Source organism: Tropicimonas isoalkanivorans (assembly GCF_900112335.1).
In the GTDB taxonomy this organism is placed as follows: Bacteria; Pseudomonadota; Alphaproteobacteria; order Rhodobacterales; family Rhodobacteraceae; genus Tropicimonas; species Tropicimonas isoalkanivorans.
In genome coordinates, this window is record NZ_FOLG01000013.1 from 56,925 (window position 1) to 112,520 (window position 55,596).

Consider the following 55,596-nt stretch of genomic DNA (forward strand, 5'->3'; position numbering starts at 1 on the left):
AACACGGCGCCGGCGGCCGTGCGCCACAGTTCCGCCGTCGTCCGTGCGGGCGCGATGAAACTGAGATGTGGCTGGTATCGCATCGCGGTCCCTTTCCCCCGAAGAGGTAAGGCCTCCCGTGCGGGGGCGCAATTGCGCCTTGCACGGCGGGGCGAAGCCGCTTGCTCCGCGCCCTGCCCGGGGATATGCCAGCGGTCAAGCAAGACAGGGGAGATCCATGCTCAAGCGTCCGTTCGACAAGTCCAAACTGCCCAGCCGCCACGTGACCGAGGGGCCGGCCCGCGCACCACATCGCTCCTACTATTACGCGATGGGACTGACCGAGGAAGAGATCGCGCAGCCGTTCGTCGGCGTGGCGACCTGCTGGAACGAGGCGGCGCCCTGCAACATCTCGCTCAACCGGCAGGCGCAGGCGGTGAAACTGGGGGTGAAAGCAGGCGACGGCACACCGCGGGAATTCACAACCATCACCGTGACCGACGGCATTGCAATGGGCCACGAGGGGATGCGCTCCTCCCTCGCCAGTCGCGAAGCGATCGCGGACACGGTCGAGCTGACCATGCGCGGGCACGGCTATGACGCACTGGTCGGGCTCGCCGGATGCGACAAGTCCCTGCCGGGCATGATGATGGCGATGGTGCGCCTGAACGTGCCGTCCGTCTTCATCTACGGCGGATCGATCATGCCGGGCCGGTTCGAGGGCAAGGACGTGACGGTGCAGGACGTCTTCGAGGCGGTCGGCCGCCACCAGGCCGGGGCCAACACCGACGAGGAACTGCGCGCGCTTGAAAAGGTCGCCTGCCCCTCCGCCGGCGCCTGCGGCGGACAGTTCACCGCGAACACCATGGCCTGCGTGTCCGAGGCCATCGGCCTTGCGCTGCTAAACTCCTCCGGTGCCCCCGCGCCTTATGAGAGCCGCGACCAGTACGCGACCGCGTCCGGCGAGGCAGTGATGCTTCTGCTGGAGCGGAACATCCGAGCTCGGGACATCGTGACCCGCAAGTCGCTCGAGAACGCCGCCCGCATCGTTGCCTGCACCGGCGGGTCGACCAACGCCGGCCTCCACCTGCCGGCCATCGCGCACGAGGCGGGGATCGATTTCGACCTGTTCGACGTCTGCGACATCTTCAAGGACACCCCATATTTCGTGGACCTGAAGCCGGGCGGCCAGTTCGTCGCCAAGGACCTTTACGAGGCCGGCGGCGTGCCCGTCGTGATGAAGGAACTGCGCAAGGCGGGACTTATCCACGAGGACTGCATGACGGCCTCGGGCGAGACAATTGGCGAAGCGCTGGACCGGATCGAGGGCGAGGCTGACGGCACCGTGATCCACCCGGTTGCGACGCCACTGTCGCCAACCGGCGGCGTGGTGGGGTTGAAGGGCAACCTTGCCCCCGAAGGCGCCATCGTGAAGGTCGCCGGTATGGAAGACAAACAGCGCGTCTTCACCGGCCCCGCCCGTGTTTTCGAGTGCGAAGAAGACGCGTTCGAAGCGGTCAAGGCGCGCTCCTACAAGGAAGGCGAAGTGATCGTGATTCGGAACGAGGGCCCCGCCGGCGGCCCCGGGATGCGCGAAATGCTGGCCACCACCGCCGCGCTCTCCGGACAGGGAATGGGCAAGAAAGTGGCACTCATCACCGATGGGCGCTTTTCAGGTGCAACCCGCGGGTTCTGCGTCGGCCACGTTGGGCCGGAAGCCGCGCATGGCGGTCCGATCGCGTTGCTGCAGAACGGCGACATGATTACCATCGACGCCATCAAGGGCGAGATCTCCGTCGCGCTGAGCGATGAGGACCTGGCAGAGCGCAAGAAGAACTGGGCAGGACCGCGAGAGACCATCTACGCCACGGGCGCGCTGTGGAAATACGCGCAACTCGTGGGTGGGGCGAAGCTCGGGGCCGTGACCCATCCGGGTGGCAAGTACGAGCGGCATGTCTATATGGACCTTTAGTCCTGCATTCTATCCCGCGGCGCTCTTCGGCGCCGCGCTTTTGGTCCTTGGCGCCTGCACCCTGCAGGCGCCCGTCAGCCGAGCCACCAGTCTGCCGGATGCGCTTCGGCGCTTTCCCGTCATCGACAACGCAGTCGTGATTGCCGCCCCTGACGGCTATTGCATCGACGCCCCCGGGAGCCGCACCGAACGCCGGGATTCCTTCGTTCTGCTCGCCTCGTGCCGCGCGGTGACGGGGGACCCGTCGGCGCCGTCTCCCCGAGCACCGGGCCTGTTATCGGCGAGTGTCGACGGGGCGGGCACCGGCGCCGTGCCGACGGAGGAAGGGCTCGACAAGTTCTTTGCGTCCGCCATCGGGCGTACCGTTCTGTCTCGCCGTAACGACCCGGATTCCGTTGTGGTGGGCGAGCGGCGTTACAGCGACGAGACCTACTTGCTGCACGTAAGGGAGCGCGCGCGCGGCGACGAGGTCATGGGTTTGCAGAGCTGGCGTGCCATTTTTACCGTGAACGGCCGCATGGTGACGGCGACCTTGCGGGAACTTGCCGCCTACCCGATGTCCGAGAGCGAAGGCTTTCGGGTGGTAAAGGGATTCGCAGACGGTATCCGCCGCGCGAGTCCCTGACGGCTGGCGCCGTAGTCGGTTTACATTTGCGCCTGGAGCTTTAGACAATGGGCACACGCGGCGGCGCATGCTGGCTCCTATCTCTCCGTCGCGCAGGACTTTCAGCCGTTGGGTATGAATGGGACGGGCCGTCGTCATCTGTTTGTCGCCGTGCTGAATCTGCTCCTGCGCGGCCCGGTGATCCAGGCCGACCACGAGCGGAACCCCGATGCGCGCTCCATCCCATGGAACGCAGCGCTCTCCGCCGCAGGCTGAACACGGGTAAAAGTGCGTTTCCAATCCGTGGCCAAACTGCCCGCCGGACCGCCCGAATTTCGTTTCTGTCACAGGCCAGCACCCGGATTAGCTCCCATTTCTGGGGAGTTGACGGAAATGAGCAATGTGCAAGTGTTTCCGTGGTCACAACGATGCCGGAGAAAATCCCGACATTGTCGGCTGATCGCCGTAGTCTTGCCGGAATTCGAGACGATACCTCCTGCGGCAAGTCGAAGAGTGAGGACCGTCATGGATCGTCTGACAGAAATGGAAGCCTTTGCCACGGTCGTGGACCAGGGCGGTTTCACGGACGCCGCCAAGAAGATGGGCATTTCCAAGTCGGCCGTTTCCAAGCACGTCTCATCGTTGGAAGCGCGGCTTGGCGCGCGCCTTCTAAACCGGACAACGCGGCGGGTCTCGCCGACGGAGATCGGACTGGCTTATTACGACCGCGCTCGCAGGGTGCTGAACGACGCCGGAGAGGCGGATGCCCTGGTCACCTCCATGCAGTCTGCGCCATCCGGCCTTCTGCGCATTTCGGTAGCGACCGATTTCGGTGTGAATCATCTGTCGCCGATCCTCGGCGAATTCCTGCAGGAATTTCCCGACATCACGGTCAACATGGTGCTGAACAACCGCTACGTGGAACTCATCAGCGAAGGGTTCGACATGGCGATTCGGATCGGCGAGCTGGAGGACAGCACGCTCCGCGCCCGCAAGCTGACGGAAACGTCCAAGCGGATGATCGCGAGCCCGTCCTATTTCCAGAAGTTCGGCCGCCCGCAAAAGATCGACGATCTGAATGAGCACAAGCTGCTGCATTATTCCAACCAATCCTCCGGTAATGTCTGGAAGCTGACCGCGCCATCGGGCGAGAAGCGCCAGGTGCGCACCGCCGGTTGGCTGACGGTGAACGATGGCCAGTCGCTTCTGAATGCGGCCATCTCCGGGCTCGGCATCGCGTATCTGCCGAGCTTTCTTTATGCCGACGCGCTGAAGCAGGGGCTGGTCGAGGAAGCGATCCCCGATCTGCCGATCGACCCTCTCGGCATCTATGCCGTCTATCCCCCGGGCCGCTTCACCCAGCCGAAGGTCCGCGCCTTCATTGATTTCCTCGTGCGCAGCTTTGCCGAGAAGGGCCAGAACATCTGGTAAGACATTCCCCCTGTGTACCTTGAGGGCCGGAGTGACACGCTCCGGCCTTTTTTCTTTGGGGGTCAGCCGCCTTCGAGCAGCACCGCTTCGACCCGGCGGTTCGACCTCCGCCCCGCGTCGGTGGCGTTGTTGGCCAGCGGCGCGAGATAGCCGACGCCTTCCGCGCTAATCTTGCCACCATCCAGTCCGTAGGCCGTGACGAGCCGCTCCCGGACGGCTTGGGCCCGTTTTTTGGAGAGCGCGATGTTGCCCGCCAGCGCGCCGGTTGCATCGGTGTGACCAACGAGGGCGATCCGGGTGTCGGGGTTCTCACGCAACCACGCCGCAAGCGCCTCCAGCGATGCGAACGGACCTTCGCCCAGGGTCGACGCACCGCTGCCGAATGTGAGGTCGCTCAAGACGGTGTGCCCCCGGGACCGCAATGCGGCGACCACGCCCCCGGTGGTGGGTGCCGCGGGGGGCACGCGGAGGGGCGTATCCGCTTTGGACGTCTCCCCCGGCGTGGCGGTCGCAGTCTCAGCACTGCCCGTCGGAGCAACCTGTGTGATCTGCACGAACCCCCGGTTTGCGGAGCGGCTGACCAGCAGGCTCACGTAGTCCTCCACATCCCCCGGATGCCGAAAGGCCGCGTAGCGATAGTCGCCCAGGTCCACGTGCATCGCGGGCTCCGGTAGCACGTGCATGGCATAGCGAAAATCGAACCCGCCACAGGCGCGGGCCTCGCATTCGAACAGTACGTCGAACCCCGCATCCAGAAGCTGCGCGCTCAGCGGCGCCAGAAGCTGCATCGTGGTGAGATCGGCCGATTGGATCTGCCAGGCCGTGCGATCAACCGCCCCCTCCGCCGCCACCGTCTCGAGGTCGCCGTCGCGCCAGGCGGAAACCGGTAACATCACCCGACCAACCGGCTCGGACTCCGAAGCGGTCTGGCGGGCGCCAGATGGCAATTCGAGCGCAACCGCGCCCGCTACTGTCGGCCAGAGGCTCACGGCGAGCGGTAGCAGCGCACAAAGGCCACCCGGCCTTGCGGCGCGTGGCCGGGGTGCTCGGGGGTGTTTTTTCATGTCCTGTATACGCTTGGTGGCCGTCTATAGTTCGCGGTAGTGGTACTCTTCCACAGCTCCGAGGCCCAACGAAGCGTAAAGCGCCTTCGCCGGGGCGTTCTCACGCGTCACGAGAACGGCCAGCCACGTCGCGCCCTGCGTTTGCGCCCAGAGTGCGGCCGCCTGCATGATGTGTCGCGCGGCACCCTTCCGGCGCATGTCCCGCCTGACCTCCAGCGCGTGAACCATCGCGATATTGCCATGGATTGCGGCGAAGGCGGTGCCGGCCGGGCGGTCTCCACTACGGCCCAACAGCGCGATACGCGGCCCAACGACCCGGTCCATCACCGCAAGCCGGGCAGGCCCGATCCCTCCCTGCTCCCATATCTCCACCTGGATCTGCACGGGAGGCCAGGCGACATGGTAGGCGGTGACCGGCGGCGGTGCCTCGGCCAGCACCGCAACGGGGCACGCCAGAGCGATGACGGGATCTTTCACGCGGTAGCCCGCGGCCGCCAGCCGAGCATCGAGCGCGTCCTCTCCATAGCGGACCATAACCAACGGACGCTGGCCGAATGCAGTGTGCGCCCGCTCCATCTCCGCAATATCCGCCGATCCCACCTTGGCCGTGGCCGCAGACACCCGGCTCCCGCCGCCTTTCCCCTCTCGCACACACCAGCCCGGCACTTCGGCGATGCTCGCCGCGGGCCAGGTCGCGTCCAGCGCGGAAAAAAGGGCAGACGAAGCGGGAGGCGTCACGCAGTCGCCTCGGGGAACATCGCGGCGAGGCGGGTCATCGCGGCATCGACCCGAGATGCATCCGTACCGCGAATGACGATGTTGGTGCCGTAGGCCCCATCCCGCACGAAAGGGTAGGAGCCGACTGACAGATCGGCGAACTCTTCGGCCAGCGTCCGCAACGGCGCCGCCACCTCCCCCTCCGGGCGGCGAATCGTGAGCGACTGGGACAGCAAAGGCGTCCCCCCAGCAAGGGTCGGCAGCACGCCGGCCACCATCGCCTCGAAGATCGTCGGCACACCCGCCATGACGTGAACGTTGTTCAGGGTGAAACCGGGGGCGGCGCTGATCGGGTTGTCGATGAGCGTCGCGCCTTCGGGGATGCGGGCCATGCGCAGGCGTGCCTCGTTCAGCTCGTTGCCGCGGGCGCTCGCGTGGGCGGCTAGCAAGGCGCGGGCATCCTCCCGGACATCGAGCGGCACGCCGAACGCCTCGGCAATGCAGTCGGCGGTGATGTCGTCATGCGTCGGCCCGATCCCGCCCGACGTGAAAACCCAATCGCAGGCCTCCGACAGCGCCCGGACGGCGTCGATGATCGCCTTCCGATCGTCGGGGACCACACGCACCTCCGTCAGGCGGATTCCGCGCTTGGTCAACTCGCCCGCCAGGTGGTGCATGTTGGAATCGCGGGTGCGCCCGGAAAGGATCTCGTCACCGATCACCAGCATGGCCGCCGTTGGATTGCTCATCGTCTCACTCCTGTTGTCCGGGCCCAAGGAGCGGTATAGGCCCGGTTCATGCGCTTTCAAACCCCACTCGTTCCCGCCCGGCTGATCCGCCGGTACAAACGGTTTCTCGCCGATGCCGTCCTCGAGGAGAGCGGCGAAGAAGTCGTCGTCCACTGTCCCAATCCGGGAGCCATGCTTGGGCTGAAGGAGCCGGACATCCGGATCTGGCTGGAGCCGAACACCGACCCACGGAAGAAACTGAACTACGGCTGGAGACTCACCGAACTGCCGGACGGGCACTGGGCGGGCATCGACACCTCCGTGCCGAATCGCGTCGTGAAGGAGGCTCTGCTGGCGCGCGCGGTGCCAACGCTGGCGGAGTACACGACCGTTCGGCCTGAGGTGCGGTACGGAAGAGCGAGCCGGGTGGATTTCTTGCTGAGCGGTGCGGGCCTGCCGGACGCTTGGGTGGAGGTGAAGAACGTGCACCTGCGGCGCGCGGACGACTGGGCGGAATTTCCCGACTGCGTGACCACACGCGGCGCGCGCCACCTGGAGGACCTGTCGGAGATGGCAGCACAGGGGGCGCGTGCGGTGATGCTCTATCTGGTGCAGCGGACGGACTGCGCGCGGCTGCGCATGGCGAGCGACCTGGACCCCGGCTATGCTGCCGCCTTCGACGCTGCGCGGGCAGCGGGTGTGGAGATGATCTGCCACGGCACCTCCATCGGCCCGGGCGGGGTTTCGATCGGCCCGCCCCTGCCTGTGGATCCCTCGCCACAAGCCTGAGGGGCGTTCTGGCAATTCCTGCACGAGGGGCTTATGTTCCCGTCCAGATCGCGAACCAAGTCGAAGAGAACCTCGTGGACGACACCCGAACACGCTTAACGAAGGACGGCATCCGCCTGTACGAAGCGGCGGATTTCGCCGGCATGCACGCAGCCGGCCGCCTCGCTGCGGATATTCTCGACCGGGCAGCGCCGCTCGTCTATCCAGGCCAGACCACCGCCGAGATCGACCAGGCCGTTCAGTCCATGGTGGAGGAGGCCGGAGCGACGTCGGCAACCATCGGCTACAAGGGGTATCAGCACGCAACCTGCATCAGCGTAAACCACGTCGTCTGCCACGGCATTCCGGGCAGCAAGAAACTTCATGACGGTGACATCCTGAACATCGACGTCACGGTCATCGTCGATGGCTGGTACGGGGACACCAGTCGCATGTACGTGGCCGGCAAACCTTCCCGCAAGGCCGAGCGGTTGATGGAGGTGACCCACGACTCTCTCATGAAGGGCATCGAAATGGTGCGCCCGGGAAACACGTTCGGCGACATCGGCCACGCCATCCAGACCTTCGTCGAGGCGCACCGGATGAGCGTGGTGCGCGATTTCTGTGGCCATGGCCTCGGCCGGGTGTTCCACGCCCCGCCCAACGTGCTGCACTATGGCCGCCCTGGCACGGGTCCGATCCTGGAGGAAGGCATGTTCTTCACCATCGAGCCGATGGTGAACCTCGGCCGGCCTGAGACGAAAGTGCTCGCGGACGACTGGACGGCCGTAACCCGCGACAAGTCGCTCTCCGCGCAGTTCGAGCATTCCATCGGGGTGACGGCGAACGGGTGCGAGATCTTTACCCTTTCCCCCGCGGGCAAGTTCCACCCGACCTACTGAGCCGTACCGACGACCGGTTCCGCCAGCAGATCCTCCACGAATTGGGAGACGAACTGCGCCCGGTTCTGGCTACCGGACTTCGCATAGATGCGCGCCAGTTGAGCCCGCACCGTGCCTTCAGCCGAGCCTCGAAGCGCGGCGATCTCCGAGGTCTGGAGGCCCTTCAGGACAAAGAGCGCCACCTCGGATTCCGCGGCCGTCAGTCCCCAATCCGTAAACCGGCCCTCCACGACCTCCGAAAATGCGCCGGAGGCGATGGACAGCGCACGCTCCGCCTCGCGATTTCGTCGCAGCGTGCGGCGAATTTCATGGACGCCAAACCCGGTGCCCAGAAGCAGAGCGAGAGCAACCACGGCCTCGTAGTTGGTATGCGCATTCACCCCGATCCGGCGAAAATCCGTCAGAACGTCCGCAACGAAGAACACGCAGGCCAGAACCTGCACGGTTACGACGCAGGTGAGGACCACGACCCGCCGGCGTTCGGCCGGCGTCCGCTCCCCGTGGCGCGCCAAGGGGTGAGGCACCTTCATCTCGCCCGGCTCCCGCTCTTTCGGATCGTTCCGAAAATGAGCCTGCGGCGCGCGTGTGGCAACCCCCGCTCGGTCGCGGGAAGCCGGGCGCTGTGCGTCAGTCTTCCACGTCGGCGTTCAGAATTCGGCCGGAAGCGGCGTCGATATGGAGTTCCCACACCCGGCCATCTCGCCGGGCGTAGGCTTCTATCGTGCCGCCCTCCCGTTCGGACCGCAGCAGGTCGTAGCCTTCCCGCGCGAGCATGTCCTTAAGGCTGACCTCCTGTGAGTCTGGCGCAACCGCCGGCGGATGCGTCCTCACCGGTCGAGGTGCGACCGAGGAAGCGGTTGTCCGCAATGGCAGGACCTTGTGCGAGAGGACCTTTCCGCTGTTCATCGCGATCCGGAACTCGTGGCGCTCACCGTCGCGGAGGGCAGTCACGCGAAGCACGGACTGCCGCTTGAGAATGTCCGACAGGCTGTATCCCTCAGCTTCCAGGGCGGCGCTGACATCGGCGAGGGAATGACCAACCAACGTGCCGGGCTCCGGCGCCTGGGCCAGAGCGGAGGTCCCGCCGAGGGCGAGGGCGAACGCGAGGGTGCGAAACATCAGGGCTTCCTTCCATGCCAAAACTGGCCCGGGCGACCTGCCCGCGCTCTCTGGCAGATGGACCTTCAGCGCCGCCGGGGCCATCCGACAGGAGTTTAAAGCGCCCCGCATAAGCGCGTGCTTACGCCGGCCCGGTGGCGCCATCCGGCTCTGGCGCCCGCAGGATGGTGACGTGGGTGTCCCCATACGCGCGCCGGTCCAGCATCGAGAAACCGGGCGGCGCATCCTGTGGCGCGTTTTCCTCCCAGACGACGAGCGCCCCCGGCGTCAGCCAGCCACCCGACGCCGCAGCGGCGAGCGCCCGCGCGCCCAGCCCCTTGCCGTAGGGGGGATCTAGGAAAACCAGGTCGAAGGCTGCGCCGCGCACCGCTCCCAGACGGGTCGCGTCGCGGCGGAACACCTTCGTGACCCCCTGGGCGTGCATTCGTTCGATATTGTCCCTCAGCAACGCCCGCGCCTTGCCACCATCGTCGACAAACGTCACCTGCGTCGCGCCGCGAGACAGGGCTTCCAGCCCGAGTGCACCGGTGCCCGCAAACAAGTCCAGCACGCGTGCACCTAAAACCGGATCGTCGTGTGCGTGGGCCAGCAAGTTGAACAGGCTCTCGCGCACGCGGTCCGACGTAGGGCGCAAATGGGCGGCGGGGTCTCCCTTGCCAATTGCCGCCAGAGCCAGCCCGCGATTTTTCCCGCCGACGATCCGCATCAGGCCAGAAGCGCTTTCAGATCGGTATTCGGATCGGCCACGGCGGCCGGGTCCGCCGTCTGCCCGGCGTCGATCAGGCGCTTGCCGACCATGTACGCCCGCGGGTCGTTCATGGAATCGACTGCCAGCAGGGCGCCCTCGGCATAGTACCAGTGCGAGACGGAACTCTCCCGTCCCCCCGGCCGAACGACCACAGTGTCGTAGCCGGTATTCAGCCCCGCGATCTGCAGCTTTACGTCGTACTGGTCGGACCAGAACCACACCTTCGGGTCATAGAGCACGTCCGCGCCGAGCATGTTGCCCGCGACCAGTTCCGCCTGGTCGATAGCGTTCTGCACACTTTCGAGCCGGATGCGTCTCCCGCGCCAGGGAAAGGAGGCGCAGTCGCCCGCCGCCCAGATCTGCGGGTCGGAGGTGCGCCCCTGTGCATCGACCGCGATCCCATTGTCGAGCCTCAGCCCGGCGGCCTCCGCAAGATCCGTCGCAGGCGCGATTCCGATGCCGACGATCACCACGTCCACCGGCAGGTCCGTCCCGTCGGTCAAGCGCGCGCCGCTGACCCGGCCGGTTCCGGTGAGCCGCTCCAGCCCGACGCCCTCGCGCAGGTCCACCCCATGGGCGCGATGGAGATTTCGGAAGTAATCGGACGTCTCCGGCGCGGCCACCCGGTTCAGGATGCGGCCCGCCATTTCAACCAGCGTCACCTGCACTCCCAGCTTGCACGCCACCGCCGCAGCCTCCAGGCCGATGTACCCGCCGCCCACCACGAGCGCCCGGGCCCCGGGCTTAAGGTCCGGCTCCATCCGGTCGACGTCCCGCAGGGTTCGCACCACGTGCACGCCCGCGAGGTCGCCGCCCACAGCCGCCGGCAGGGGACGCGGCACCGAGCCGGTGGTCAGCGCGAGTTGGTCGTAGTGCAGCGCTTGTCCGCCAGTCCAAACCACGCGCTCGGTCGGGTCAATGGCGTCCACCCGGCAGTCCGTTTTCAGGGTGATCCCGTTCTCGGCGTAGAAGCTCTCAGGCCGAAGGAAAAGCCGTTCGAGGTCCATCTCCTTCAACAGATATTTCTTGGACAGGGGAGGCCGCTGGTAGGGGGGAACAGGCTCCTCGCCGATTAGCGTCAACGGTCCGGCGAAGCCCTCGGCACGCAGCTTTGCCACAAGTGCCGCCCCGGCCTGACCCGCGCCAACCACGACAATGCCTGACATGACTTCCTCCACCGGCCGGTTCCGCTCCGGCCGATACCTACGCTTGTCGGGTGGCAAATGGCAATCGGTGGGGGCGTCAGCCGTCCCGATCGCGCGGCCCGGCCAGCGCATTCATCCGACGCGCCAGCTTGATATCCCGGTTGGTCAGGCCGCCCGCATCATGCGTCGTCAAGCGCACTGACACGGTCTTGTAGACGTTGGACCATTCGGGATGGTGGTTCATCTTCTCGGCGTGCATGGCAACGCGGGTCATCCAGCCGAAAGCCGCGATGAAGTTCTTGAATTCGAAGGTCTTGCGGATGGCCTTGCCGCCTTCCTCCAACGCCCAGCCAGATGCCTGAAGTGCCGCAAGGGCCTCGCGGTCAATGGTGTCTTCGGTCAATCGTGATCCTCCCCGGATTTCCGGAACGGGCCGTACGTGGTGAGGAATTCCATCTCCTCGTCCACAACCCGCGCCTCTGCCTCAAGAAACTCGCGCACCGCACGGGCAAAGCCCGGATCGGCGATCCAGTGCAGCGAATGGGTCGTCACAGGGAGGTAGCCGCGCGCCAGCTTGTGCTCGCCCTGCGCCCCCGCCTCCACCGTTTCCAGGCCGTGCGCAATCGCGTAGTCAATGGCCTGATAGTAGCATAATTCGAAATGCAGACAGGGGTGGCGGTCCAGCGCGCCCCAGTAGCGGCCATAAAGCGCCCGCCGCCCGATGAAGTTCATGGCGCCGGCCACGTTGCCCCCCTCCCGCTCGGCCAGCACCAGCAGGATGTCGTCGCGCAGCGTCTCGTGGGCAATGTCGAAGAAGGCCCGCGTCAGGTACGGCCGGCCCCACTTTCGGCTGCCGGTGTCCTGGTAGAACGCCCAGACGTCATCCCAATGGTGCGGCTCGATTTCGTCCCCGGTTAGCGACCTGATGTCTCCTCCGAACGCCTGTGCGGTCGCACGCTCTTTGCGGATGTTCTTGCGTTTGCGGGAGGAGAGCGCCGCGAGAAAGCCGTCGAAAGTCTCGTACCCGGCGTTTTCCCAGTGAAACTGCTGACCGATGCGGTGCATCAGTCCCATCTTCTCGCCGTCTGCGGCCTCGCTCGGCGTGCAGAAGGTGGCATGCAGCGAGGAGACTTCGTTGTTCGCGGCCAGTTGCACCGCCCCCCGCACCAGCGCACCCATACCGATCTGCTCGAACCCCGGCCGGATCAGGAACCGGCGGCCGGTGGCAGGCGTGAAGGGGACGGCGATCTGGAACTTGGGGTAATAAGCGCCGCCGGCATTCTCGTAGGCATGGGCCCAGGAGTGGTCGAAGACGTACTCGCCCTGGCTGTGGTGCTTGGCGTAGAGCGGGGCGCAGGCGATGATCTGGCCGCTGAAGCGGGCGACGAGGTAGGACGGCAACCACCCCGTGCCCCGGCCGACCGACCCACTGTCTTCTAGCGCCTTCAAGAAACGATACGTCGTGAACGGATCGTTCGGGCGAAAGCCGTCGGCGGCTTCGGGGCAGGCACAGGCGTCCCACTCGGCGGCCGATATCTCGCCGAGGCTCGGAAGAACCTGGATCTCGATGGCGGTTTGCGCCTCTGTCATGAAAGCCTTCTGGTTGCTCGCACCCTAACAGTTGGCGCAGGTCGGCCGGGGTTCAAGCCGCCAGATACCCCTCGAAGGTCACATTATCGGCGTTCAGCCGCGCCGCCGCCTCTTCCTCCGGCGACCGTATCGTCCAGCACAGGACCGGCACGCCGCGCGACCGCAGGTTGCGCACGGCCGGCCTGTCCAGGTCTGTGGCGTGATGGCTGATGAAGCAGCCACCGGCAGCGTCCAGATCGGCGATATCCGCCAGCCGCTCCCGGCGAGCGCCGGGGACGTCCGGCCAATCCTCGTCAAAGAAACCGCAGGTCGTCAGGCCGCGCACCGTCTCGGGCGCAATGCGTCCAAGCCCGATCATCGAATGGGGATTGAACGACATGAAGGCCAGGGGCCCAGCATATCCCTTCGACACCTCAGCCGCCGCAGCCTCCAACGGTCCGACGTCGGGGCCGAGCGCGCCGTCCTGATCCTTGATTTCCACCAGCAGGGGGACCCGGCCGCCGACCAGGTCGAGAATCTCGCGAAAGGTTGGGATACCCTCGTCCCCGCCGAGCAGCGGAATTCGCGACAGCTCCGCAGCCGTCCGCCCTCTCACCATCCCCGCCTGCCCGGTCAGACGCGCCAGATCCTCGTCGTGGAACACCACGGCCTGACCGTCAGACGTCAGTTGCAGGTCGACCTCGATGCCGTAGTTGCCTTCGATGGCGGCCCGAACGGCAGCCCGGGAATTCTCTGGGCGACCGTCGGTTAAGTCGTGAAGGGCCCTGTGGGCAATCGGGCGATCAAGGAAGGACGCGGGGAGGGACATGGCTGCGACCGTCAGGCGACGAGGAAAATCGCTTCGATCTCCACCGCCACGCCGAACGGCAGGGACGCCGCCGAGACCGCGGAGCGGGCGTGGCGCCCGGCATCGCCAAGGACTTCCACCAGGAAGTCGGATGCCCCGTTGATCACCTTCGGCTGGTCGGTGAAATCGCCGGTGGAGTTGACGAAGCCCGTGAGCTTCACCACGCGTTGCAGCCGGTCGATATCCCCGCCGCAGGCCGCCTTGCACTGCGCCAGTAGCGCGATGGCGCAGGACCGTGCCGCCGCCGCACCAGCCTCGACATCCATGTCGGCGCCCAGCTTGCCGGTGATGATGCCATCGGGCGCGCTGCTGATCTGGCCGGACACGTGGACCATTCCGCCAACGCGGATGTAAGGCACGTAGTTCGCAGCCGGCGTCGGCGCGTCGGGAAGGGTCACGCCAAGCTGCGCGAGACGAGATTCGATGGCACCGGGCATAGGTCGGCTCCTCTGGGCGGCGTCAGGTTTCGCGGAACGCCTTGTTGAAGTAATCGGTGAAGGGCTTGAGCAGATAGGCCATGGGAGAGCGGTCCACCGTGCGGATATAGGCTTCCACCGGCATCCCCGGGATGATCTCGCGGCCTTCCAGCTTCTCGATCTCCCCCTCGTTCAACTCGATTTCCGCGCGGTAGTAGGAGCGCATGGTCCGCTCGTCCCGGAACGCGTCGGCCGAGACCTTGGCCACACGCCCGTTCATCTCCGGTGTCGTGCGGGAGGCGAAGGCCGAAAAGCGCAGGATCACGTCCTGCCCCACATGGACCTCGTCCACGTGAATCGGCTCGATCTGCGTCGCGATGACCAGCGGCCTGTCCTGAGGCACGATATAAGCCACCGGGTCGGCCGGACGGACCACCGAGCGCGGCGTGTTCACCGTCATGCCATAGACGATGCCCGCAACGGGGGCGGTGATGTCCATCCGGGCGAGTTGCGCACGCAGGCTGTGCTGACGTTCCTTCAGCTCCAGCAGATTGTACTGCAGGTCGCGCAGGCGGCTGATCGCCTCCTCGCGGCGGCTGGTCTCCAGCTTGAGGATCTCGATATCGATCTCGGTCGAACGGCCGAGGGCTTCGGCCCGGCTGGCTGTCAGCTCGCCGATCGTGCCTGACAGGCTGGCCCGCTCCCGTTGCAAGGCGAGGACGCGAGCGGCCTGCGCCAGGCCCCGGTCGAGCAGCGACTGCTGGTCCGTGAGTTCCTTGTCGATCAAGGCAAGTTGCTCGTTCAATGCCTCGCTCTGAGCGTCGATACCGACGATCTGCGACTCATTTTGCTCGCGGCGGCGCGCAAGCTGCTCCGCCTCCTTCTCCATGGACGCAGCGCGCGCCTCGAACAGCCGCTGCTGTCCGTCCAGCAATTCCGCCACCTCGCTGTCATCGGCGGCGGCTTGCAACAGTTCTTCGGGGAAGGTGAGCTTGTCCTGGCCATCGCGCTCGGCCGCCATCCGGCTCGCCCGCGCCATGAGTTCGTGGAGCTGGCCCTCCACGATGGAAAGCTCGGACTGAACGTCGGTCGGGTCCAGACGGATCAGAACCTCGCCGGCTTCCACTAGGTCGCCTTCCTCGACCAGCACCTCATCGACGATCCCGCCGTCGAGATGCTGCACGACCTGCCGGCTCTGCTCCACTTCGAGCTGGCCGTGGGCCACGATCGCCCCGGCGATATTCGTCACCACGGACCAAGTGCCGAAGCCCCCAACCAACAGCAGCAGGGATATCACGCCGATAAATAGCGGCGTCCGCGCCGAGGGCATGTTCCTGTCGCTCACGATACACCTCCGTGTCCCTTGGAGCTCTGGATCTGGGCCGCGTTCTGCACGACCTCCTGCAGCACTTCATCCCGCGGCCCAAAGGCGCGCCGCACACCACCGTCGAGCACCAGAAGGAGGTCGCATTCCTGAATTGCGGCAGGACGGTGCGCCATGATGATCACCGATTTCTGCTCGGCCTTCATCTGCCGGATCGCGCTGTTGAGCGCCTCCGAGCCCTCGTTGTCGAGGTTCGAGTTCGGCTCGTCGAGCACCAGGATCACGGGATCGCCGTACAGCGCCCGCGCCAGACCGATGCGCTGGATCTGACCGCCAGACAGGCGGCTGGAGGCCGCGATAAGAGGCGTATCGTAACCCTTTGGCAGGCGGAGGATCATCTCGTGGGCGTCGGCCTTCCGCGCGGCATCCACCACCAGTTTGGGGTCCGGCTGGGTGGACAGGCGCGCGATGTTCTCGGCGATGGTGCCGTCGAACAGTGTCACCCGCTGCGGCAGGTAGCCGATGTGCTCGCCCAGGACGTCCGGGTCGTACTGGTCTAGCGCCGCGCCATCGAGGCGGATTTTGCCGCCCGCGCAGCGCCATACGCCGATGATCGCGCGCGCCAGCGTCGTCTTGCCGGAGCCGGACGGACCGATCACGCCGAGCGCCTTGCCCGGCGGCAGGTTGAAGCTGACCATCCGGAGCGACGCCTGATGCTCTCCCGGCGGGACCACGGTCACCTGCTGACCCTCCAGCCGCGCGGCGGGCTTGGGCAGGGGCGTGCGCTGGATCTCAGGCGGCACGTCGGACAGCAATTGAGACAGGTTCTGCCAGCCGCGCGAGGCGCGCTGGATCAGTTCCCACTGGCCGATGGCCAGCTCCACAGGCGCCAGGGCCCGGCCGAGCAGGATCGAGCCCGCGATCATCGCACCGGAGGACAGTTCGCCCTGCAGCACGAGATAGGCACCGAGGCCGAGCATGGCCGACTGCAGGAAAAGCCGCAGCGATTTGGTGGCGGAGGTGAAGGCGCCGGCCCTGTCAGAGGCGGCCAGTTGCATCTCCACCGCGCCGCCGCGGGTCTGCTTCCAGCGGTCGAACGTCGACCCGCGCATCCCGAGGGCCTCGATGGCTTCGGCCTCGTCGCGCATCTGGTCGGACATGCGCTCCGCCCGCTGGTTCATATGCGCCGCTTCCAGCGCCGGTTGGCGCGTGAGCCACTGGTTGAGCAGTGTCACGGACACCAGCGTCACGCCGCCGGCGATGGCAAGCACGCCGAGCCACGTATGGAAGACGAAGATGGCAAGCAGGAACAGCGGCGTCCACGGCATGTCGAAGAACGCCAAAAGCGCGGGGGACGACAGAAACCGCTGCACGACCTCCAGGTCCCGCAGGCCGGTCTGCGCCGCCTGCGCGCCGGGACGGCCGGTTTCACTGCGCAGGATGGCGGAGAAAACGCGGCTGTCGAGCATGGTCTGGAACCGGGCGCCGACCCGCGCCATCACCCGGCCGCGGGCGTAGTCCAGCAGACCCATCATCAGATACAGGAACCCGACGAGAATCGAGAGCGCCAGCAGCGTCTCCTCGGACCGCGAACCCAGAACCCTGTCATAGACCTGCAGCATGTAGAGCGGCCCGGTCAGCATCAGAATGTTCACGAAGATGGAAAAGACGAAGGCGGCCCCGAAAAGCGAACGGCTCTTCGCCCGGGCTGCCTGCAATTCCATCCGCCCCGCTCTGTTCTCGGCTGCGCGCATCGTTTGACGCTCTCCTTGGTTTCGGCCGGTTGTCAGCCCCGGTCCCCGCCGCTAGGTTGCATCGGCATTGGCCCGGCATGTCGGGCGAGGATCGGACGGCAAATTGAGATGAAGCATTTATTGACCTCACCGCTATTCGCGAGGGGATATTGCCGCCGACCGGTCAACGCAATCGCTTTGTTGGCGGGGCTCGCGTTGCTGTCGGCCTGTGGCCCTGCGCCCATCCCGGACGGGATCGACGACCCCAACGAGGCCAACAATAGAAAGATCCACGAATTCAACAAGCGGCTTGACGAAGGGGTCTTTGGCAGCGGCGACAAAAGCGATGTCGGCGAGAGTTCGCCATCCGCCTCCGCCGACGACGAGATGGCGCTCTCCGCGCCATCCGATTCGGACGCTCCGCCACCGGAGGTGAGCCCCGCATTGATTGCGCTGGCAAATTTCGGGGCAAACCTCGACAACCCGCGCCGGATCGCAAACAGCCTGCTCCAAGCCCGGCCCGGTGACGCCGCGCACAACACATTGCGGCTGGGTATCAACTCGACGGTCGGGATATTCGGACTGATGGACGTGGCGCGCGCTGCCGGACTGCCCGAGATCGACACCGATTTCGGCGAGACGCTCCACGTCTGGGGCGTGCCGCAGGGTGCCTACCAGGAACTGCCTGTCATCGGGCCCTCAACACAACGTGATACCGTGGGCATGGCGGTGGACTTCGTGGGCAATCCCCTGTGGTATATCTTCCCATGGCCGCAGAACCTGGCCGCAAACGGATTTACCTGGGCCGGCGAGGCCACGGACCGGTTCCGCTACTCCGACACGGTGGATTCCCTGCTGTACGAGTCGGCAGACAGCTACGCCCAGTCGCGGCTGATCTACCTGCAGAACCGGCGCTTCGAACTGACACGTGGAGAGGTCGCCGAACAGGACTACATCGATCCCTACGAGGATATCTATGGTGACTAATGTGACGACATCGAATGACATCTCCCGCCGCACGGTGCTTGGCCTGCTGCTGGGCGGTGTGGCTCTGGCTGTTCTTCCTGCGAGCAAGGCCCACGCGATGAGCACGGCGGACGCGCAGGGACTGGTGAATGCCCTAGTCAACGACATCAACAAGGTGATCGCTTCAGGCAAGTCCGAAAGCGCGATGTACCGCGAGTTCGAGAAGATCTTCCTGCGCTACGCCGACGTACCGACGATCGCCCAGTATTCGCTCGGCTCGGCCGCCCGTTCCGCAAGCCGGGCACAGTTGAACGCTTATACGAAGGCGTTCACCGGCTACATCTCGCGGAAGTACGGCAAGCGGTTCCGCGAGTTCATTGGCGGGCGCCTGGAAGTGACCGGCGCGAAACCCGTGAAGAGCTTCGTCGAGGTGAGCACAACCGCCCACCTGCGCGGCGAGGACCCGTTTGCGGTGACGTTCCTCGTCTCCGACCGCTCCGGCAAGAGCAAGTTTTTCAACCTCTTCATCGAGGGGGTGAACATGCTTCTTACCGAGCGGACGGAAATCGGATCGATGCTCGATCGTCGCGGTGGAAATATCGACGCCCTGACCCGGGATTTGCAGTCGATGAGCTGACCCGAAAGGGCGCCGGTACGGAGTTGGATGGACGCTGCCGCTCAGGTGTCTCGTTCTCCCCGCCGGCGGTTTTGCGGTTCCGTCGGAATTTGGGTATTTTGCCAACAAGAAGCGGCAGGGCTGTTTCTCCGCGACTGAACGCTTGCCTCCGGAATAACGTCGGACGGCTTTCGGCCACTCTAAGGCCGCGGTCAATTCCCGCGACCGAACAGATTCAGGACATCCTGAAGAACACGCTCGGCGAGGTTGTCCGACCCGCGCCGACGTTGTTCCGTGCCATTGCTTCTGGCGCTGTTGGTGTTGCCCTCGTAGCGGGGGGCCTCGGCGGTTTGGAGGTCAGCGGCAGACGGCAGCGCCATGGGGAGCTGGGTCACCGGCAGTCCGTCGTGGATTCGAAGCATCGCCTCTTGCCAGATCTCCGCAGGCAGCCCGCCCCCCGTCACGCCGGTAAGTGGCGTATTGTCGTCGTAGCCCATCCAGACGCCGGTCACGTAATCTGCGGTGAAGCCGATGAACCATGCGTCCCGCGCGGCCTGGGTCGTACCGGTTTTGCCCGCCGCAGGCCGGTCACCCAATTTCGCCCGCTGGCCAGTGCCGGCATCGATCACCTGGCTCATCATGTAGACGAGATAACGCGCCGCCTGGTCGGAAATGACCCGCTCGCCGAAACCGCCCTCCTGACCCATGAGCGGCGAGTCATCCCCCTGAATGCGCAGCTCGCGCAGGCCATAGGGGTGGACGGACCGTCCGCCGTTCAGGATGCCGGCGTAGGCGCCCGACATTTCCACCAGGGTCGATTCCGATGCGCCGAGCGCCAGCGCCGGTCCGACGGCCAATTCGTTGTCGATGCCGAAATCGCTCGCGATCTTGCGGACGTTCTCCAGCCCGACCGCTTCGGCGACCTTGACCGCTGGCACGTTCAGGCTGTCTTTCAACGCATCGACAAGGGTAACGCGGCCGTGGAAGTTGCGGCTGTAGTTCTTGGGGCAATACTCACCTGAGCCCGGCACGTCGATGCAATAGGGCTCGTCCACAACGGTCGCGAGCGGGGTATAGCCGAGATCCAGCGCGGCGGCATAGACAAAGGGCTTGAACGACGAGCCAGTCTGGCGCCGGGCCATGGTGGCGCGGTTGAAAGCGCCAGAGACCTGCGTTTCCCGCCCACCGACCATCGCGCGCACCGCGCCGTCCGCCGACATCACGACGATCGCCGCCTGCGCCTCGGAGCCCTCTTTCAGCTTGGCCTCGAACACGTCTCTCATCGCCCCCTCGGCCGCGGCCTGAATGCGCTGATCGAGCGTGGTGTAGAGGATCACATCCTCCGTTGTGTCTCGGGTCAGGAAATTAGGGCCGGTGTCCATGACCCAGTCGGCGAAGTAGCCGCCGGTGTTGGACTTCGCAGCTTCGCTCAGGGTTGCGGGGTGCGCCCATGCGTCGTCGCGCTCCGCCGCGGTTATGTAGCCCTGGTCGTACATCAGCTTGATGACGGTATCGGCCCGGTCCTGCGCGCGCGCGAGGTTGCTCGTGGGGGCGTATCGGGTGGGCGCCTTAAGCAGGCCGGCCAGCATCGCTCCCTGCGCGGGATTGAGCTGCGCGGCGGGGATGCCGAAATACCGCTGCGAGGCGGCTTCGAACCCGCGCGCGGACGCGCCGAGATAGGCCCGGTTGAGGTAGATCACCAGGATCTCGTCCTTGGTGTACTTCAATTCCATCGCCATCGCGAAGATGGCTTCCTTGACCTTCCGCCAGATCGTTGTGCGGCGGCAGTCATCCTCGTAGGCGGCCTCCGTCTCCCACGTGTCGGAGTCGTAGGGCACCCCGAGACACAGCAGCTTTGCCGTCTGTTGTGTCAGGGTGGAGCCACCGTGGCCCGACAAGGCGCTGCGGCCCTCGCTCAAGTTGATCTTCACCGCCGAGGCAACGCCGCGAGGGCTAATGCCGAAATGGCGGTAGAATCGCCGGTCCTCCGTCGCAACCACGGCGTTCTTCACGTTGTCCGAGACCTGGTGGATCTCGGTGATCGAATCGAATTGTTCGCCCCGCCAGGCAAACACCTGGTTATCGCGGTCCAGCAGGGTGACGGAGCCGCGGGTGCGACCGTCGATAAGCTCGGTGGCGGGCGGGAGCTGGGAGTAGAAATAGAGGACAGCCACGGCCAGAACGAGCCCGACGCCCACCGACACGCGCCAGGTCAGGCTCCAGAGCAAGCCCACGATGAAGCCGAAAAGCCTGCGAATCCAGGCGATTGGGCCACGTCCACGGCCGCCGCCACTACCACCTCGGCGCGAAGTTCTCGGCGATGCCTTGCGCTTGTTCGCGGGCGCGCTTTTGGCGGGCGCCTTCGCTGCCTTTTCACGACGCTTTGCCGTTGTCTGACGCTTGTCGGCCCTCAAGACCGGGCGTTTTCCGCCTTTGGAGCCCATGGGAGCCTCCGGACCATTTACTGCTCGGATTTTTTGTCTTGATACCCTGATTGCCTCGGGATTGGGAGAGCAGAAGCCGCCGAGGACAATCTTACTGGCGCCCAACATTTAGGCACGCAACGGTATTTGTGCAAAGATTGTGCAAATAAGGCCGATTCCGCCTACCCAAACAGCCTCCGATTCCTTGAGTCTCCAACAATCCGGCGGCTGTTTCCTTTCGTACACCTGCCGGGGCCCTCCTCCCCGGCCAAGAGGAAGGGGAGCACTTTGAAACTCATCATTGCAGCAATCAAGCCGTTCAAGCTGGAGGAGGTGCGCGAAGCGCTCACCGCCATCGGTGTTCGCGGCATGATGGTGACCGAAATCAAGGGCTTCGGGTCGCAGTCCGGTCACACCGAAATCTATCGCGGCGCGGAATACGCCGTGAACTTCGTGCCCAAGGTCAAATTGGAGATCGTGGTCAACGCTGCCATGGCCGACCAGGTCGTCGACACGATCCAGAAGACGGCGAAAACCGACAAGATCGGCGATGGCAAGATCTTCGTCCTCGACGTGAACCAGGCGGTGCGTGTCCGAACCGGCGAGATCAACGACGACGCGCTTTGAACGCGACGGACGAGTTAAAGGGATAGACGCAATATGAAATTCACCAAGTTCCTCCCGCTGGTAGCGCTTATCGCCCTGCCGTCGCTGGGAATGGCTCAGGAAGCCGCCGAGGCGGCCGAAGCTGTTGCCGACACCACGCCGCCGATGGAAGAAATCGGCTACATCATGACGACGTTCATGTTCCTCGTCACCGGCTTTCTGGTGATGTGGATGGGCGCGGGCTTCTCGATGCTCGAAGCGGGTCTCGTTCGTCAGAAGAATGTGACCATGCAGCTCACGAAGAACGTCGCGCTCTTCGCCATCGCCGCGATCATGTATTACCTGATCGGCTACAACCTGATGTATCCGGGCGACGGCTGGACCATCCCCAACATGCTCGGCGCCTTCTCCATCACGTCGCTTGAGCCCGTAGGCCTCGCCGACACCGAGACGGACCTGACCTATGCCTCCGTTGGGTCGGACTTCTTTTTCCAGCTGATGTTCTGCGCCACGACGGCCTCTATCGTCTCCGGCACGCTGGCCGAGCGGATCAAGCTCTGGCCGTTCCTCATCTTCACCGTCATCCTGACCGGCCTCATCTACCCGATCCAGGCGTCCTGGAAATGGGGCGGTGGTTTCCTTGACGCCGATTACGGCTTCCTCGACTTCGCTGGCTCGACCGTCGTGCACTCGGTCGGCGGCTGGGCGGCACTCGCCGGTGCCCTGGTTCTCGGTCCGCGGCTTGGCAAGTACAAGGACGGCCGCGTGAACCCCTATCCGGGCTCCAACCTGGCCCTCGCCACGCTCGGCACGTTCATCCTGTGGCTCGGCTGGTTCGGCTTCAACGGCGGTTCTCAGCTCTACATGGACACCGCCGGCAACGTGGCCGACATCTCGCGGATCATGGCCAACACCAACACGGCCGCGGCCGGGGGCGCCATCGCAGCGCTCATCATGACCCAGGTGATGTACGGCAAGGTCGATCTCACGATGGTGCTCAACGGTGCGCTGGCCGGGCTGGTCTCGATCACCGCAGAGCCGCTGTTTCCGTCGCTGGGCGCAGCCACGCTGATCGGTGCCGTGGGCGGTGTGCTGATCGTCTTCGCCGTGCCGGCGCTGGACAAGATGAAGATCGACGACGTCGTCGGCGCAATCCCGGTGCACCTCGTCTGCGGTATCTGGGGCACCCTTGCCGTGACCCTGACGAACCCGGATGCGACCTTCTTCGGTCAGCTGATGTCGATCATCATCGTCGGTGTGTTCGTCTTCGTCGTCTCGCTCGTGATCTGGTTCATCCTGAAAGCCGTCATGGGCATCCGCGTGCCGGAAGAGGATGAGATCACCGGCCTCGACATGGCAGAGCTCGGGATGGAAGCGTACCCCGAATTCGCGAAAGGCTGATCTCCTCCTTCCTATCAGCCGCACCTGGCCCCGGACGCTAGCGCGCCCGGGGCTTTTTCATGTGGTGGGGTTAGCTCAGCCGTTCTTCCCCGGGACACGGACCGAATTGCCGGTCGCCATGTCGGTGCCCATGTAGGCCTCACCCTCCGCCTTCCACGCGCCGAAGCCGCCGCCCATATGCGCGACCGGAGCAAACCCCGCCTTCAGCGCAGCGCGGGCAACCCGTTCAGAGCGCTTTCCCGAGCCGCAGTGAAAGACGATCCGTTTGCCAGCCTGGGACGGCAGGCGCTCGGGTTCGAAGAATGGCATGGGAAGCAGCAACGCGCCGCGGATATGCTCGAAGGCGTACTCCTGGATGGTACGCACGTCGATCAGGGCAATCTCACCGGCGCGGAAGGCTTTCGCGACCTCGGCCACGGTCCATGTCTCCAGGTCGCCTTCGGACGTCTTTTCGATCTCCATTGAGGGGGCTCCGACAAGTTGCAGGGATGGTCGTTCGCCGAGGTGTGAGCCTGCGCCGGAGGAACGTCAACAGTAAGATGCTTCGCAGATACACCAATAGCCACAGCCGCCATGCGACGCCCATCGGCCAATAATCGGCGCCAGAGGGTCGGAGAGGCCTCGGTGCGTCAGCTCAAGGCTGACGCGATGGCGCGTGCGGTACGATCGGCCGTGTCGGGTGTAAGGCCGGCAAGGTTGATCCGCCCATCGCCAACCATGTAGATCGCGTGCTCCCGGCGCAGGGCTTCGACTTGGTCAGCCGTGGCCGGGAGGCGGGAAAACAGGCCGTTCTGGGCTCTCAACCAGTCGAACCGATCCGTGTTGGTCTCCCGGCGCAAGGCATCGGCAAGCGCGTGCCGCATCGCCCGAATCCGGTACCGCATCCCCATTAGTTCCGCCTCCCAATCCGCGCGAAGGTCAGCGTCGCTGAGGATCTCCGTGACGACCCGCGCGCCATGATCTGGGGGGAAGGCATAGGACTGGCGATTGATCCAGGCGAGCGACCCCTGCACTGCCCGGGCCGCACCCGGCGTGCCGCAGATGGCGAGCAGCAACCCGACCCGGTCGCGATAGAGGCCAAAGGTTTTCGACGCGGAAACCGTGACGAGCACCTCGGGCACCATGGAGCACAAAAGACGGAGCCCGGCGACGTCCGTCTCGATCCCGGTTGCAAAGCCCTGATAGGCCAAGTCCACCATCGGCAGCACACCGCGTTGGGACAGGGTCCGGCCGATCGCCTGCCAGTCGGCCAGCGACAGGTCGGCGCCGGTGGGGTTATGACAACAGCCGTGCAGCAACACGACGTCGCCGGCCCCCACGGAGGCGAGATCCTGGAAAAGGCCGTCCCGGTCCAGCTCGCTGGTGTCCGGGCTGTAGTACCTGTAGCTCCGCCGCGGCATCCCCAGCGTGTCCAGTATGGCCCCGTGGTTTGGCCAGGTGGGCGCCGATGTCCAGACGGTCGCGTCAGGCTTAGCTGTGCGGATCAGCTCGAATGCCTGCCGGACCGCCCCGGTTCCGCCGGGGGTTGCCAGCGCCGCCAGCCGGTCCGGCGCGACGGCCTGACCCAGAACAAGCCCGCCCAGAGCCGCGTGAAAGGCCGGGTCCCCCGCCAGCGCGACATAGCCTTTGGTCTGCTGGGTCTCGAGCACGCGCCGTTCCGCCGCCTTCACCGCGCGCATTACAGGCGTTCTCCCGTCCGCCGTACGATAGACGCCAACCCCAAGGTCGACCTTGTCGGGGCGCGGGTCTTCGGCGAACTCCTGCATGACCCGCAGGATCGGGTCCGGGGCCGGCGCACGGTGATGTTCGAACATGTTTCGCCTCAGTCGGGAATGCGGCGGCTGTCCAGCGGGCGTTTCAGCACCCGGGTGTGCTCGGTGCGGCGAACGGGAACGAACCCACATCGCTGATAGGTGCCGAGCGCCCGGGGGTGATCCAGCGTGCAGGTGTTCACGGTCAGCTTCCGGACATCCGGCAAGGACCAGCCGGTCAACACGGCAGTTTCCAAAAGGAACCGGCCCAGACCGCGGCCCACGGCCTGCGGGACAAGACCGAAATAGGTGATGTCGCAGACCTCAGGCGTGGTGTTGTCCAGCATGAAGAAACCATGCGGCCAGCCGCGCCGCATCAGCGTATGCAGCGACCTCCCCGGACGCGCCAGCCATGCAGCCAGATCCTCCTCGGAGCGATAGTGCATGTCCTCCCAAGCGTACTCCCGCCCCACGGCCTCGTAGAGAGACAGGAAGAACCAGTTGGGCGGCTCCTCCGCTTTTAGCAGCGACGCCGGCGCACCGGCTGGCTGATGCGGCCAGGAATAGCTCGGCCGCTCGGTCATCTCCAACCAGGTGACCGTATAAGGGATCTCGGTGCCGACGGGGATCACGCTCATCCGGTCTCGACCTTCAAATCGGGATACATCCCCCACTCCGCCCAGGACCCGTCGTAAACCGCGTTCTGCGTATGGCCGAGAAGCGTCAGCGCAAGGGTCACGGCGGCGGCGGTCACACCGGAGCCGCAGCTCGTGATGACAGGGCGGTCAAGGTCCACCCCGGCATGAGCGAACAGGCTGCGCAGCTCGTCAGGTGACTTCACCGTGCCGTCGTCGTTCACAAGGCTCGCCCAATGCACATTGTGAGAGCCCGGGATATGGCCGGAGCGCAACCCGGGTCGCGGCTCGGGCTCCTCGCCACGGAACCGTCCGGGGGAGCGGGCGTCAACGATCTGCCAGTCCCCGAGCTTCACGGCACTCGCCACCTGGGTCACGTCCTTCACCATCTGCGCCTGCCGCCGCACGGTGATGTGCCGGTCCCGCATCACCGGCGGCATGTCTTCCACTTGCCGGTCCTCGGCCTTCCACTTGGGAAAGCCGCCATCGAGCACCGCCACGTCGAAATGACCCATGTGCCGGAACATCCACCAGACGCGGGGTGCGGAAAAAAGCCCCATCCCGTCGTACACGACAATCTGGTGGCCGTCGCCCACGCCCAGTTTGCGGACCCGGCTGATGAATTTCTCCGAGGGCGGCATCATGTGCGGTATCTCGGAGCGCTGGTCGCTGACATCCTCGATGTCGAAGAACCGCGCCCCTGGAATGTGGCCCGCATCGTATTCCGCGCGCGCATCGCGGTTCATGTTGGGAAGGTACAAGGACGCATCGAGAATCCGCAGGTCCGGATCGTTCAAATGCGACGCCAGCCAGTCCGTGCTGACGAGAGTTCTTGGATCGTCCTCGTACATCCGCTCCTCCATGCAAACCTGCCGTCTGACAGGGCTACCGTCGGCGGGGCCGGGACGCAAGCGCAAGCCGAGTCGGGGCGTCATGCGGGTCGCTCATGGCGCGGCAGGGATCACACCGGGTTGACGGCGCCTGCCCGGGCAGTTCGGGCTATTCGCCGTGCCGCAGCAGTCGCTGCTTCTGGCGGGCCCAGTCGCGCTTGGCTTCGGTGGCGCGCTTGTCCTGGGTCTTCTTGCCCTTGGCGATGCCGATTTTCAGCTTCGCGATGCCCTTGTGGTTGAAGTAGAGCACCAGCGGTACCAGCGTCATGCCCTTGCGCTGCGTCTCGTTCCACAACCGCGCCAGTTCCTTGCGGGAGACCAACAGCTTCCGCCGACGCCGTTCCTCGTGACCAAACATCGCGCGCTCGTAGGGGGCGATATAGCCGTTGACGAGCCACAGCTCGCCCTGCTCCACCGCGGCGTAGCTCTCCGCGATGTTGGCGGACACCGTGCGCAGGCTCTTCACCTCGGACCCCGTCAGGACGATACCGCATTCGATATCGTCCTCGATGGCATAGTCGTACCGTGCCCGCCGGTTTTCAGCGATCACCTTGTAGTTCGGGTTATCCTTCGGCTTGGCCATGGAGGCGGGATATAGGCGCTTTGCCGGCGACTTCCAAGCGCTATGGCAAGCGTTCCACGTCCGGCCCGCATCGTGTTGCGCCAGTCAGAATCCCGATGACGGCGGCCGGCGGCGGTCCTAGCATCGGCGCATGATTGGACCGTTCATGTTGTTTGCATTTTCCCTCGCCCTGCTCGCCATTTCCTTCGTCTCGGCGGACCTGGCGGATCTCCTGCTGCTCGCCGTTCCGATGACGCTCGCCAGCCTGTGGCTGTTGGTCCGCGCCAAACTGCGCCGCCCGCCCAAGGCGCCGCGACCGCGCGACCGCCAAGTGGTGATCGACGGTTCGAACGTCATGCATTGGAGGGATCAGACCCCTCAGATGAACACACTGCGCGAGGTCGTTCAACGCCTCGCCGAACGGGGCTTCGAGCCCGGCGTGGTGTTCGATGCCAACGCCGGGTACAAGCTGGAAAACCAATATCTCAACGAGCAGACGCTGGCGCGGCGACTGTCCCTGCACAGAGACAACGTGATCGTCGTCGCCAAAGGAACGCCGGCCGACCCCATCTTGTTGGAGGTCGCGCACTCCATCGGCGCTCGCGTGGTATCAAACGATCGCTTCCGTGACTGGGAAGACGACCATCCGGAGATCCGGGCGCCCGGCCACTTGATCCGGGGCGGGTACCGCGATGGGAATCTCTGGCTCGATATCGACTAGGTCCGCCACGTGACCACTGCGCCCGTCACGCCATCGCCACGGCGAAGGCGAGGCCGAGCAGAAGGGCATGAACGGCAAGAACCACCGCCCCCACCCGCCGGTTCAAGAGCCCCGCAGCCGCGACACCGCGCGACATCTGTACACGGTGCGTCGTCAGGGAAAGCAGCAGCATTGAAAGGATCGCGCTAAAGGTCAGGAGGGAGACCTGGTCGACGACGCCGAACACCGCGTCGAAACCGATGCCATCTTCCAGGCGATAGCGGTTGAAGACGGCGGCAAAGATCGAGCCGGTCGTCATTCCCACCCGCGTGCCCAGTTCCGCGACCGGCACCATCAGAACCAGCCCGGTAATCAGCAGGGCCACGAAGAACCCGGCGAACTTTTCGAAGACAAAGGGCGAGAGCTTCCGGCTGATCTCGATATCCGCCGTGATCCGGGAGAAGGATGCGCCAGCCGGTCGATGGCCGAAGCCCGTCTCATAGGTCCGGCTGGTCGACGTGAGGCTGAGGGTGCCGATCCGCCAGCCGGGCGAGTTGACGTCCGCGCTGATGCGCGAGTCCGAAACATCCGGGCGAAAGACCAACTGGTCGGACGGGAGCGCCGATTCCAACTCGAAGCGGAGCGTCTGTCTGTCGAAGGGGTAATCGCGCACGTCGAAACCATGATCCACGACCGCGTCGATGAGCACGGCCGTATAGGTTCCGCCTCCCGCCAGCGGCTGCTTCTCAAATGGCTCGACCGAGGCCGAGCGCGCGATCACCTCCATGTCCCGCGTGGGATCGAACCGGCCCTGCGGATCCGCGAACCAGGCAAAGGCGGCAACCCGAAAGCTGCCGTCCCGGGGATCAATCGCCGAGAGAGACGTAATGAAAAGGCCCGCGCGCACCTCCTGCAGCCCCGCCTGCGCGGTCGCCTGTGGAGCGCAGAGCCAGCCGGCCGCAATCAGGCAAAAGACGGTGAGACAGCGCAGGAAACGCGTCTGGGCAGAAGCGATGGGACAACGAGAAGACACGCCGCAGCGTACCACGCCGGCCCTCAGTCGATCAGTCCCGCGAACGCCATCGCCTCGCGGATCGCCCGCTTGGTCCCGTCGCTCAGACCGACGAGCGGCAGGCGGACTTCTTCCGAGCACCTGCCAAGCAGCGACAGGCCATACTTCGCGCCCGCAAGCCCCGGCTCAAGGAAGATCGCCGTGTGCAGCGGCATCAGGATGTCCTGATACTCCAGCGCCTTCGCGTAGTCGCCGGCCAGCGTCGCAGCCTGGAACTCGGCGCAGAGCTTTGGGGCCACGTTGGCGGTGACGGAGATGCAGCCCACGCCGCCATGCGCGTTGAAGCCGAGCGCTGAGGCATCCTCGCCGGACAGCTGAATGAAGTCCTTGCCGCAGGTCTGGCGCTGCTTGCTGACCCGGGTGATGTCGCCGGTGGCGTCCTTCACCCCGACGATCCGCGGCAATTCCGCCAGACGGCCCATCGTGGCGGGCGACATGTCCACCACCGAGCGGCCCGGGATGTTGTAGATGACGATCGGCAGATCGCAACAGTCGTGCAGCGCCTTGAAATGCGCGTAGAGGCCGTCCTGCGTCGGCTTGTTATAGTAGGGCGTCACCACCAGCGCGGCATCGGCGCCAACCCTTTGTGCGTGGCGGATGAGGTCGATGCCCTCGGCCGTGTTGTTGGACCCGGCACCGGCGATCACAGGGACCTTGCCGCCCGCCGCCATGACAACGCGCGCAACCACCTCGCCGTGTTCGGCATGGCTGAGCGTCGGGCTCTCGCCCGTCGTGCCCACCGGCACGAAACCGTTGCTGCCCTGCTCGAGGTGCCACTCGATCAGCGAATCGAGCCCCTCCAGGTCCAGCTTGCCGTCCTTGAAGGGAGTGACCAGAGCGGGAATTGAGCCTTTGAACATGATGTACCTCCGTATCCCGCGCGTCCGCCGCGCCTGCATGACGGCTCCTGGCCGACTCGTCCCCTCCGGGACGCGGCGGACCCTACAGACCCGCGTCGAAATTGCCAAGTTTGTGAGTTGCGGCGCGGCGCATGTTGGCTAGGGTCGTGCAGATCGAAAACTGCCAAACGATACGACCCGACCTTGCGACGCGTCACGCCCTTCCTCCTATTCTTCATCGTCTGGCTGCCGCTGCAAAGCGCAGCCGCTCAATCCTCGCAGGCCGAAGCCCTGTCGCAGGCGCTGAACCAGGTGCGCGCGGCCAACTGGCGCGCGGCGGCCGTGGCGGCGAACGGCGCGGGCACGGTCGGGCGGGACATCGTGGAGTGGCATCGCCTCCGGCAAGGCGGTCAGGCAACCTTCGACGCCTACCGCGATTTCATTTCCCGCCACCCGGACTGGCCTGGGCTTTCGTTGCTCCGGACGCGCGGAGAAGGGTCGATTCCCGAAGATGCCGCGCCTTCCGAGGTTCTGGCCTATTTCGACGGCGACCTGCCCGAAACCGGCACGGGCGTGGTGCGTGTGGTGCAGGCTCACCTGGCGCTCGGACAGCAGGGCGATGCCGAGGCTCTTGCTGTGATGGCCTGGCGGGCACGGTCGCTGTCGCCAGAGACGGAGGACGTCCTGCTCGGGTTGTTCGGCGATCTGTTGAAACGCCACAATACCGAACGCCTAGACGAATTGCTGTGGCGGGGCGAGACAGGAGCGGCGCAACGCATGCTGCCGCGCGTGCCGGAGGATTGGCAGGCGCTGGCGGAAGCACGAATGGCGCTCGCCACGATGGCACCGGGCGTGGACAAACGTATCGAGGCGGTGCCGGCCGCCCTCGCGGAGGATGCCGGGCTCGCCTACGAGCGTTTCAACTGGCGGATTCGCAAGGGTCGCGGCGACGATGCAATCGCGTTCATGGCGCAGCGCTCAACATCTCCCGATTCGCTGGGCCGGCCGGAGAAATGGGCGAACTGGCGCCGCATCTTCGCCCGGCGCCTGATGCGCGACGGCAAGGCGCCGGAGGCCTATGCGCTGGCCAGTCAGCACTTTCTCGTCGAGGGCAGCGATTTTGCGGATCTGGAGTGGCTGTCCGGGTTCATCGCCCTGCGGTTCCTCGCCGACCCGGAGCTGGCCCTGCTCCACTTTGACCGCTTCGCCGAGGCCGTCCGCACACCCATCAGCCTCGGCCGCGCCGGATATTGGCGGGGGCGCGCTCTCACCGCGCTCGGGGATGATGCCGGGGCGCAGGAAGCCTTTGCCGAGGGCGCGAAGTATCAGACGAGCTACTACGGGCTGCTTTCCGCAGAGGCAGCCGGGCTGCCGATGGACCCTGATCTCGCCGGGCGGGAGACATTCGAAGACGGGAAAGCCGAGGCGTTGACGGATCGTGCGGTCGTCAAGGCCGGGCTTCTCCTGCTAGAGGCCGGTGAAACCGCGCTGGCGGAGCGTTTCCTGACGCAGACGGCCGAAGAATGGCCGCGGCAAGAGGTCGGCGCGCTGGCCGCGCAGCTCATGGACCGCGGGGAAACGCACATTGCGCTCATGCTGGCCAAACGGGCAGCAGGCGGCGGCGTGGTTCTGCCGGCCGCTTACTTCCCGCTTAGCCGGCACATGGACCGTGACTTGCCGATACCGCGGGAATGGGCGCTCGCCATCGCCCGGCGTGAAAGCGAGTTCGATCCGGTGGTCGTGAGTCCGGCCGGTGCGCGTGGCCTCATGCAACTGATGCCGGGCACGGCGCGCGACGTCGCGTTCGAAATCAAGGTGCCCTATGACCGCGACGGCCTGACCCGGCGCCCGGACTACAATGTGACCTTGGGCACGAAGTATCTGTCGGGCCTCTTCGAAGTCTTCGGCGAAGCGCCGGTTCTGGTCTCCGTCGGGTACAACGCCGGCCCCGGGCGATCGGTGGACTGGGTCTCGCGCTTCGGCGATCCGCGCTCACCGGAGGTGGATATCATAGACTGGGTGGAAATGATCCCGTTCCGGGAGACGCGGAATTACGTGATGCGCGTCTCGGAGAGCATTCTTATCTACCGGGCGCGGCTTTCGGGGAAAACCGGCGAGGCGCCGGTCGCCATGACTGCCTTCCTGAGAGAGGGCTGACCCGCTCAAGTACACCGCGAAGCATTTCCGCCGATGCGCAAGTCAGCAAGGCGGGCTCCCGCCCCTTTCCGGCCCCTCGCGGGGCCGAAAAGCGTTGGGCCACGCACGCCTTCGGCGTGCCGGCGATGCGTGGGGAGCGGTGCGCACGCGCCGCGCCGAAGGCGCGGCCTGGCCCAACGCCGGACAAGCCGCGTGCGGCGCGGTTCCGGGGGCGGGAGCGCTCCGGCCTTGGTCGAACGTCACCGCCGGGACCGAGCCCGCTCTCTCGATAGGGCGAAGATGCCAGCGCCGATCACGATTGCTGCGCCGAGAACGACGTGTGCCTCAAGCCGCTCGCCGAAGACCACAACGCCGAGCGTGCTGGCGAACACCAGTTGCAGGTACGCGAAGGGCTGCACTGCGCTGGCCTCGGCAACCTCGTAGCACCGGATCAACAGCCAGTGGCCCAAAGCCCCCATGAGACAGAGAAGCGTCATCCAGAGCCAGTCCCCACTGCTCATCGGTTCCCAGAAGGCGATTCCCACGACCGTCATGACCACCGCGCCCGCGACGCCGGTCCAGAAGAAGCTCGTCGACGCGCTGTCGCGCCTGGCGGCGTAGCGGGTGAGCAGGCCGTAGAGCGCAAACATCCCGGCTGCCGTCAGGGCCACAAATGCGTAGGGCGAGAACACGCTGCGGCCGGGTTGCAGGATCACCAGGATTCCCAGAAACCCCACCCCGACCGCCATCCAGCGCAGCGGGCCGACTCGCTCGCCAAGCAGCGGAACCGAAAGGGCGGTGATGATCAGCGGATAGCAGGCGAAGATGGCATGCGCCTCCACCAGTCCCAACAGCACGAACGCCTGCACCGCCACGCAAATTTCGAGCGCCAGCAGCACGCCCCGGCCGATCTGCAGGAGCGGCTGGCGGGTGGCGGCGGCGGCCCGCACGCTCCCCGCCTGCCGGGCAGTTACGGTCATGACGAAGGCCGCGAAGAACCAGTACCGGATCATCACGATCATCAGCACGTTGTACTCGCCGGCGAGATGGCGCGAGATCCCGTCTTGCAAGGAAAAGACGAAGGTGGTGGCGACCATCAGCGCGATGCCGAGCCGCTCGTTGTTGGCAACGGTGATCATAAAGCGCGCTTCCCCGCCGTCATGTGCCGCTTGCGCCCGTACCCCGGCCTGCGCTCCACCGTGAAGCCCGCGGCGGTGAGCGCGCGGCGAACCTCGCCTGCAGCGGTGTAGGTGGCAAAGGTGCCACCGGGACGGGTGTGGCGGGCGACCTCGGCCATCAGGTCGGCCTGCCAGAGTTCCGGATTGCGGGCCGGCGCGAAGCCGTCGAGAAACCAGGCGTCGGCGGCGCCATCCCACGCCCGCAGGGTCTCGCGGGCGTCCCCCGGTATGAGGCTAGCGGAGACCGGGCCAACCTTGGCCGAGTTCGCCACCGGCGGCCAGACCTCCAGCAACGCGTCCCGCCACGGGGCCAAATCCTCGAACGGCGCAAGGGCGCGGTCGATGTCGGGGCGGTCCAGCGGGTAGGCCTCGAAGCCGACGTAGCATACGCCGTCCACTCCGGCGCTCGCAGCGCATTCGGCCAACGCCAGAAGGTTCAGCCCCGTGCCGACGCCAAGTTCGGCGACCGTAAAGCCCGACTGCAAACGATCCGGCAACGCATTTCCTGCGAGGAACACATGTCGTGTCTCCGCCAGCCCATTTTCGAGTGAATAGTAGGGGTCCTCGAACCTCTCCGATACCGGCACGTTTCCGTCCCGCCAGGTCAGGCGGGGGCTCTGGTCAGTCTTCTGCACCTGCTCTAGACCCCTGTTCAAACGCGCGGAGCATGGGCGAGAGGTGATGTCTTGGCAAGGATCGACGTAACGGTACGCGGGGGTGGGATTTTCGGCCTGTCCTGTGCCTGGGAACTGTGCCGCCGCGGCGCGAATGTGCGGCTGATCGAGACGACGCGCATCGGGGCAGGATCGTCGGGCGGGCTCGTCGGAGCGCTCGCCCCGCACGTCCCCGAAAAGTGGAACGCATTGAAAACTTTCCAGTTTGAAAGCCTGATCCTCGCGGAGCGCTTTTGGTTGGACGTGGCGCAGGCATCGGGTCGAGATCCCGGCTACCTGCGTAGCGGCCGACTGCAACCGATCCTCGACGAGGCCGGACTCGAGCGCGCGCGCGCTCGGGCCGTGGAGGCGGAGACGCTCTGGCAGGGGAAAGCGCGCTGGAGCGTGGTACGTGCGGAAGGCTTCGGCGACTGGGCCCCCCGCAGCCCGACCGGCTGGCTCATCCACGACACCCTGACGGCACGGCTCCATCCGCGCCGCGCGGCGGAAGCGCTGGTCGCGGCCATCGAGGGTGCGGGCGGCGAGATCGTCATCGGCGCGGCGGAGAATGAGGGAAAGGTCTTGTGGGCCACCGGGCACTGGGGGCTGGCGGATCTGAGCCGCGATCTCGGCAAGACCGTCGGCGTGCCTGTGAAGGGACAGGCGGCGCTTCTCCGGCTCGACCGCCCGGAGGCGCCACAGTACTTCGCCGACTCCACGCACGCGGTTCCGCACACGGACGGGACCGTCGCGATCGGCTCAACCACGGAGCGGGAGTTCGACGCCGCCGAGACGACGGATGCGCAGGTCGACGCGGTGATCGCCCGCGCGAAGTCTGCCTGCCCTGCCCTGGCGGATGCACTGGTGATCGACAAGTGGGCCGGCCTCCGCCCCCGCGCGCGGAGCCGGTCGCCGATGTTGGGCCAATGGCCGGGCCGGGACGGGCAGTTCGTCGCCAATGGGGGGTTCAAGACCGGGTTCGGCATGGCGCCCAAGGTCTCACAGGTGATGGCGGACCTGGTGCTGGAGGGTCGGGACGACATTCCCGACGGCTTCAGGGTGGAAGATAACCTGAAATAACGACGCCGACGCCACCGGTGGGTGACCTCGGCGACGAAATCGTCAGTCGCGCAACCGGCCGGCTAAGCCAGGCCGCGCTTATTCCTCGCAGCGCTTCTCCGCCTCTTCCATCGCTGCGGTGAAGCCCATGAGGGAGAACGTGTCCTTGGTCACGGTCCCGCGGGACGACCGTCCGGTGACCGTCGCCTCCGACCCGCGCTTGAGCGCCGTCACGAGCTTCGCATCATCCTCCGGGGATGCCGGCCACGCCCACTCCCCTTCGGTGAAGAGCTCGAAATCCGAGCCACCCACGTTCATCGTGACCGTGGACCCACCGGCGAAGGGATAGCCGCCGGTGAAGGAGACTTCGCCCGCCACCTTGGGTCGGAAGGTCACGAACAGCAGGATGTCGCCGCGGGTCACCGAAACCGGCTTGCCATCCTTCGTGTTCACGGTCTCCTTCGGTGAGGAAACACCCCAGCATTCCGTTGGGTCGGTCTCTACGAAGACGCTCCAGTCCGTTTTTGCGGCGACCCTGTTGGTCGATTCCTGCGCCATCGCCGTCGCGGCGCCAAGAAGAATGGCGCCAGCCGCTAGTCCGGTCGTGATCCGGGAAATCATCTGTTTACGCAGCCTCCAGCTGTCTCTGCCTCGCTCAACCCGCTCGCGGCCCCTGGGGAACTCTTCATTGAGCGGAAGAATTTTCATCCTACTGCCCATTATGCTAACGCATGTCGGTCGGGCGGGTGAAGCCCTTCGGGTCTTTTTTGTCATGGAGCAACGCGAATGTCAGCCGTTGAGATGGTGGAGCTTTGGCGCGGCGACATCCGGGAGTCCGTCCACCGGGGTCACGCGGTCGTCTGCGACGAGACCGGCGCAGTGGTGCACGCCTGGGGGGAACCGCAGAAGGTTGTGCTGCCGCGCTCCTCCGCCAAGGTGGTGCAGGCGCTACCGCTGCTTGAAAGCGGGGCTGCGGACGCGGCGAGATTGACGCCGGAACAGTTGGCGTTGGCCTGCGCAAGCCATAGCGGCGCGCAGATTCACATCTCGCGGGTGGAACGCTGGCTGTCGGACCTGGGGCTTGGCGAAGACGACCTGCGCTGCGGCCCGCAGGAGCCCTCCGACCCCGAAGAACATGAACGGCTTTTATGTACAGACGGCGTGCCCTGCCAACTGCACAACAACTGCTCTGGCAAGCACGCCGGATTTCTGACTCTGTCGCAGCACCTTGGCGCGGGACCGGACTACGTCGACCTGGATCACCCTGTGCAACAGGCCGTTCGTGCCAGTTGGGAAGAGGTGACCGGCGAAACCAGCCCGGGCTTCGGAATCGACGGCTGCTCGGCCCCCAACTTTGCGGCAACACTCGCGGGGGTCGGGCGAGCGATGGCCCGCTTTGCGGCCGCGCGTGAGGGCATGGGGCGGCGGCAGGCGGGGCAGGAACGGCTGGTGCGTGCGATGATGGCGCATCCCGCGCTGGTGGCCGGCGAAGGGCGGGCCTGTACGGAACTGATGCGGGTCATGGATGGCGCGGGCGTGGTGAAGACGGGAGCGGAAGGGTTCTACGTGGCGATCCTGCCGGAGCGTCGGTTGGGCGTCGCGCTGAAGATCGAGGACGGGACGACGCGCGCCAGCGAATGCGCGATTGCCGCGATCCTGGTGTCTCTCGGCGTGCTCGACCGTGCCCATCCGTACGTCCGCCGCTATCTCGATCCCCATCTGCTGAACCGTCGGGGGATGGACACCGGACAAATGCGGCCGGTGCCCGGCGTCTTCGACTGACGAAGTGCCGCCGGGTCAGGCGGTCACGAACTCGTCTGCCGAATACCCCTGGATGTAGAGAAGGGCCGTCAGGTCACCGTGGTTGATCCGGATGTCGCACTCTGCGGCAACGACCGGCTTGGCGTGCAGCGCCACGCCTGCACCCGCCAGGTGCAGCATGCCCAGGTCGTTCGCGCCATCCCCGACGGCCAAGGCCTCCTCCACCTTGATGCCGAGCTTGTCGGTGATATCGCGCAACGCCGCAATCTTTGCCTCGCGGCCCAGGATCGGCTCCGCAGGCGCGCCGGTCAGCTTGTCGTCCTCCAACAGCAAGCGGTTCGCGCGGTGCTCATCGAAACCCAGTTGTTCAGCGATAGGGCCTGCGAAGGCGGTGAAACCGCCGGACACGAGGGCGGTGTAGGCCCCGTTCGCCTTCATCGTGGCGATGAGCTCCGGGCCGCCCCGGGTCAGGGTGATGCGCTCCGCCAGCACTTCTTCGATCACGCGTTCCGGCAGGCCTTTCAGCAATCCGACCCGCTCGCGCAGGGCGCCTTCGAAATCCAGTTCGCCGTTCATCGCGCGGGCGGTGATCTCCTTCACCCGTGCACCGACCCCGGCTGCGTCCGCCAGCTCATCAATGCATTCCTGCCCGATCATGGTGCTGTCCATATCGGCCAGGAGCATCTTCTTGCGACGCCCTTCGGCAGGCTGCACCACAAGGTCGATGCCGAGCGACTGAAAGTCCTCCCAGACGGTCCAGCGGTTGTCCGGCATTTCCGCAATACTGAATTCCGCCGCTACCTCGGGGGACAGCCAGCGGGCCGCACTTCCGCCCCATGCGCCGCGCAGGGCCTCCACAGGGGGGCGCTCCAGGCGGGACGAATCAGGACTGGTGAGAAGCGTGACGACGAGCATGGCGGGTTCCGGTAGGTCAGATGCGCGGCTTTAAGCATGGACCGGTAACGAATTGCCAGCCCCGCGGTTTGATGCCCTGAATGCCCGCCGCACCAAAATTTCATCTAAACAGAGGCAAACAATAAACAAATATGAAATCTACGGGTTAGCAGCCATACTGCGGAGGGGCCCTTCATTTGAGTTGTGCGACGCCCCGCGACGATTCCATTTCGCCAGAGTTCAAATATAGGTTACTGTTTCTCTAATTGAAACAAACCACTCACGACGCGGACGCCGGGGGCAGTTAAAGCTGCGCCCGGCGTTTTCGATTTCGTCGAGACCTGGTTGGTGCGGCGACGGTGCCGCGAGCTCGAAACGCGGCATGCGGCGAAGACGCTTCATTGGTGCCTTGCGTGTTCTTCACGGAGAGCGTATCCGCCGAGGTGGGACACCCCTCCCCAACGAGGGGCATATATCTGGAAGGATACCACCAATGGCGACTCCCTCCCCGGCTGCGCGGCCGGCGAACCCGAATTTCTCCTCCGGCCCCTGTGCCAAACCCCCCACATTCACGCTCGATAGCCTGAAGGACGCCGCCCTCGGCCGCTCGCATCGCGCGCCCATCGGCAAGGCAAAGCTTCAGGCCGCCATCGACCGGACCCGCGAGGTTCTGGGCGTTCCGGCGGAGTACCGCATCGGCATCGTGCCAGCCTCGGACACCGGGGCCATGGAAATGGCCATGTGGTCGCTTCTTGGTGCCCGGCCAGTCGAGATGCTGGCCTGGGAAAGCTTTGGCGCAGGCTGGGTGACCGACGCAGTCAAACAGCTCAAGCTCGATGCCGTCGTGAAGACCGCCGATTATGGCGAGATCGTCGATCTGGCCGGTGTGGACTTCGATAAGGACGTGGTCTTCACCTGGAACGGCACCACTTCCGGCGTGCGCGTGCCCTCCGGAGAGGCCATCCCCGCCGACCGTCAGGGCCTGACGATCTGCGACGCGACCTCCGCCGCCTTCGCGGTGGACCTGCCGTGGGACAAGCTCGATGTCACGACCTTCTCCTGGCAGAAGGTGCTGGGCGGCGAGGCGGCGCATGGCATGTTGATCCTGTCGCCCCGCGCGGTGGAGCGGCTCGAGAGCTATACGCCGGCCTGGCCCCTTCCGAAGATCTTCCGCCTGACCAAAGGCGGCAAGCTGATTGACGGGATCTTTCGCGGCGAGACCATCAACACGCCCTCCATGCTGGCCGTTGAGGACTACCTTTTCGCGCTCGACTGGGCTGCGTCGGTCGGCGGGCTCGAAGGGCTCATCGCCCGCGCCGACGCCAACACCGCCGTGATCGGTCGTTTCGTCGCCGAGAATGACTGGGTCGACTTCCTCGCCGCCGACCCGGCGATCCGCTCGAATACGTCGGTCTGCCTGAAATTCACCGACGACCGGATCAGGGACGGCGCGGCCTTTGCCAAGGCGGTGGCCAAGCGGCTCGACAAGGAGAGCGTCGCCTACGACATCGGCGCCTACCGCGACGCGCCTCCGGGCCTCAGGATCTGGTGCGGCGCAACGGTCGAGACGTCCGACCTCGAGGCATTGATGCCGTGGCTGGCCTGGGCCTTCGAAGCGGAAATCGCGGCGCAGTCCGAACACGCCTGAAACGAGTTTTCGGCCGAAAATTCGGGGGCCCGGCGGCCCCCGTCTTCCCCCTATTCAGACAGGAGTGCCTCCCATGGCCCCCAAAGTTCTCGTTTCCGACAAGCTCAGCGAAACCGCCGTGCAGATCTTCCGTGACAACGGCATCGACGTGGACTTCCTGCCGACCCTCGGCAAGGAGCCTGAAAAGCTGCTCGAACTGATCCACAACTACGACGGCCTCGCCATCCGATCCGCCACCAAGGTGACCGAGAAGATCCTGGCGCGGGCCGACAATCTAAAGGTGATTGGGCGCGCGGGGATCGGCGTCGACAACGTCGACATCACCGCCGCCTCCAAGAAGGGCGTGATCGTGATGAACACGCCATACGGCAACATGATCACCACCGCCGAGCACGCTATCGCAATGATGTTCGCCGTGGCGCGCCAGATCCCCGAGGCCAGCGCCTCCACCCACTCAGGCAAGTGGGAGAAGTCCCTGTTCATGGGCGTTGAGCTTACCGGCAAGACGCTGGGCGTGATCGGCGCGGGCAACATCGGCGGCATCGTCTGCGAACGCGCCGTGGGACTGAAGATGAAGGTCATCGCCTACGACCCATTCCTCTCCGACGAGCGCGCCACCAAGCTGGGCGTGACCAAGGTGGATCTGGACGAGCTCCTTCGGCGCGCAGATTTCATCACGTTGCACGTTCCGCTGACGGACAAGACGCGCAACATCCTCAGCCGTGAAAACCTGGAGAAGACGAAGAAGGGCGTCCGGATCATCAACTGCGCCCGCGGTGGACTGGTGGACGAGCAGGCAGTCGCCGACCTTCTGAAATCGGGACACATCGCCGGCGCGGCCTTCGACGTCTTCGCGCAGGAGCCGGCAAAGGAGAATCCGCTCTTCGGGCTGCCGAACGTCGTCGTCACGCCGCACCTCGGGGCCTCAACCACCGAAGCGCAGGAGAACGTCGCGCTTCAGGTGGCGCAGCAGATGTCGAACTACCTCAACACGGGGGCCGTCGAGAACGCGCTCAACATGCCGTCGGTGACCGCCGAGGAAGCCAAGGTCATGGGGCCGTGGCTGAAGCTGGCCGAGCACCTTGGCGCCTTCATCGGGCAGATGACCGACGAGCCGATCGAGGCCATCAACATCCTCTACGACGGCAAGGTGGCGAGCATGAACCTCGACGCGCTCGGCTGTGCGGCCATCGCCGGGGTGATGAAGGCCTCCAACCCGGAGGTGAACCTCGTCTCCGCGCCGATCCAGGCCGCCGAGCGCGGCGTGCAGGTGTCTCGTACCACGCAGGCGAAATCCGGGGTGTTCGACGCCTTCATCAAGCTGACTGTCGTGACGGAAAAGCGGGAACGGTCGATCGCGGGCACCGTCTTTTCCGACGGCAAGCCGCGGTTCATCCAGATCAAGGGCATCAATATCGATGCCGAGATCGGCGAGCACATGCTCTATACCACGAACAAGGACGTGCCCGGCATCATCGGCACCCTTGGGCGGACGATGGGCGAGAACGGCGTCAATATCGCCAACTTCACCCTAGGTCGTACCGAACCGGGCAAGGATGCCATCGCGTTGCTTTACGTGGACGAACCGGTCTCGCCTGAGGTCATCCAGATACTCAAGGAGACGGGCCTGTTCCAGAACGTGAGCCCCCTCGCCTTCGCCGTCGCTTGACGCGCTGCGTTCGAAGAACCAGATGAAACGGACAACGGGCGCGCCGCATCGGGGCGCCCGCAGTCATTTGGGGCGGATCATGCGGACATATGCCATCGGCGACATTCACGGGCAGTTGGAGAAACTCAAGGCGGCCCATGCGTTGATCGAGGCAGACAAGGCTGCCGTGGGCGACCCGGGGGCGACGGTGGTGCATCTTGGCGACCTGCCGGATCGGGGACCGGACACGCGCGGCGTTTTCGACTACCTGCTGAAATGTCGGGACGCGGGCGCGCCGCATGTGATCCTGCTTGGCAACCACGACCGGATGATGCGCCGGTTCCTCCATCCCGAGAAACTGCGGGACCAGATGCGCGACGATCTGGACTGGCTCTGGCCGCCGTTGGGCGGGCGGGAAACGCTGGCCTCCTACGGGGTGGATGTCTCCCACGGCCGGCGGGATACGGCGATCCATGCGGACGCGCAGAACGCCGTTCCCGAAAGCCACATTGCTCTGCTCGACAGCCTGAGCACGCCTTACACCGAAGGCGACTGCCTCTTCGTCCACGCAGGCATCCGCCCCGGCGTTCCGATTGAGGCGCAGTCCCGCGACGACCTCGTCTGGATTCGCGAGCCGTTCCTCTCCGACACCAGCGATCATGGCCCATTGATCGTTCACGGACACACACCCGTGGAAGAGGTGACGCACTACGGCAACCGGCTGAACCTCGACACCGGCGCGGGCTATGGACAGGCGCTGTCGGCCGTGGTGATCGAGGGCCGGGACGTCTGGCTTTTGACAAAGGATGGACGCCGCCCGGTGCCGCCCATCGGACCGTGACAATTAACCCTCTGGTTGGGATGTCCGGGTTGGATGTAGCCGATTCGGGAGGGTTGCATGAGGCTCTGGGCATACCGACCCGGTCTCCCAGATCATTGCATCAGCGAGGCGCTCCAATACCGCAGCCGAGGGATGCATTGTCGACCTTTACCGCGAAGATACAGGCAAACTTTGACTTTCGTAGGCGATCTACGGCACCTTGATTCAAATTGGTTGTTAAATGGTCGTATTGTTATGAGTCCGATAGAAAGAGTGCGTGCCCGCGCGGCCGCAAGAGAGTTGCTGGGCGTCGGGAAATTTGCGGATGCCGTGGCGATCCGAACCGCATGGCGACGCGCCGCTTTCAAGGCCCATCCTGATCGGAACGATGGCGAAGGCACGTCCTTCGCGCAGGCAAAGGCCGCATATGAGCTGTTGATCACCGACGCCGGCTTCGTTGCGGACTCGAACGCCATTGCGGAACCCGTTGCACCGGCGGAGACTCCACAGTCCGAACCCTCCACCCCGGCAAAGCCGAAGGTCGTTACACGGCTCCTACCGTTGACCCCGGAGGCCATCGATGCATGCAATGCAGTGCTACTCGCCGAACGGGCGGCGCCCACCCCTGGCACCGGTGCGGCGGTCGCTCCGGCGGAGCATGTGCCGCTCGCCGTCGCCGTCCATGGCCGCAGCCTGACCTATACCTTCGCAACGCCGCTCGTCAGCGGACTGAACCGTGTGGCGCTGCCGACAGCGGTCCTGCAGGACATGACGATGGCGACCTTCGAAATCGTGACGTTCCGCTCTCCGACGTCGGGGGCCGGAGACGTTTTGGCGCCGGACAATATCCGCTCCCGGCAGTTCCCCGGCGCTCGCAGTGTCCGCCTTCGGTTTCGCGCTCCCTGACGGGCAGCAAGCACGGGGCCATACTGCGTCAGGTCCAGTCCAACACGACCTTGCCGGAGGAGCCGCCGCGCATGATTTCGAAGCCCTTTCGGTAATCGTCCACCTTGAAGCGGTGCGTGATGACCGGCCGGATATCGAGCCCGTTCTGCAACATGGCGATCATCTTGTACCAGGTCTCGAAGATCTCGCGGCCGTAGACGCCCTTGATCGTGATCGCCTTGAACACGATGCGGGACCAGTCGACCGGGGACTTGCCCGGCGGGATGCCGAGCAAGGCAATCCGCCCGCCCATGGTGAGTGATTCGACCATCTGATCCAGCGCGGACTGGTTGCCCGACATCTCCAGCCCGATATCGAAGCCCTGCGTCATCCCGAGCGCGGCAATCACATCCCGCAGATCTTCCTTGGCCACGTTGACGGGGCGGACATCGGCCACCCGCGTGGCCAGCGAAAGACGGTCGGGGTTGACGTCGGTGATCACCACATGGCGCGCGCCGACGTGCCGGGCGACGGCGGCGGCCATGATGCCGATGGGGCCGGCGCCGGTAATCAGCACGTCCTCTCCCACGAGATCGAAGGAGAGCGCCGTGTGCACCGCATTGCCCAGCGGGTCGAGGATGGCGCCGATCTCGTCGTCGATCTCGTCCGGCAGCGGCACCACGTTGAAGGCAGGCAGGCACAGATATTCGGCGAAGGCCCCAGGCACGTTCACGCCGACGCCGCGGGTCTCAGGGTCGAGGTGGAACTTGCCCGCCCGCACCTGCCGGGAGTGATGCCCGATCAGGTGGCCCTCCCCCGAACAGCGCTGGCCAATACTCAGGTCCTCCACCCGGCGGCCAATCTCGACGATCTCGCCAGAGAACTCGTGGCCGGTCACCAGCGGCACAGGCACCGTGCGCTGCGCCCAGTCGTCCCAGTTCCAGATATGGATGTCGGTGCCGCAGATCCCCGTCTTGTGCACACGGATGAGCACATCGTCCGGCCCGATCTCGGGCACGGGCACCTCCTCCATCCAGAGGCCGGTCTCGGGTTTGGCCTTCACCAGCGCTTTCATCGTGGTCATGACAACACCCCTGTTTCGCGCCCCGCCTTGCCGAACGCATCCAGTGCCCGGTCGAGGTCCTCTTTGGTCAGGGACGCGTTCATCTGCGTGCGGATACGGGCCAAACCCTTGGGCACGACCGGAAAGAAGAAGCCGGCCACGTAGACGCCGTGGTCGTAGAGCCGCTCCGCCATCTGCTGGCTGAGCTTCGCGTCGCCCAACATCACCGGCACGATGGGATGCTCTCCCGGGAGGAGCTCGAAACCAAGCCCTTGAAGGCCCTCCCGCCAGTAGGCCGCGTTCTCGAACAGCCGCGCGCGCAGGTCGTCCCCCGCCTCCACGATCTTCAGTGCCTCCAGCCCGGCCGCCACGACGGCAGGGGGAAGCGAATTGGAGAAGAGGTATGGTCGGGACCGCTGCCGCAACAGGTCCACCACGGCCTGAGGACCCGCAACGTAGCCGCCGATCGCCCCGCCCAGGGCCTTGCCGAGTGTGCCGGTGACGATGTCCACCCTATCGGCCACCTCGTGGTGATGCGGTGTGCCGCGCCCCTGCGGACCCATGAAGCCGGTCGCGTGGCAATCGTCCACCATCACCAGCGCGTCGTAGCGCTCGGCAAGTGCGGCGATCCCGGGCAGGTTGGCGAGGTAGCCATCCATCGAGAACACGCCGTCTGTCGCAATCATCACATGGCGCGCGCCACCGTCGCGGGCCGCCTTTAGCTGCGCTTCCAACTCGCCCATGTCGGAATTGGCGTAGCGGAAGCGGCGCGCCTTGCAGAGCCGGATGCCGTCAATGATCGAAGCGTGGTTAAGGGTGTCGGACACAATCGCGTCCTTCTCGCTCAGCAGCGGCTCGAACAGCCCGCCGTTCGCGTCGAAACAGGCGGCGTAGAGGATCGCGTCGTCCTTGCCGAGGAACGCCGCCAGGGCCTGTTCCAACTGCCGGTGCAACGGCTTGGTCCCGCAGATGAACCGGACAGAGGCCATGCCGAAGCCGTCGCGGTCCAACGAAGCCTTGGCGGCTGCGACCAGGCGCGGATCGTCGGCGAGGCCGAGATAGTTGTTGGCGCAGAGGTTGAGCACCTCGCGGCCCTCCACTTCGATCCGCCCGCCCTGGGGTGACGCGATCGGACGCTCGCGTTTCATCAGCCCCTGGGCCTCGATCTCCTGTAGCGTCGCCTCGAGGTCGCGGGCGAAATCCGGTGTCATGGGTTTTCCTTTGGTCGCATCTGCCTGTTACCCGCATGGTGAACGCAATGCCGACCGAAAGCGAGTGCGCAGGAAGGTCATGTCAGGCTCAATCAGCCGAACAGGCCCGGCTTAAAGGTCCCTTCACCACCTCCGGTCAGTATGCCGGCCATGGGCCACACCCCCGAGGTGGTCGAACGAGGGGAGACCGGGGACTTGAACTTGACCGACAAGCTAGCGTCCGAACGGCGCGCGCGACTTGCTGCGGAGCGCCTTCTGGAGCTCAAGAGCCGTGAACTGTTCGAGGCCAACAGGCAGCTTTCCCGGCACGCGCTGCAACTCTCCGACCAGATCGTCGAGCAGCGCGAGGAAGTTCGCGTGGTGCGCAGCGAGGCCGTCGAACTGAAGGACAGCAACGCGCGCACCCGTGCGGATCTGGAGCGGGCCCAGGCGCAGGTTCAGATCGTCGAGCGCCGGTTGTGGGATTCGGTGGAGACGATCGCCGACGGATTCGCCGTCTTCGACCAGCAGGACCGGTTGATCGCAGCCAACAGCGCCTGGCTTGCTCTTTTCGACTACCTGGAGGCAATCCAGCCCGGCATCTCCTATCTCGACCTCCTGCGGCTTGCCGTCGATGAAGGCATCGTCGATGTCGGAAACACCCCGCCCGACGAATGGATCGGTAACATGTTGGATCGGTGGGACAGGGCCGACATTCCGGACATCACGCTCCGCCTCTGGAACGGACAGTGCTGCCGGTTGCTGGACCGCCGTTCGCGTGACGGCGACATGGTGTGTCTCGCGCTCGACATCACGGCGATGATCGCCCAGGCGGAGGAACTGCAGCAGGCGCGCGAACGTGCCGAAGCCGCCAACCGCGCCAAATCGGCATTTCTCGCCAACATGAGCCACGAGTTTCGGACGCCAATGAACGGGATCATCGCCATGGCCGACCTTCTCCTCGAAAGGAACCTGGACCCGGAACAACAGCTCTACCTGCGCACCATCCGCAACTCCGGCGGTGCGTTGCTCACGATCATCAACGACGTGCTGGATTATTCTCGGCTGGAGGCCAAACGCCTGACGCTCCGCCCCGAACCCTTCGACATGGAGCGGATGTTGCACGAGATTCTGGCGTTGGTCGCGCCCATGGCGAGGGAAAAGAGGCTCGGTCTGCATATCGATTACGACCTTGGGGTGCCGACTCGGCTGATCGGCGATTCCGGCCGCATCCGCCAGGTGCTCATCAACCTGGTAGGAAATGCCGTCAAGTTCACGGACGAAGGGCATGTCCTGATCCGTCTTTCGGGAGAGGAACGCGAAGGGAATCACTGGGACATACGGGTGCGGATCGAGGATACGGGGATCGGTATCGCGCCCGAGATGCAGGAGCACATCTTCCATTCTTTTGCGCAGGTCGAACAGGCACGAGACCGTACATACGAGGGCACCGGCCTCGGCCTCGCCATCAGCCGGGAGGTCGTTGCCCGCATGGGCGGCGAGATCCGGGTGGAGTCCGAAGTCGGGCAGGGCTCGTGTTTCAGCTTCGGTGTCACCCTCCCGGGCGACGGCCCCTATCTCTGCGCTAGGCCCGTCCGGGGGAACGCGCAGGCTATGATCGTTGGAAATGCGGAGGATCTCGAGCTATCGATCCTGTCTAAGCACTTGACCCATCTCGGTTTTGACGTGCACCTCGCCAACTGTGGTCGTGCTGCGATGGACGCGATCCGGGTGGGTGTGCGACCTGGGATCATCCTGATCGATTCTCGCAACGTCTGCGCGGCCGAAGACTTGGCGGTCGAACTGCGAAATACGCACCTCTACCCGTCGAGAGTTCTCCTGCTCGCGGACCGCGACAGCGTGGAACCGATGGAAGGGGTCTCCGCCGTGGACGGAACGCTCCTGCGGCCGGTTCAGCGCCGCGACTTGCTCGACGCGGTGTCCGGGATTGAGCCTGCGATAGCCGACGGTGTAGGGCTTCGGTCGGGACCGGGCGGGAGGGACCTGCCGGTGGGAGCGGTCGATCCTGACGATATCATTTTTAATTTCGTATCTGGACGATCTGACCTGCCAAGTCCCGCCAATGATGACGGCGAGGAGCAGGATTACCCTCCGGCACCGATGCGGGTCCTGGCGGCTGAGGACAACCGAACCAACCAGCTCGTCTTTCGGGGTATGGTCCAACACCTGGACATCGACCTAATCTTCGCCGGTAATGGTCAGGAGGCTGTCGATCTGTGCGCGGCCTTTACGCCCGATCTGGTGTTCATGGACATCTCCATGCCGGCGCTCGACGGAAAGGAGGCGACGCGCCGCATCCGTGCATTGGACGGCCCAGCTGCGCGAGTTCCGATCATCGCCATGACCGCGCATGCCCTGACGGGAGACCGGGAGGGCATTCTGGAAGCGGGCCTCGACGACTACCTCACGAAACCCTTGCGGAAGGAACCGATCGTGGAACTGATCTCCGCCCATTGCCCACCGGAGCGTCGCCCACCACTTCGCGGCATCACCACCGCTGCGGAGTAGCCATTCCAGAGCGTTATCGTGTCTTGCCGCGAATGACCGAAGGCGAAGGGACGAAGCCTCGGCGGCTGTCAGGCGGCAGCGGAGGCCTCGGTTTGTCGGAGAAAGGCGGGGCGATCCGGCTCCGACAGGGAAGGCTCGTAGGCGTATCCGCCCGTATCGAAGTCTTTTAGGGCAGCTTCGTCGGCCAACCGCCGCTGAACGATGAACCGCGCCATGGCTCCCCGTGCCTTCTTCGCGTGAACGCCGACGATCTTCGGTCCACCAGGCTTGTCCTCCAGAAAGACAGGTGTCACCACCCGCAGCCCGAGCGCCTCCGGCCGAACGACGCCGAAATACTCCTGACTCGCGCAATTCACGATCCTCTCGGCGCCCACCGCTTCGGCAGCTGCGCGCAAGGCGCGAGACGGCCGATCGCCCCAGAAGTCGTAGAGCGACACACCACGCCGGGTCTTGAGGCGGCTGCCCATCTCCAGGCGATAGGGTTGGATGGCGTCCAGCGGGCGGAGCACCCCATACAAGCCGGAGAAGATACGCAAGTGATCCTGCGCCCAGGCGAGTTCTTCCGCGTCCAGCGATTTCGCTTCGAGCCCGGCGTAGGTGTCGCCGGCAAACGCACGAGCGGCGGGGCGCACGGCCTCCGGCGCCGGATCGTCGGCAAAGGCCGCGAAACGCTCCCGGTTGAGCTTTGCCAGCTCCGAACTGATCCCCATCAACCGTTGCAATTGCGGGCCGGACAACCTCCGGGCCACGCGGGCCAGCGCGTTCGCCTCGGCCCTGAATTCCGGCTCTGTGCACCCGAGACCAGGCGTATTCGACCAATCCAGTCTCTTGGCAGGGGAAATGACGACAAGCATGGGGCCTCCGGCTGTGTCTGCGCTCCGCAACATAATGCCCCGCACGCAACGCGCCAGCGCTCAGGACGCCTCGGCGAGAACCTCAAGGAACGCAGGCCCAAATCGCTCCACCTTCTGCACTCCCATGCCGGGAATGCGGGCGAGATCGTCGAGCGAACCCGGTCGGCGTTCCGCGATCTGCCGCAGAGTCGAGGGAGAGCAGTCGAGATATTTGTCGATTCCTTCGGGCCCACGGGCGAGTTCCGATTTCACCGCCTGCAGCCGGTCGAACACGGCGCCTGCCTCCCGCCCGGCAAGGCCGCGGCGGGCCGGGTGAACCGGCGGCTCGGCGGCGCCGGTGATGACCTCGAGAAACGCCACGCCATAGCGCTCCAGCTTGGTTGCCCCCACCCCGCCGACGCGGGCCATCTCGTCCAGCGTGGACGGGCGGCGCTCCGCCATTTCGATCAATGTCCGGTCGTTGAAGACGATATAGGCCGGAACGCCCGCCGCTTCGGCCAGGGCGCGGCGCTTTGCCTTCAGCGCCGACAGCAGCGGCGCGTCCTCCTCGCTCACAAGGGCACGTACCGATGGCGCGCTCTTGGCCTTCGCAACGCTGTCCTTGCGCAAGGTGATCGACGCCTCTCCCCGCAGGATGGGCCGGGCGGCTTCGGTCATCCGCAGGGCGCCGTGCCGTTCCGGGTCCGGGCGGACGAGGTCGTGCCCCATGATCTGCCGGAAGATCGCCTGCCACTGGCGCTTGTCGTACTCCGTTCCGACGCCGAAGGTCGGCAACGTATCATGGCCGCGCTCGCGGACCTTTTCGGTAACGTTGCCGAGAAGGATATCCACGAGATGCCCTGTGCCGAAGAACTCCCCCGTGCGCAGGATCGCCGACAACGCCTTCCGGACGGCCGTGGTGCCGTCGAAGACCTCGGGTGGCCGATCGCACAGGTCGCAGCATTCACATGGCTCCGTCCGTGTCTCGCCAAAGTACGACAGCAGCGCCTGGCGCCGGCACCCCAGCGACTCCGCAAGTCCGAGCAGGGCGTTCAGTCGCGCATGATCGGCGGCCTTGCGTTCCGGTGGCGCCAGGCCTTCGTCGATCTGCGACCGCCGCAGGCGAATGTCCTCCGGCCCGAACAGCGTCATCGTCTCCGCCGCCGCCCCGTCGCGCCCGGCACGGCCAATTTCCTGGTAGTACGCCTCGATGGATTTTGGCAAATCTGCATGGGCGACCCAGCGGATGTCTGGCTTGTCCACCCCCATCCCGAAGGCAACCGTGGCGACCACGATCAAACCGTCCTCGGTCTGGAACCGCTCTTCGACCTGTCTGCGCTCCTCGGCCTCCATCCCGCCGTGGTAATGGCAGGCGGCGTGTCCCTCCTCGCGCAGCGCCCGGGCAAGCCCCTCCGTCTTGGCCCGCGTGCCGCAATAGACGATGCCGGACAGACCTCGGCGGGCGGCGGCAAATGTCAGGATCTGGCTGCGCGGAGACGATTTGGCCGCGAAGGCGAGGTGGATGTTCGGACGGTCGAACCCATGCAGAAACGTACGTGGCGCCTCCCCGTCGAAAAGGCGCGCGACGATCTCCTCACGCGTTTCCGCATCGGCAGTGGCGGTGAAGGCTGCCAGCGGCACGCCCAGCGATTGCCGAAGCGCACCGATACGCAGGTAGTCCGGGCGGAAATCGTGCCCCCACTGGCTGACGCAGTGGGCTTCGTCCACAGCGATGAGCGATACACCGGCGCGGCGCAGCATGTTCGCGGCCGCGCCAGACGCCAGCCGTTCAGGCGCCATATAGAGAAGTTTGAGCGCCCCCCGATCCAACGCGTCGAAAACCGCGTCCGTCTCCTCCTGCGTGTTCCCCGAGGTCAGCGCGTGCGCCTCCACCCCGGCGGCACGAAGCCCCCGCACCTGGTCGCGCATGAGGGCAATCAGCGGCGAGATGACCACGGTCACGCCGGAGCGGCACAGCGCCGGAAGCTGGAAGCAGAGCGACTTGCCGCCGCCCGTGGGCATGATGGCGAGTGTGTTCTCGCCAGCCGCCACCGCCTCGACGATCTCGGCTTGTCCGGGTCGAAACGCGTCGAATCCGAAGACGGTCGACAGAAGGTCATTGGGAGAGGGGGCGGCCATGGCCGGTCCTGGAGATTTTTCAGCTGCTCGTTATTGCAGGCAGCATCCCACACCAGAAATCGGTTCACAAGGCCCGGCAGGCACGATCAGTAGAGGGAACGTGCAAGCGCTGGCAGGAAAATGTCCCGTACGGCGATGATCCCGATAAATACGACGAGCGGCGCGAGGTCCAGCGGTCGGGTATCGGGGAGGATCCGGCGAACGGGGCCATAGATCGGCTCCAGAAGCTTGTTCAGCCCGTCCCAGATGCCGCGCACCAACGGCTGATTGTAGTTGAGGACGTTGAAGTTCAGCAGCCAACTCATGATGATGTGCACGATCATGATAAAAAAGGCGACGCTGAGAAGCAGGTCGATGAACTGGATGATCGCGATCATATGCTCTGGCTCCGGTACCCTACGCGCGAAGGATGTAAGGGTCAGCGGCGTCGTGCGCAACCGCCTGCCCTTCATGTCGTACGCACAGGCGGGTAAACACTTGCTTTACACCCGCCGCGCACGTGCCGCGATCACCAAGATTGCGAGCAGCCCGCAAAGCCGCTAGGCGGGCGCGACATTGCCCGAAGGACGCCCGATGACCGACCCAGTAGACCTGACCGCCGCCCTCGTTCGCTGCCCATCGGTCACTCCGGAGGCGGAAAGCGCGCTGGAGGTGCTGTCTGCCGTACTGTCGGAGGCGGGCTTCACCTGCACCCGGGTCGACCGCAACGGCACGCCCAACCTCTTTGCCCGATGGGGGGAGAAGGGCCATCCGAAGAGCTTCGGCTTCAACGGTCACGCCGACGTGGTGCCGGTGGGGGATGTGTCCGATTGGTCCACCCCGCCCTTTGCGGCGGAGATCAGGGACGGACATCTGTGGGGGCGCGGCGCCGTGGACATGAAGTCCGGCGTCGCGGCCTTTGTGGCGGCCGCTGTGGATGTCGTCCGGCAAGACCCACCCGACGGAGCGCTTCTGATCACCATCACGGGCGACGAGGAGGGCGACGCGACCGACGGCACCGTCGCACTGCTCGACTGGATGGCGGATCAGGGAGAGGCGATGTCCGTATGCCTGGTGGGGGAGCCGACCTGCCCCAACGAGATGGGCGAGATGATGAAGATCGGCCGGCGCGGCTCGATCACCGCCTGGTTCACCGCGCGCGGCGTACAGGGTCACGCCGCGTATCCGCACCGGGCGAAGAACCCGGTCACGGCCATCGCCATGTTGGCGGCGCGGCTGTCGGCGGCACAGCTCGACAATGGGACCGAACACTTCGACGCCTCCACTCTCGTCGTTACCACCATTGAGACAGGCAACCCGGCCACCAATGTCATCCCGGCAGCCTGCCGCGCGACCGTCAACATCCGTTTCAACGATTGTCACAGCGGCCGCAGCCTGACGGACTGGCTCCAAACCGAGGCGAGTGCCGTAGCGCAAGAAACCGGCGTGGCCATCGAACTGCAGACCAGGGTCTCCGGTGAGTGCTTCCTGACCCCGCCCGGGCCACTTTCGGACCTGGTCGCCAAGGCCGTGGAGGCAGAGACCGGGCGGCGCCCGGAACTCTCGACGTCAGGCGGAACGTCCGATGCGCGGTTCATGAAAGACTACTGCCCCGTAGTGGAGTTCGGCCTGGTCGGCCAAACCATGCACGCGGTCGACGAAAGGGTGCCCGTCGATCAGATCCGGAAATTGAAGGCGATCTATTCGAGGATGCTCGCCGAGTATTTCCACTGATCATGCACCGCTGCCACGTCTTCGTCATGCTGAAAGAGCCACGCCCCGGACGGGTGAAAACGCGACTGGGGCGCGAGATCGGCATGGTGGAGGCCGCCTGGTGGTTCCGGCATCAGTCTGCCGCACTGCTTCGCAGGATCGAGGACCCACGCTGGCAGACGGTCCTGGCCGTCTCGCCAGACCGCGCGGGCATGACGTCGCGCGCCTGGCCGCCCCGGTTTCCACGCCGCCCGCAGGGGCCGGGCGATCTCGGCGCGCGCATGGAGCGCTTGCTCCGCACCGCGCCGCCAGGTCCCGCCGTTATCATCGGAGCCGACATCCCGGACATTCGTCGCCGCCATATCGCCCAAGCATTTCGATTGCTCGGTCGCCATGAGGCCGTCTTCGGTCCGGCTTTGGATGGCGGCTTCTGGCTAATCGGGCTGAAACGAACCGCCAGCCCTCGCGAAGCTCTCCTCTCGAACGTTCGCTGGTCCACCGCGCACGCTCTGGACGACACCCTATCCGCCGTAGGTGCCAGCCGCGTGGCGTTCCTGGACTGCCTTGCGGACGTTGACGAAGCCCGCGACCTGAAGCGCGGTGCACCGTCGCCTTGACCGGCTTTCTGTTTTCGTTCTGCGTCGACATGGGTATTTCCGCCAACAAGAAGCCTGACGGGTGGTCTTCTTGTTGGTGAAAATACCCAATTCCGACGATTGAAGCCAAATCAGTTGCCCGAAGTCCGGACCCCACGTCGCCGCCTCTTGGAAAAGGACCCGAGACTCGGTATATCGGCGCCTTGACCCCAAAGGATCTGCCCATGCCCGCCAGCGCCCCCATCACGCAGGACGTTGTGACCATTGCCCGTAACTTGCCTCAAACCGACCGGATCAATCTGGTCGGGCTAACGAGGCCGCAGTTGCGCGAGGTCCTGATTGCAAATGGGACGCCAGAGAAGAAAGCGAAGATGCGCGTCGATCAGATCTGGCAATGGATCTACCAAAAGGGCGTGCGCGACTTCGAGGCCATGACCAATCTCGGGAAGGCGTACCGGGCGGAACTGGCCGAGCGGTTTTGCATCCAGATGCCCGAGGTCGTTTCTCAGCAGGTCTCTGCGGATGGGACGCGGAAGTTCTTGGTGCGCATCGCCGGCGGACACGAAGTCGAAACCGTCTACATCCCGGAAGAGGGGCGCGGCACGCTGTGCATTTCCTCCCAGGTCGGCTGCACGCTCACATGCTCCTTCTGCCACACTGGTACGCAAAGGCTCGTCCGCAATTTAACGGCGGGCGAGATCGTGGGGCAGGTGATGCTGGCGCGTGATGATCTTGGCGAGTGGCCTGAGCCGGGGCGGCATCCCAAGGACGAAAGTCGCCTGATCTCCAACGTCGTTCTCATGGGAATGGGCGAGCCGCTCTACAATTTCGAGGCGGTTCGCGATGCGATGCAGATCGTGATGGACGGCGAGGGGATTTCGCTCTCCCGCCGCCGGATCACGCTATCGACGTCCGGTATTGTGCCGGAAATCGCGCGGACGGCGGAAGAAATCGGCTGCTTGCTGGCCGTGAGCTTCCACGCGACAACGGACGAGGTGCGCGACAAGCTCGTACCGATCAACCGCAAGTGGCCGATCGCGGAATTGCTCGACGCCTTGCGCGCTTACCCGAAGCTCTCCAACTCCGAGCGGATCACCTTCGAATATGTAATGCTCAAGGGGGTGAATGACAGCGACGAGGATGCGCGGCGGCTGGTAAAGCTGATTGCGGGCATCCCGGCCAAGATCAATCTGATCCCGTTCAACGAGTGGCCCGGCGCTCCCTATGAACGCTCCGACTGGGAGCGGATCGAGGCCTTTGCAGACATCATCTACAAGGCCGGCTACGCCAGTCCGATCCGGACGCCGCGCGGCGAGGACATCATGGCCGCGTGCGGTCAACTCAAGTCCGCCACCGAGCGCGCCCGGAAAAGCCGGGCGCAGATTGCCGCCGAGACCGGCTTGGCCGGCTGATGCAGATGCGACGGATCTGAAGCGATCCGCCGCATGGTTTTACGATCTGCTATGCGTCCACTTCCACGCCGTCGCGGCTGAACGCCATGGCGAGCGCCCATACGCCGTTGGAGAGGAGTTCCACGCCCAGCAGGATGCCGAGTACATTGAGGGCCGACATGGGGAAGTTGGAGAAGATCATGAACGCGAGGATGATGGACACGACGCCGGACAGCAGGATTGCCCAGAAGTAGCTCCGGTCCTCCATCGAGAACGACAAGATGACCTTGGTGATCCCGCCGGCCAGGAACAGGATGCCCACCATGATCGTCAGCGTGACCATACCCCTGAGCGGATGACCCAGAATGGTGATGCCAAGATAAATCATCAGCACCCCCATGAGGATCGTCCAGATCTTTGCGCCCATGCCGGAGACGCGGAAGCCGGCGATCAATTCCAGCACCCCGAAGAGCAGGAACATCCAGGCTGCGATGGTCGTGGCCGCAAGACTGGCCGCAATGGGATTGAGCAGTGCAAAAAAGCCACCTGCGAGGGCGATAAGCGCCATGATTAACCAAAGGATTCTGTTGGTCATTTTATTTCCCCTCTGACCAAAATCATATGTATTCGGTGCGCGGTTCGCCGATAAAAAGCAACAATTATATGAAAGACCTCGGGAATCTCAATCTATCACGCCGCGACGGTATACGCTGACACGGTATCGTTGTTCTTCCCCCGACGGCGTGCGGTGAATGTGTCGCCGGGTTTCGAGGAGGTCGAATTGTTTCGGGGCAATCCGGTGGAGCTCCGCCGCGAGCCCCTCTGAGGACCAGCGCTGGACGTCCAGCCCGGCGCAGCGCTCCGGCCCGTCTTCGGCAAAGGTAGCCATGATAATTCGGCCACCCTTGGCGAGAGCGGCCCGCATGGCGCGGACATAGGCCGTGCGATCCGGCGGATCGGTGAGAAAATGAAACACGGCGCGGTCGTGCCAGATCTGCCAGTGCCGCCCCTTTTCCGGAAGCCAACGGGTTATGTCGGCCTTAATCCATTCGACCGCGTCCGCGCGTTCACCGAGGCGGTCCTGGCTTGCCTGCAGCGCGGTTTCGGAGAGATCGAGTACGGTCACCGGGCCGAAACCGCCAGACAACAGACCATCGACCAGGCGTGATTGGCCGCCCCCCACATCAATGACCGGATCCCCCGGCGTGGCGTAGGCGGCGATCAGGTCCATCGAAAGTGTCGCTTCCTCCTCATACCAACCGAGTTCCTCCTCAGCCTTCCGTCGGTATATTGCCTCCCAATGCGCTGACCTGTCGGCCATGGCTTTCTCCCGCTGCGGGCCATGGTGGTGAGGGTTTTACGGCGCGAGATCCTCACCGCCACCAGATTACCTCCATTCTAACGATTTGCGGTCGGGTTTTGTTGGAATCCATCCGATATCGAGAATGATTGGGTCATGCCGATGCCCGGCGTCATCCGATACGGCCATATTGGAAACTGGAGGTGATCGTGATTCGATCCATTGCACTGACGTCCCTTGTCTTTCTCCCGACACCCGTTCTGGCTTTCGATTTTGGCTTTGTCCGGGGTCCAGACTGGATGGACGCCTATTTGCTCCCTCTCATCGTGGTCTTCGCGATCACCTTTGGCCTGACACTGGTGATGAAACCGCGCGGTGTACCGGTCAATCAGATGTACCGGCACTTCTCGGAGTTCAGCCCCGCCGGACGTATGATCTATGCCTTCAGCGGTCTGGCATTCTTCGTCATCATGGGGCTCGTGTTCCTCGGCATGGGGCTGCAACGAGCGGCGGAAGCCGGGCTCTGAACAGCTCACCGTTTCGGAACGATGGAAGGGCGCGGAGCGAGTTAATCCTCGGGGACGAATTCCCGCTTCTTGCCCGCGCCGTCCCAAGAGTCGATTGCTTCTATGG

At 65.1% G+C, this 55,596-nt stretch carries 57 protein-coding genes (2 of these 57 running past the window's edge); 23 read left to right on the forward strand and 34 right to left on the reverse strand.

Annotation, left to right across the window (positions count from 1 at the left end):
• Positions 1-83, reverse strand: partial view of a CPBP family intramembrane glutamic endopeptidase gene (locus tag BM075_RS18255; protein WP_093362134.1) — the 5' end (the start) only. The gene continues 808 nt to the left of window position 1, outside the view; 83 of the gene's 891 nt are visible here — the first part of the coding sequence; it begins with the start codon at positions 81-83; its stop codon lies off the left edge, out of view.
• Between the two features lie 134 nt (positions 84-217).
• Here BM075_RS18255 and ilvD point away from each other — a divergent pair, with 134 nt between their 5' ends.
• The 4 genes from ilvD (at position 218) to BM075_RS18270 (ending at position 3,986) form a co-directional block, all read left to right on the forward strand.
• Positions 218-1,951, forward strand: coding sequence for a dihydroxy-acid dehydratase (gene ilvD, locus BM075_RS18260; protein WP_093362135.1), 1,734 nt, complete (start codon positions 218-220; stop codon positions 1,949-1,951).
• Positions 1,932-2,576: a hypothetical protein gene (locus BM075_RS18265; protein ID WP_093362136.1), complete on the forward strand. Its 645-nt coding sequence runs from the start codon at positions 1,932-1,934 to the stop codon at positions 2,574-2,576. The genes ilvD and BM075_RS18265 overlap by 20 nt, the downstream gene beginning before the upstream one ends.
• Positions 2,577-2,684: 108 nt before the next feature.
• On the forward strand, positions 2,685-2,831 hold the full coding sequence (locus BM075_RS24495) for a hypothetical protein (protein WP_177208409.1): 147 nt from the start codon (positions 2,685-2,687) through the stop codon (positions 2,829-2,831).
• Between the two features lie 249 nt (positions 2,832-3,080).
• Positions 3,081-3,986, forward strand: a complete 906-nt coding sequence (locus tag BM075_RS18270) for a LysR family transcriptional regulator (protein WP_093362137.1) — start codon at positions 3,081-3,083, stop codon at positions 3,984-3,986.
• A 62-nt stretch (positions 3,987-4,048) separates the two neighbouring features.
• Here BM075_RS18270 and BM075_RS18275 read toward each other — a convergent pair whose 3' ends face one another.
• The 3 genes from BM075_RS18275 to BM075_RS18285 all read right to left on the reverse strand — a co-directional run bounded on the left by BM075_RS18275 (position 4,049) and on the right by BM075_RS18285 (position 6,516).
• Positions 4,049-4,879: an OmpA family protein gene (locus tag BM075_RS18275; RefSeq protein ID WP_245758903.1), complete on the reverse strand. Its 831-nt coding sequence runs from the start codon at positions 4,877-4,879 to the stop codon at positions 4,049-4,051.
• A gap of 195 nt (positions 4,880-5,074) precedes the next feature.
• Positions 5,075-5,788, reverse strand: coding sequence for a GNAT family N-acetyltransferase (locus BM075_RS18280; RefSeq protein WP_093362138.1), 714 nt, complete (start codon positions 5,786-5,788; stop codon positions 5,075-5,077).
• Positions 5,785-6,516, reverse strand: coding sequence for a competence/damage-inducible protein A (locus tag BM075_RS18285; protein ID WP_093362139.1), 732 nt, complete (start codon positions 6,514-6,516; stop codon positions 5,785-5,787). Before BM075_RS18285 ends, BM075_RS18280 begins: the two co-directional genes overlap by 4 nt.
• 48 nt (positions 6,517-6,564) lie before the next feature.
• Here BM075_RS18285 and sfsA point away from each other — a divergent pair, with 48 nt between their 5' ends.
• Positions 6,565-7,284 carry a DNA/RNA nuclease SfsA gene (gene sfsA, locus BM075_RS18290; RefSeq protein ID WP_093362140.1) on the forward strand — a complete coding sequence of 240 codons (720 nt, stop codon included), beginning with the start codon at positions 6,565-6,567 and terminating at the stop codon, positions 7,282-7,284.
• A gap of 74 nt (positions 7,285-7,358) precedes the next feature.
• Positions 7,359-8,165: a type I methionyl aminopeptidase gene (gene map, locus BM075_RS18295; protein WP_093362141.1), complete on the forward strand. Its 807-nt coding sequence runs from the start codon at positions 7,359-7,361 to the stop codon at positions 8,163-8,165.
• Here map and BM075_RS18300 read toward each other — a convergent pair.
• The 10 genes from BM075_RS18300 to BM075_RS18345 all read right to left on the reverse strand — a co-directional run bounded on the left by BM075_RS18300 (position 8,159) and on the right by BM075_RS18345 (position 17,108).
• Positions 8,159-8,695, reverse strand: a complete 537-nt coding sequence (locus BM075_RS18300) for a helix-turn-helix transcriptional regulator (RefSeq protein WP_093362142.1) — start codon at positions 8,693-8,695, stop codon at positions 8,159-8,161. The genes map and BM075_RS18300 overlap by 7 nt on opposite strands.
• Before the next feature lie 97 nt (positions 8,696-8,792).
• Positions 8,793-9,284 (reverse strand): PepSY domain-containing protein, encoded by a 492-nt coding sequence (locus tag BM075_RS18305; RefSeq protein WP_093362143.1) that lies wholly within the window; start codon positions 9,282-9,284, stop codon positions 8,793-8,795.
• Positions 9,285-9,405: 121 nt separating this feature from the next.
• On the reverse strand, positions 9,406-9,990 hold the full coding sequence (gene rsmD, locus BM075_RS18310; protein ID WP_093362144.1) for a 16S rRNA (guanine(966)-N(2))-methyltransferase RsmD: 585 nt from the start codon (positions 9,988-9,990) through the stop codon (positions 9,406-9,408).
• Positions 9,990-11,198, reverse strand: a complete 1,209-nt coding sequence (locus tag BM075_RS18315; protein ID WP_093362145.1) for an NAD(P)/FAD-dependent oxidoreductase — start codon at positions 11,196-11,198, stop codon at positions 9,990-9,992. Before BM075_RS18315 ends, rsmD begins: the two co-directional genes overlap by 1 nt.
• 76 nt (positions 11,199-11,274) lie before the next feature.
• Positions 11,275-11,580, reverse strand: coding sequence for a 4a-hydroxytetrahydrobiopterin dehydratase (locus BM075_RS18320; protein ID WP_093362146.1), 306 nt, complete (start codon positions 11,578-11,580; stop codon positions 11,275-11,277).
• Positions 11,577-12,767, reverse strand: coding sequence for a GNAT family N-acetyltransferase (locus BM075_RS18325; protein ID WP_093362147.1), 1,191 nt, complete (start codon positions 12,765-12,767; stop codon positions 11,577-11,579). The genes BM075_RS18320 and BM075_RS18325 overlap by 4 nt, the downstream gene beginning before the upstream one ends.
• Before the next feature lie 52 nt (positions 12,768-12,819).
• The gene (locus tag BM075_RS18330; RefSeq protein ID WP_093362148.1) at positions 12,820-13,575 is read right to left on the reverse strand and encodes a glycerophosphodiester phosphodiesterase family protein; all 756 of its coding nucleotides are present in this window, start codon (positions 13,573-13,575) and stop codon (positions 12,820-12,822) included.
• A gap of 11 nt (positions 13,576-13,586) precedes the next feature.
• Entirely contained in the window at positions 13,587-14,051 is a 465-nt protein-coding gene (locus BM075_RS18335) for a RidA family protein (RefSeq protein WP_093362149.1), read from the reverse strand.
• A 22-nt stretch (positions 14,052-14,073) separates the two neighbouring features.
• Positions 14,074-15,360, reverse strand: coding sequence for an HlyD family type I secretion periplasmic adaptor subunit (locus BM075_RS18340; RefSeq protein ID WP_093362150.1), 1,287 nt, complete (start codon positions 15,358-15,360; stop codon positions 14,074-14,076).
• 11 nt (positions 15,361-15,371) lie between these two features.
• Complete coding sequence (locus tag BM075_RS18345; RefSeq protein ID WP_093362151.1) at positions 15,372-17,108, reverse strand: type I secretion system permease/ATPase; 1,737 nt, start codon at positions 17,106-17,108, stop codon at positions 15,372-15,374.
• 108 nt (positions 17,109-17,216) lie between these two features.
• Between BM075_RS18345 and BM075_RS18350 the strand changes: the two genes are divergently transcribed.
• Together BM075_RS18350 and BM075_RS18355 are read left to right on the forward strand one after the other, a co-directional pair.
• Positions 17,217-18,074 carry an MlaA family lipoprotein gene (locus tag BM075_RS18350; protein ID WP_093362152.1) on the forward strand — a complete coding sequence of 286 codons (858 nt, stop codon included), beginning with the start codon at positions 17,217-17,219 and terminating at the stop codon, positions 18,072-18,074.
• 1 nt (position 18,075) lies between these two features.
• On the forward strand, positions 18,076-18,690 hold the full coding sequence (locus BM075_RS18355; RefSeq protein ID WP_245758904.1) for an MlaC/ttg2D family ABC transporter substrate-binding protein: 615 nt from the start codon (positions 18,076-18,078) through the stop codon (positions 18,688-18,690).
• 191 nt (positions 18,691-18,881) lie between these two features.
• Here the strand turns inward: BM075_RS18355 and BM075_RS18360 are convergent, their stop codons facing one another.
• A complete protein-coding gene (locus BM075_RS18360; protein WP_093362153.1) occupies positions 18,882-21,113 on the reverse strand; it encodes a transglycosylase domain-containing protein in 2,232 nt (743 codons plus the stop codon).
• 267 nt (positions 21,114-21,380) lie between these two features.
• On the opposite strand from BM075_RS18360, the gene BM075_RS18365 reads away from it, so the two are divergent.
• Both BM075_RS18365 and BM075_RS18370 read left to right on the forward strand, forming a co-directional pair.
• Positions 21,381-21,719 (forward strand): P-II family nitrogen regulator, encoded by a 339-nt coding sequence (locus BM075_RS18365; RefSeq protein WP_093362154.1) that lies wholly within the window; start codon positions 21,381-21,383, stop codon positions 21,717-21,719.
• Positions 21,720-21,752: 33 nt separating this feature from the next.
• Positions 21,753-23,099 (forward strand): ammonium transporter, encoded by a 1,347-nt coding sequence (locus BM075_RS18370; RefSeq protein ID WP_093362155.1) that lies wholly within the window; start codon positions 21,753-21,755, stop codon positions 23,097-23,099.
• Between the two features lie 75 nt (positions 23,100-23,174).
• Here the strand turns inward: BM075_RS18370 and BM075_RS18375 are convergent, their stop codons facing one another.
• From BM075_RS18375 to smpB, 5 genes are all read right to left on the reverse strand, one after another.
• On the reverse strand, positions 23,175-23,561 hold the full coding sequence (locus tag BM075_RS18375; protein ID WP_093362156.1) for a rhodanese-like domain-containing protein: 387 nt from the start codon (positions 23,559-23,561) through the stop codon (positions 23,175-23,177).
• Positions 23,562-23,728: 167 nt separating this feature from the next.
• Complete coding sequence (locus BM075_RS18380) at positions 23,729-24,913, reverse strand: amino acid aminotransferase (RefSeq protein ID WP_093362157.1); 1,185 nt, start codon at positions 24,911-24,913, stop codon at positions 23,729-23,731.
• 8 nt (positions 24,914-24,921) lie between these two features.
• Positions 24,922-25,488: a GNAT family N-acetyltransferase gene (locus BM075_RS18385; protein ID WP_093362158.1), complete on the reverse strand. Its 567-nt coding sequence runs from the start codon at positions 25,486-25,488 to the stop codon at positions 24,922-24,924.
• Complete coding sequence (gene sseA / locus BM075_RS18390; RefSeq protein ID WP_093362159.1) at positions 25,485-26,336, reverse strand: 3-mercaptopyruvate sulfurtransferase; 852 nt, start codon at positions 26,334-26,336, stop codon at positions 25,485-25,487. Before sseA ends, BM075_RS18385 begins: the two co-directional genes overlap by 4 nt.
• Before the next feature lie 148 nt (positions 26,337-26,484).
• A complete protein-coding gene (gene smpB, locus BM075_RS18395) occupies positions 26,485-26,958 on the reverse strand; it encodes an SsrA-binding protein SmpB (protein WP_093362160.1) in 474 nt (157 codons plus the stop codon).
• Positions 26,959-27,103: 145 nt separating this feature from the next.
• Between smpB and BM075_RS18400 the strand changes: the two genes are divergently transcribed.
• Positions 27,104-27,658 (forward strand): NYN domain-containing protein, encoded by a 555-nt coding sequence (locus tag BM075_RS18400; RefSeq protein ID WP_245758905.1) that lies wholly within the window; start codon positions 27,104-27,106, stop codon positions 27,656-27,658.
• A 25-nt stretch (positions 27,659-27,683) separates the two neighbouring features.
• Here the strand turns inward: BM075_RS18400 and BM075_RS18405 are convergent, their stop codons facing one another.
• Together BM075_RS18405 and dapA are read right to left on the reverse strand one after the other, a co-directional pair.
• Positions 27,684-28,670, reverse strand: coding sequence for a ligand-gated ion channel (locus tag BM075_RS18405; RefSeq protein WP_143089906.1), 987 nt, complete (start codon positions 28,668-28,670; stop codon positions 27,684-27,686).
• A 23-nt stretch (positions 28,671-28,693) separates the two neighbouring features.
• A complete protein-coding gene (gene dapA / locus BM075_RS18410) occupies positions 28,694-29,569 on the reverse strand; it encodes a 4-hydroxy-tetrahydrodipicolinate synthase (protein ID WP_093362163.1) in 876 nt (291 codons plus the stop codon).
• Positions 29,570-29,752: 183 nt separating this feature from the next.
• On the opposite strand from dapA, the gene BM075_RS18415 reads away from it, so the two are divergent.
• Entirely contained in the window at positions 29,753-31,705 is a 1,953-nt protein-coding gene (locus tag BM075_RS18415) for a lytic transglycosylase domain-containing protein (RefSeq protein WP_093362164.1), read from the forward strand.
• Between the two features lie 239 nt (positions 31,706-31,944).
• Here BM075_RS18415 and BM075_RS18420 read toward each other — a convergent pair whose 3' ends face one another.
• Together BM075_RS18420 and mnmC2 are read right to left on the reverse strand one after the other, a co-directional pair.
• Complete coding sequence (locus tag BM075_RS18420; RefSeq protein WP_093362165.1) at positions 31,945-32,823, reverse strand: DMT family transporter; 879 nt, start codon at positions 32,821-32,823, stop codon at positions 31,945-31,947.
• Entirely contained in the window at positions 32,820-33,497 is a 678-nt protein-coding gene (mnmC2, locus tag BM075_RS18425) for a tRNA (5-methylaminomethyl-2-thiouridine)(34)-methyltransferase MnmC2 (protein ID WP_093362166.1), read from the reverse strand. Before mnmC2 ends, BM075_RS18420 begins: the two co-directional genes overlap by 4 nt.
• A gap of 51 nt (positions 33,498-33,548) precedes the next feature.
• Between mnmC2 and BM075_RS18430 the strand changes: the two genes are divergently transcribed.
• Positions 33,549-34,595, forward strand: a complete 1,047-nt coding sequence (locus tag BM075_RS18430) for an NAD(P)/FAD-dependent oxidoreductase (protein WP_093362167.1) — start codon at positions 33,549-33,551, stop codon at positions 34,593-34,595.
• A gap of 78 nt (positions 34,596-34,673) precedes the next feature.
• On the opposite strand, the gene BM075_RS18435 is transcribed toward BM075_RS18430, so the two are convergent.
• Positions 34,674-35,195 (reverse strand): invasion associated locus B family protein, encoded by a 522-nt coding sequence (locus BM075_RS18435; protein WP_093362168.1) that lies wholly within the window; start codon positions 35,193-35,195, stop codon positions 34,674-34,676.
• Positions 35,196-35,360: 165 nt separating this feature from the next.
• Here BM075_RS18435 and BM075_RS18440 point away from each other — a divergent pair, with 165 nt between their 5' ends.
• On the forward strand, positions 35,361-36,356 hold the full coding sequence (locus BM075_RS18440; protein ID WP_093362169.1) for an asparaginase: 996 nt from the start codon (positions 35,361-35,363) through the stop codon (positions 36,354-36,356).
• 15 nt (positions 36,357-36,371) lie between these two features.
• Here BM075_RS18440 and serB read toward each other — a convergent pair whose 3' ends face one another.
• The gene (serB, locus tag BM075_RS18445; protein ID WP_093362170.1) at positions 36,372-37,250 is read right to left on the reverse strand and encodes a phosphoserine phosphatase SerB; all 879 of its coding nucleotides are present in this window, start codon (positions 37,248-37,250) and stop codon (positions 36,372-36,374) included.
• A gap of 472 nt (positions 37,251-37,722) precedes the next feature.
• Here serB and BM075_RS18450 point away from each other — a divergent pair, with 472 nt between their 5' ends.
• The 4 genes from BM075_RS18450 to BM075_RS18465 all read left to right on the forward strand — a co-directional run bounded on the left by BM075_RS18450 (position 37,723) and on the right by BM075_RS18465 (position 42,251).
• Positions 37,723-38,877 carry a phosphoserine transaminase gene (locus BM075_RS18450; RefSeq protein ID WP_093362171.1) on the forward strand — a complete coding sequence of 385 codons (1,155 nt, stop codon included), beginning with the start codon at positions 37,723-37,725 and terminating at the stop codon, positions 38,875-38,877.
• A 73-nt stretch (positions 38,878-38,950) separates the two neighbouring features.
• Complete coding sequence (gene serA, locus BM075_RS18455) at positions 38,951-40,546, forward strand: phosphoglycerate dehydrogenase (RefSeq protein ID WP_093362172.1); 1,596 nt, start codon at positions 38,951-38,953, stop codon at positions 40,544-40,546.
• Positions 40,547-40,625: 79 nt separating this feature from the next.
• On the forward strand, positions 40,626-41,366 hold the full coding sequence (locus tag BM075_RS18460; RefSeq protein WP_093362226.1) for a metallophosphoesterase: 741 nt from the start codon (positions 40,626-40,628) through the stop codon (positions 41,364-41,366).
• 234 nt (positions 41,367-41,600) lie between these two features.
• A complete protein-coding gene (locus BM075_RS18465; protein ID WP_177208410.1) occupies positions 41,601-42,251 on the forward strand; it encodes a DnaJ domain-containing protein in 651 nt (216 codons plus the stop codon).
• Between the two features lie 28 nt (positions 42,252-42,279).
• Here BM075_RS18465 and tdh read toward each other — a convergent pair whose 3' ends face one another.
• Both tdh and BM075_RS18475 read right to left on the reverse strand, forming a co-directional pair.
• Positions 42,280-43,305, reverse strand: coding sequence for an L-threonine 3-dehydrogenase (gene tdh / locus BM075_RS18470; protein ID WP_093362227.1), 1,026 nt, complete (start codon positions 43,303-43,305; stop codon positions 42,280-42,282).
• A gap of 5 nt (positions 43,306-43,310) precedes the next feature.
• Positions 43,311-44,504: a glycine C-acetyltransferase gene (locus BM075_RS18475; RefSeq protein ID WP_093362174.1), complete on the reverse strand. Its 1,194-nt coding sequence runs from the start codon at positions 44,502-44,504 to the stop codon at positions 43,311-43,313.
• A 195-nt stretch (positions 44,505-44,699) separates the two neighbouring features.
• Here BM075_RS18475 and BM075_RS18480 point away from each other — a divergent pair, with 195 nt between their 5' ends.
• Positions 44,700-47,012, forward strand: coding sequence for an ATP-binding protein (locus BM075_RS18480; protein ID WP_093362175.1), 2,313 nt, complete (start codon positions 44,700-44,702; stop codon positions 47,010-47,012).
• A gap of 68 nt (positions 47,013-47,080) precedes the next feature.
• Here BM075_RS18480 and yaaA read toward each other — a convergent pair whose 3' ends face one another.
• The 3 genes from yaaA to BM075_RS18495 all read right to left on the reverse strand — a co-directional run bounded on the left by yaaA (position 47,081) and on the right by BM075_RS18495 (position 50,361).
• Complete coding sequence (gene yaaA / locus BM075_RS18485; RefSeq protein ID WP_093362176.1) at positions 47,081-47,866, reverse strand: peroxide stress protein YaaA; 786 nt, start codon at positions 47,864-47,866, stop codon at positions 47,081-47,083.
• Between the two features lie 60 nt (positions 47,867-47,926).
• A complete protein-coding gene (recQ, locus tag BM075_RS18490; protein ID WP_093362177.1) occupies positions 47,927-49,984 on the reverse strand; it encodes a DNA helicase RecQ in 2,058 nt (685 codons plus the stop codon).
• An 86-nt stretch (positions 49,985-50,070) separates the two neighbouring features.
• Positions 50,071-50,361 carry a YggT family protein gene (locus BM075_RS18495; protein ID WP_093362178.1) on the reverse strand — a complete coding sequence of 97 codons (291 nt, stop codon included), beginning with the start codon at positions 50,359-50,361 and terminating at the stop codon, positions 50,071-50,073.
• Positions 50,362-50,557: 196 nt separating this feature from the next.
• Between BM075_RS18495 and dapE the strand changes: the two genes are divergently transcribed.
• The 3 genes from dapE to rlmN all read left to right on the forward strand — a co-directional run bounded on the left by dapE (position 50,558) and on the right by rlmN (position 53,684).
• Entirely contained in the window at positions 50,558-51,697 is a 1,140-nt protein-coding gene (dapE, locus tag BM075_RS18500; protein WP_093362179.1) for a succinyl-diaminopimelate desuccinylase, read from the forward strand.
• Between the two features lie 2 nt (positions 51,698-51,699).
• Positions 51,700-52,293, forward strand: coding sequence for a TIGR04282 family arsenosugar biosynthesis glycosyltransferase (locus BM075_RS18505; RefSeq protein ID WP_093362180.1), 594 nt, complete (start codon positions 51,700-51,702; stop codon positions 52,291-52,293).
• 203 nt (positions 52,294-52,496) lie between these two features.
• Complete coding sequence (gene rlmN / locus BM075_RS18510; protein ID WP_093362181.1) at positions 52,497-53,684, forward strand: dual-specificity RNA methyltransferase RlmN; 1,188 nt, start codon at positions 52,497-52,499, stop codon at positions 53,682-53,684.
• Between the two features lie 49 nt (positions 53,685-53,733).
• On the opposite strand, the gene BM075_RS18515 is transcribed toward rlmN, so the two are convergent.
• Both BM075_RS18515 and BM075_RS18520 read right to left on the reverse strand, forming a co-directional pair.
• Positions 53,734-54,258, reverse strand: coding sequence for an HdeD family acid-resistance protein (locus tag BM075_RS18515; RefSeq protein ID WP_093362182.1), 525 nt, complete (start codon positions 54,256-54,258; stop codon positions 53,734-53,736).
• Positions 54,259-54,345: 87 nt separating this feature from the next.
• Positions 54,346-54,894, reverse strand: a complete 549-nt coding sequence (locus BM075_RS18520) for a class I SAM-dependent methyltransferase (protein ID WP_218152878.1) — start codon at positions 54,892-54,894, stop codon at positions 54,346-54,348.
• 278 nt (positions 54,895-55,172) lie between these two features.
• On the opposite strand from BM075_RS18520, the gene BM075_RS18525 reads away from it, so the two are divergent.
• Positions 55,173-55,490, forward strand: a complete 318-nt coding sequence (locus BM075_RS18525; protein ID WP_143089908.1) for a hypothetical protein — start codon at positions 55,173-55,175, stop codon at positions 55,488-55,490.
• 41 nt (positions 55,491-55,531) lie between these two features.
• Here BM075_RS18525 and BM075_RS18530 read toward each other — a convergent pair whose 3' ends face one another.
• Positions 55,532-55,596, reverse strand: partial view of an LOG family protein gene (locus BM075_RS18530; protein ID WP_093362185.1) — the 3' end only. It continues 787 nt past the right edge of the window; only the last 65 of its 852 coding nucleotides appear in the window; its start codon lies beyond the right edge, outside the window; its stop codon occupies positions 55,532-55,534.

Coding starts and splice junctions, on each gene's coding strand:
- BM075_RS18275 (WP_245758903.1), bottom strand. CDS start 4,879: ATGTTACCGGTTTCCGCCTGGCGCGACGGCGACCTCGAGACGGTGGCG.
- BM075_RS18335 (WP_093362149.1), bottom strand. CDS start 14,051: ATGCCCGGTGCCATCGAATCTCGTCTCGCGCAGCTTGGCGTGACCCTT.
- BM075_RS18460 (WP_093362226.1), top strand. CDS start 40,626: ATGCGGACATATGCCATCGGCGACATTCACGGGCAGTTGGAGAAACTC.
- rsmD (WP_093362144.1), bottom strand. CDS start 9,990: ATGCGGATCGTCGGCGGGAAAAATCGCGGGCTGGCTCTGGCGGCAATT.
- BM075_RS18285 (WP_093362139.1), bottom strand. CDS start 6,516: ATGAGCAATCCAACGGCGGCCATGCTGGTGATCGGTGACGAGATCCTT.
- BM075_RS18300 (WP_093362142.1), bottom strand. CDS start 8,695: ATGAAGGTGCCTCACCCCTTGGCGCGCCACGGGGAGCGGACGCCGGCC.
- BM075_RS18265 (WP_093362136.1), top strand. CDS start 1,932: ATGTCTATATGGACCTTTAGTCCTGCATTCTATCCCGCGGCGCTCTTC.
- smpB (WP_093362160.1), bottom strand. CDS start 26,958: ATGGCCAAGCCGAAGGATAACCCGAACTACAAGGTGATCGCTGAAAAC.
- sfsA (WP_093362140.1), top strand. CDS start 6,565: ATGCGCTTTCAAACCCCACTCGTTCCCGCCCGGCTGATCCGCCGGTAC.
- BM075_RS18385 (WP_093362158.1), bottom strand. CDS start 25,488: ATGAGCGTGATCCCCGTCGGCACCGAGATCCCTTATACGGTCACCTGG.
- BM075_RS18465 (WP_177208410.1), top strand. CDS start 41,601: ATGAGTCCGATAGAAAGAGTGCGTGCCCGCGCGGCCGCAAGAGAGTTG.
- BM075_RS18435 (WP_093362168.1), bottom strand. CDS start 35,195: ATGATTTCCCGGATCACGACCGGACTAGCGGCTGGCGCCATTCTTCTT.
- BM075_RS18305 (WP_093362143.1), bottom strand. CDS start 9,284: ATGTTTCGCACCCTCGCGTTCGCCCTCGCCCTCGGCGGGACCTCCGCT.
- BM075_RS18440 (WP_093362169.1), top strand. CDS start 35,361: ATGTCAGCCGTTGAGATGGTGGAGCTTTGGCGCGGCGACATCCGGGAG.
- tdh (WP_093362227.1), bottom strand. CDS start 43,305: ATGAAAGCGCTGGTGAAGGCCAAACCCGAGACCGGCCTCTGGATGGAG.
- BM075_RS18330 (WP_093362148.1), bottom strand. CDS start 13,575: ATGTCCCTCCCCGCGTCCTTCCTTGATCGCCCGATTGCCCACAGGGCC.
- recQ (WP_093362177.1), bottom strand. CDS start 49,984: ATGGCCGCCCCCTCTCCCAATGACCTTCTGTCGACCGTCTTCGGATTC.
- BM075_RS18505 (WP_093362180.1), top strand. CDS start 51,700: ATGCACCGCTGCCACGTCTTCGTCATGCTGAAAGAGCCACGCCCCGGA.
- BM075_RS18270 (WP_093362137.1), top strand. CDS start 3,081: ATGGATCGTCTGACAGAAATGGAAGCCTTTGCCACGGTCGTGGACCAG.
- BM075_RS18475 (WP_093362174.1), bottom strand. CDS start 44,504: ATGACACCGGATTTCGCCCGCGACCTCGAGGCGACGCTACAGGAGATC.
- serB (WP_093362170.1), bottom strand. CDS start 37,250: ATGCTCGTCGTCACGCTTCTCACCAGTCCTGATTCGTCCCGCCTGGAG.
- BM075_RS18450 (WP_093362171.1), top strand. CDS start 37,723: ATGGCGACTCCCTCCCCGGCTGCGCGGCCGGCGAACCCGAATTTCTCC.
- BM075_RS18420 (WP_093362165.1), bottom strand. CDS start 32,823: ATGATCACCGTTGCCAACAACGAGCGGCTCGGCATCGCGCTGATGGTC.
- BM075_RS18380 (WP_093362157.1), bottom strand. CDS start 24,913: ATGTTCGAACATCACCGTGCGCCGGCCCCGGACCCGATCCTGCGGGTC.
- ilvD (WP_093362135.1), top strand. CDS start 218: ATGCTCAAGCGTCCGTTCGACAAGTCCAAACTGCCCAGCCGCCACGTG.
- BM075_RS18375 (WP_093362156.1), bottom strand. CDS start 23,561: ATGGAGATCGAAAAGACGTCCGAAGGCGACCTGGAGACATGGACCGTG.
- BM075_RS18495 (WP_093362178.1), bottom strand. CDS start 50,361: ATGATCGCGATCATCCAGTTCATCGACCTGCTTCTCAGCGTCGCCTTT.
- BM075_RS18400 (WP_245758905.1), top strand. CDS start 27,104: ATGTTGTTTGCATTTTCCCTCGCCCTGCTCGCCATTTCCTTCGTCTCG.
- BM075_RS18325 (WP_093362147.1), bottom strand. CDS start 12,767: ATGACAGAGGCGCAAACCGCCATCGAGATCCAGGTTCTTCCGAGCCTC.
- serA (WP_093362172.1), top strand. CDS start 38,951: ATGGCCCCCAAAGTTCTCGTTTCCGACAAGCTCAGCGAAACCGCCGTG.
- BM075_RS18515 (WP_093362182.1), bottom strand. CDS start 54,258: ATGACCAACAGAATCCTTTGGTTAATCATGGCGCTTATCGCCCTCGCA.
- BM075_RS18520 (WP_218152878.1), bottom strand. CDS start 54,894: ATGGACCTGATCGCCGCCTACGCCACGCCGGGGGATCCGGTCATTGAT.
- dapE (WP_093362179.1), top strand. CDS start 50,558: ATGACCGACCCAGTAGACCTGACCGCCGCCCTCGTTCGCTGCCCATCG.
- BM075_RS18345 (WP_093362151.1), bottom strand. CDS start 17,108: ATGCGCGCAGCCGAGAACAGAGCGGGGCGGATGGAATTGCAGGCAGCC.
- sseA (WP_093362159.1), bottom strand. CDS start 26,336: ATGTACGAGGACGATCCAAGAACTCTCGTCAGCACGGACTGGCTGGCG.
- BM075_RS18370 (WP_093362155.1), top strand. CDS start 21,753: ATGAAATTCACCAAGTTCCTCCCGCTGGTAGCGCTTATCGCCCTGCCG.
- BM075_RS18350 (WP_093362152.1), top strand. CDS start 17,217: ATGAAGCATTTATTGACCTCACCGCTATTCGCGAGGGGATATTGCCGC.
- dapA (WP_093362163.1), bottom strand. CDS start 29,569: ATGTTCAAAGGCTCAATTCCCGCTCTGGTCACTCCCTTCAAGGACGGC.
- BM075_RS18340 (WP_093362150.1), bottom strand. CDS start 15,360: ATGCCCTCGGCGCGGACGCCGCTATTTATCGGCGTGATATCCCTGCTG.
- yaaA (WP_093362176.1), bottom strand. CDS start 47,866: ATGCTTGTCGTCATTTCCCCTGCCAAGAGACTGGATTGGTCGAATACG.
- BM075_RS18360 (WP_093362153.1), bottom strand. CDS start 21,113: ATGGGCTCCAAAGGCGGAAAACGCCCGGTCTTGAGGGCCGACAAGCGT.
- BM075_RS18315 (WP_093362145.1), bottom strand. CDS start 11,198: ATGTCAGGCATTGTCGTGGTTGGCGCGGGTCAGGCCGGGGCGGCACTT.
- rlmN (WP_093362181.1), top strand. CDS start 52,497: ATGCCCGCCAGCGCCCCCATCACGCAGGACGTTGTGACCATTGCCCGT.